Origin of the sequence: Streptacidiphilus sp. MAP5-3, from assembly GCF_041262505.1 — a bacterium.
Taxonomy (GTDB): Bacteria; Actinomycetota; Actinomycetes; order Streptomycetales; family Streptomycetaceae; genus Streptacidiphilus.
Genome location: NZ_JBGCCL010000003.1, coordinates 1 through 57,671, shown reverse-complemented (window position 1 = coordinate 57,671; position 57,671 = coordinate 1). Strand labels below are relative to the sequence as shown.

Here is a 57,671-nt window from a genome sequence, read left to right as displayed (position 1 = left end):
GCTCACCAGGCAGCCCGCGCCGCCTCCCTGGCCCGGACTCCGGACCAGGCTGTCACCGCGGCGCAGCAGACCACGGCGGACGCGCTCAACCGCGGCGGCCTGGCCTGCCGCGATCCGCGAACCCAGGTGGACACCAGCGACTTCATGCCCGGCGGAAAGGTCACCGTCTCCGTGTCATGCACGACCGCACTCACCGATCTCGGCATCCCACTGCCCGGCGTCCACCACACCAGCACCAGCACGGCGAGCAGTCCGCTCGACGCCTACCGGGCAATCGGAAACGCCCCGTGAGCCGCCCACCGCGCCTGCGCCGGTTCCTGGACGGCCGTTCCGGGGATGACGGCATGGTCAGCGCCTTCACCGCGATCGTGTTCGTCACGCTGCTCGGATTCACCGGTCTGGTCGTCGACGGGGGACTCGCGCTCACAGCCCGCGTCCAAGCACTCGGCCAGGCCGAAGACGCCGCCCGCGCGGGCGCCCAGGCTCTCGACCTGGACACTCTGCGCTTCGACCACGCCGTCCGCCTCAACCCCGCCCAGGCACAGCAGGCCGCCCTCGACTACCTGCACGGCACCGGTGCCACGGGCGAGGCGAGCGCCAACCAGACAGACGTCACCGTGACGGTCACCGTGCACACACCCACGCATCTGCTCATGCTCTTCGGAGTCACCTCGCTGACCGAACACGGCACCGCCACTGCCCACGCCGCCACCGGGACGAACTCACCGTGACTGCCCTTCGCCGCCGGTCCCGTCCGGCAGCACTCGTTCGCGCGACCTCCTCTGCGGCCCTCCTCGCCGGGCTGCTGATCGGCATGCCGTACGCGCTCACGCGCTGGGGCAGGGGTCTGCTGCCGGAGCATCTCAACCAGATCGACGAGGTCATCCGCACAGCCGTGCACCCGTTGCCGAGCACGGCGTGGACGGTTCTGGTGCTCGCGGGCTGGCTGATCTGGGCGGTCCTGTGCGGCACCACCGTGCGAGAACTGGCCTGGCACGCACGGCACCTGCCGCGCCTCCTGCGGCGAGGCGACCTGGCTCCCGTGGCCTCGCGCAAAGGGATCGCCGGAGTGCTCGTCGCGGCCATCGTCCTCGGCGTCCTCGCGACACAGCGCGCTCACGCGCAGACGCCCGCCGGGGCGATCCTCGCCCCCATGCCGTCCACTCGCGCCGTGGCCACCGCTCCCGCTCAACCTGGGCCAGCAGCGGCACACCGTGAAGACGCTGCCCCAAGCAACCTGGTGGTCCGTCAGGGAGACACGCTCTGGGACCTCGCCCGCCGCCACCTGGGCGACCCACTGCGCTGGCGCGAGATCTACCACCTCAACCACGGCGTCCCGCAGGCCGACGGTCGCACCCTGAGCGATCCCGACCTCATCTGCCCCGGCTGGACCCTGCAACTGCCCTCAAGCACCGTCCAGACGACGGGTGGTCAACCAGCACTGCCACTTGTGACGAGCAGCGCCCCGACGCCCGCACCGGTGCCGGTCACCGCCACCAGCGGTACTCCTCCGCCCATCAGCCCACCAACGTCCGGAAGAACCGCCACCCCGGAGCAACCAAGCCCGAGACCGTCCAGGCCGCAGCACTCGGCCCACGCCGCCACCAGCTCTTCAGGAGTCCACCTTCCCGCCGGAGGCGGCTACATCGACCTCGCCCTCCTCGCCGCGCTGACCGCCCTGGCGGGCAGGGCGCTGGCTCGACGGCGCGCCCGCCCGCATGCGCCCCGAGCCCCGCAGCCGTACGAGATCCCCGAACCGACACACCCCGAGGACGACCCGCTAACCTGCGCCCTCCGCCAACTCCACCGCCTGAATCCGAACACCCTCGTTCCCTCGGCCGGTACCCCCGTCGCCACGGACGAAGGCAGGACGCTGAACCTCGGCCAGCTTCTGGCCCGCGCCGCCGACCACCGCGTCGCGCTGACCGGCCCCGGCGCCGCCGATGTCGTCCGCGCGATGCTCGCCACCGCCATCACCGCGGCCGAGGCAGGCGAGGAACTCGTGATCTCCGCCCCCGAACTCTCCGAACTTGCACCTGCCCTGACGGGTGCCCAACTGCCTCGCCTTCACGTGGTCCCGGACGCAGGAGCGGCGCTCACCGCACTCGAGGCCCACGCCTTGAGAGCCGTACGGACCGCCGCTCAGACCGATGTCGGGCCACCCCCACGTCTGGTGCTGATCGGGGCGCTCTCGCTCGGGGAGCACGAGCGCCTCACCGCACTTCTGCGCGCCGACCAAGCCAATGTCATTGCGGCCGTGCACCCCGACCCTCTCCCCGGAGTCTGGGAGGTGACCGTCGACCCCGACGGTCACGCCGTACTCGACGCAGAATCAAGCGGGACGAACACTGAGCAAGCGGTCCGGTTCTTCCACCTTCGCGTCGAATCCGCCGAGACTCTTCTCCGTCTGGTCCGCGAGAACATCGCTCTGCTTCCGAAAACCGAAATCCGAGGCGGCTCAGATTCAGAGTTGTCCGAAAGGAAAAACGACGAAGCGGAAGAATTCGCAGAACCAATGGAGCCGCCCGACTCGGTCTCAGTGCCTTCCCGGGCGGAATTCCGCGATGAGCCGACGCTAGAAGAACCCGGTTCATCGGAAGCCGCAAACCCGCCGAGGGCGCCGGCGTCCGTCCTCTCCCAGCAGCCACCCACCCAGGGGGCACTCGTGGTAGCCCCGGTTCGGCTCACGTTGCTCGGCCAGCTGGCCGTGACGGTCCGAGGAGTGGCGTTGGAGCGTGGGGTGCACGGAAACGTCGGAGACCTTCTCGCCTACCTCGCCGTCCACCGGAACGGCAAGACGAAGGAGGCGATCACCACCGCGCTTTGGCCCGCCCAGGCCACGGCCGACGGAGCAGCCGCCACGTTCGACAACACCAAGAGCACCGCCCGTACCCTTCTGCGCTCCGCGCTGGGCTCGGGGCGCTCCCTCGCGGTCTTCGTGCAGGCTGGCGGGATCTGGCGGCTTGACCCACAGCTCTACTCCAGCGACCTCGACGACCTGCGGGAAGCCTTCCAACAGGCCCACGCCGCCGGCCACGACCGCGACGCACGACTCGATGCCTGCCGTCAGGCAGTGGCTTTGGCCGGAGGCGTGCTGCACGCTGCCAGCGACGCCGAATGGCTGGAGATCCACCGCGAAGACCTGCGCCAACGCACCCTCGACGCGCTGGCCGTCCTCACGGCACAGGCGGACCAGGATCCCGAGGAGACCCTCGCCTACCTGACCAGGGCGGTGGACCTCGACCCCTATAACGAGCAGCTCTATCTCCGTCAGGCTCGACTCCATGCCAAACTGGGCAGGCCCGAAGCGGTGCGCCGCACCCTCAACCTGCTCAAGCAGCGTTGCCAGGACCTCGGCGTCCGCACCACACCCGCGGTCATCGACGCATTCCAGCAGCTACTCGCCGGCCCGCGGCCGACTGCGGTGGCCGCCAAGCGCCCGGTTGCGGGGGCCTCCCGTCGCTGACACGTCGCTGGCGCGATCGCAAAACCCGCGCTGCAACGTGTCCCGTCGCCGGTCCCGTCTTGCCGCTCCTGCCTAGGGGCTCCAACACCCCGTCCTGCTAGAGACAGGACGCCCCCGCCGCGCGCATAACGTCACGTCAAATGGCCTCTTCTGGCGGCAGGAGCGGGCCAGACTCACCAACCGGGAGCCCAGCATCCCGGTCTTCGCCCGCGCGTACTCCGCCCGGCCGCTCGCAGCCCTTGCTGCCGTTCCGGCTTGTCCACCGTTCTTCGTTCCCCTCTCCCTCGTCGGCCGTTCGTCCTCTGCTGCCCCTGCGCCCGCGCCAGGCTTGGCCGGCGCTGCCGGCCCGCACGGGGCCGCCCCCGCGCAGAGGGCGCGGACGCCTTCCACGTGCGCCGGGGGCGCGAGGCGTGATCGATGCGCCCCCTTGGTCGCGCAACGCACCCCACGCGCCACCACCGAGGCCGTGCCTGCGATAGTGCGGCCCGCCGCCTGGGCCCGCGACACCTTCGGTCGCCGCCTCGGAATTACACGACCGAATGCGTCGTGAATTCGCGCGAATTCCAGCATTTTCCAGCCCCATTCCGACTCGACTCGTCGGCCCGACCCGAGCTACCTTCGAAATGTGCCCGGGGATGCCGGGCGGCGGCAAAAAGAAGGAAATGCCGCGAATTCCCCAGGAGAACTCTACTTGGGGACCAGTGCGCCCGAATTGCGGGCGCGGGAAAGGGAATGAGAATGGACAGCGCCACCACCGCCGACGGCGGCGGGACGACGGCCCGGCCCGGCGATCCGGTCGTGACCATCTGCCAACACTGGTGCAACGGCACCACCGCCCACGGGCACGACCCGCTGATCAGCCACCTGCTCGACCGGGCTGGGTTCCTGGCGGAGCGGTACTTCGGCGAGCGCTACCACCGCCTCCCCTACGACCTCCCCGACGGGGCCGCCGAGCGGATGGCCACCGACGCGACGCGGATGCTCCGCGCCTGCCACTACGAGGTCCGCATCGACCCCGGCCTCGGCCTGGATGCCACACCCGAGCAGCGCGCCACCGACTGGAACTGCCCGATCCACCCCGACCTGCCTGCGCTGCAGGCGAGTTGATCCCCCACCACCCCGACACCCCGCGAAAGAGAACTCGACTATGAGCAGCACCCCGACCAACCCCACCCCCGACGGCCCGAACCCGGCCCTGCGCCCAGGTGCGTATCGCCTGCACGAGCGGCTCGGCACCACCCGGACCGAGCTGCTGCAGCAGGTGAGCGGCTCGCCCGCACGCCTGGCCCTGGCCCGGCTGATCGCCGGTGCAGCCCGGGACGCCGACGCCCTCACTGACGCCCTGCGCAGCCGGATCGGCCACGCCCGCGACAACCTGGGCCGACTCGGCTCCGGTGGCCGCCTGACGGTACGGGGCAGCTTCGCCACGGTCATGGCCACCCTCGGGGCCGAGATCGACCTCCTCACCGGCCAGCTCGACCAGGCCCTGGAACACCTCGACGAGCTGATCGACGCTTACGAGCGCCTGACCGAGCCGCCCACGCCCACCGCGTCCGAGCGGTTGCGGATCCTGCCCGGGCCGCGCCGCTACCGCACCGCCGGGCCCTGCACCTGCGCCTGCACCCGGCCCTGCGGCTGCGGCCACGCCGGATGCACCGCCCGCTGACCCACAGCCCCGCACGGTGCCGTCCGCACGCGGACGGCACCACCCCACCCAACCGTCAGCACCAGGGAGTTGATGTCACCATGAGCAGTCGATCGATCATCGCGATCCCCACCGGTTCCGGGTTCTCCGGCCGCTACGTCCACCACGACGGCCACCCGAGCGTCCGCGTCCCCCTCCTCCTCGCCCTGCACCGGCAGCGGTTCGACGGCAACACGCAGGCGATGGCCGACCTCCTGGTCCACGACCACCCCGCCGGATGGGCCGACCTGCCTACCCTCACCCGCCTCGGCGGCTGCTACTGCCACGGCCCCCGCAACGACGACCCCCAGCTGCTGACCGAACGCCACGCCGACCCGCTGTGGCACGAGGCGGTCTACATCCTCCACCCCGACCACCTCCAGGTCCTGCCCGCGCACCCCTGTGGCACCCGCTGGAACCCCGCCTACGACATTGCCTGGACCGCCGACCCCGCCAGCCTCACCTTCTAACGCACCATCACCCACTGGCCCGGGGCGGCCGTCGCGCCGCCCCGCCCCTCCCGAAGGAGACACCCCGTCATGAGCCGACTCCACGACGCGCTCACCACCGGCCCCGACGACGAGGCGCTCGACTTTCCCCTGGTGACCGTGCGGCCCCGCTACCTCGCAGGCCCGGGCGAACCCGACGCCGCCCTGGACCGCCTCAACCTCCCTGGGTGGTCCTGGTTCGACGACGACGCTGGGAACTGCCACATCTTCTCCCCGTGCCAGCGCCTCTATGCCGGATTCCTGCCCGAAGCCGGCACTCGCGCCCGGCGCGAGCTGTGGCGGATCTGGGCCCGCGCCCACCGCACCGCACCGCTCGCCTGGTCCTTCGGCGCGGACGACCATATCCCCGCCGAACTGGTCGGCGACCTCGGCACCGCCCTCGCCCACGACTGGCACCACGTGCTCGCCGACGCGGACGCGGAAGGCGGCGAGCCGCCCGCGTTCCTCACCGGAACGGGGGACACCGACCAGGTGTGGACCGTGCTTCACGACTGCGGCTGGGTCGTGATCGGCGGCGGCCCCGACGGACGCGACGCCTTCGCCCCCGATGGCCAGGCCCGCCTCTCCCACCGCCCCCACCCCGACGGCACACCTGGGCGGCGCGCCTGGACCGCCACCGCAACTCCGGGACTGGACGGCCAACCGGTCTGGACCGCCACCTTCACCGCCCAAACGCCCGCACACTACATCGCGGCCTTCGCCGCCGCCCTCGCCGACCCCGATGGCCTGATCCGCGAACCCCACCAGCTCGACCGCCGCCTCTGGCAGGGCCAGCACCTCGACCTCACCCGCACCACCGACACCCGGACCGGCACACCGGCCTGACCCGCTGCCCGCACAGGGGCCGCCCCGCCAAGGCGGCCCCACCCCTCCAACCCGCTACGGCCAGCACCACCCGCATGGAAGGGAAACGCCCGCGATGGCTTCGTCCGGCCCGAGGACCCGCCCCGGCCACCTGCGCGCCCAGGTCGCCCGCGCCTTGGAACAGCACGCCCCCACGGCGCTCAGCGTGACCGAGCTCGCCAAACTGCTTGGTCACTCCGGCGGAGCCGTCGGCAACGCATGCCAGGCCCTCCACGCGCGCGGACACGCCCAGCTTGCGTCCGCCAACCCGCGCCGCTACCAGGCCACTTCTACCACCGCCACGGTGGCAGCGAACACACCCGCACCGCCCTGCACGCCGCCGACCATCACCATGCCACCGCAGTCCAACGCTGCTCCGGTGTCGGGTGCAGCGGCTCCGGGGCGTCCCGACCCGATCGTGCGCCCGAACGGGCAGACCTACCGCCCCAGGTCCCTCGCTGGGCTGCCCGACGTCGAAGCCCTGCGCCGCCTGCGCGCCGCCAACGTGCCAGTCCTCCTCTACGGGCCGCCCGGCACCGGCAAGACCTCCCTGATCGAGGCCGCCTTCGACGACCTGATCACCGTTGCCGGAGATGGCGACACCACCGTTGCCGACCTCGTCGGCGAATACACCCAAACCGCAAGCGGTGGCTATGAGTTCCAGTACGGGCCGCTGGTAACGGCAATGACCGAGGGCCGCGCTCTGTTGATCGACGACGCCACCCTCATCTCGCCGAAGGTGCTCGCCGCCCTCTACCCCGCCATGGACGGCCGCCGCCAGATCCAGGTCAAGGCCCACAAAGGAGAGACGGTCAAGGCAGCCCCCGATTTCTACGTGGTAGCGGGTCACAACCCTGGGGTCCACGGCGCGGTCCTCACCGAAGCTCTCGGCTCCCGCTTCAGCGTGCAGATCCAGGTCGGATCCGACTACGACCTCGCTCAAGCCCTAAAGATCGACGGACGCGCGGTGCGGATCGGCCGCCACCTCGCCGCCCGCCAACAGGCAGGCGACCTCGGCTGGGCACCCCAACTGCGAGAACTCATCGCCTTCCAGAAGATCGCCGACATCCTCGGCCCCGACACCGCCTTCGCCAACCTCGTCGGCATCGCACCCCTCGAGGACCGCGACCTGATCACCGAGATCGTCACCAAGGCCGTCGGACGCCCCGTCACCGCACTCACCCTCGGCCGCCAACTCTGAACCCCTGCTCCACGCTTCACCAGAAGGAGACCCGTTGCGATGACCGGTCACCGGCACGTCCACCACGCCCCGCCCGCCCAGTCCGCCACCGATGCCGACCTGGACCGGTGGTCCGATGACGGCGGCACCACCCCTACCCCGTCGGCGCGGACCGCCGACCTGGAACGCCACTGGCTCCGGGTCTCCGCCGCCCTCACCGCCCGCCTGCCGGACCTGGCCGGACGCGACGACATCATCGTCACCTGCGAACACACCACCCGCTCCGGCGCACCCGCCGCCTACTTCCCCACCCTCGCCAGCATCGAGGTCTCCACCCACGTCTTCAACCCCCTGCACCCAGCCCGCATCCGGCCTGAATTCCCAGGCGACGAGGACCGCTACCCGACGGCGTGGGGCGCGCTCGTCCACGAGGCCGCCCACGCCGCCCACTCCCTCTGGACCACACCCACCCACCTGCTCGGCACCGCCCTCGACGACGCCGCGCAGCTCCTGGAGGAATCACGCGCCGAACGCGCCCACCTCGCCCAACGTCCCGCCGACCGCCGCTACCTGCGCGCCATCGTCCGCCAGCTGATCCTCGACGCCCTCGCAACGAGCCCGCCCACGAGCCGCTGGCACACCGCCCACGCCGCCGCCCTCGTCCTCGCCCGCCGCGACGCCGGAATCCTCGACCCCGACGAAGCCCAACCCCTCCACGATCTCGCGGAACAGGTCCTCGGCCCCGACCTCCTGGCCGAGCTGACCCGGATCTGGCATGACGCGCACACCACCGGCGACACCGACGCCGCCGCCATGCTCGACCACGCCCGCGCCTGGTGCGACGCCCTCAACACTGACCCCACCACCCCGCCCCCGCCCGCCAACAACAGCAGCGGGAACGGCTCGGTGAGCGGGCCCGGGACGCTGGCCGACGCCATCGGGCAGGTCACCGGCCACATCACCGAGAACGAGCGCGCTCAGGCCGCCGCCGAACGCGCTGCCCGAGCCGCCAGCGCCCGCCGCAGCGACGCCAAGGCCGAACAGGCCGCCCACCGGCGTGAAGCCGCCGCCACCGCCAAGGCCGTCTTCGCCCCCGGAGCCCGCCCCTACACCCCCGCAAGCACCGCACGGAAGGGGCGACCGGCCCGCTCGCCGATCACGGGCACCCGCCCACCGAGGCCTGCCGAGCAGCGTGCAGCCGTCCAACTCGCCCGCGCCCTCCGCGCCGCCGCCTACCGCGAACGCACCGACACCGTCAACACCAGCACCGCACCACCCGGCCGCCTCAACATGCGCGCCGCCCTCGCCCGCACCGCCCAACAAGCCGCCGGAGCAACTCCCACCGCGCAGCCTTGGACCAGCGTCCAGCGCCGTCACACCCCCAACCCGCCGCTGCGCGTCGGCGTCGCCGTCGACATCTCCGGCTCCATGGCCGCCGCCACCGCGCCCATTGCGTCGGCCGCCTGGATCCTCGCCAAAGCGACAGCCCTGACCGACCCCGCCTCCCGCGCCGCCACCGTCGCCTACGACTCCCACCTCACCGCCGTCACTGCCCCGGGACGAACCCCCACCCAGGTCAGCGAGTTCACCGCCACCGGCGCAGGCCACAGCCTCGCCGAAGCTATCGACGCTCTCACCGCCGGACTCGACCTCACCCACCCGGGCAGTGCCCGCCTCCTCGTCATCGCCTCCGACGCCCGGTATCACCCCGACGAAACCACCCGCGCCACCAAGCGCATCAATCACTTGAACACGAGCGGCTGCGCCGTCCTCTGGCTCACCTTCCACCAGAACACCACCCCGCCACCCGGCGTCACGCTCCTCGAACTCGCCAACCCCGCCGACGCCATCAACGCCATCGCCCACGCGGCCATCACGGCGTTGTCCCACACAAGTTGATCCAAGACGCCTGCAGCGCGGTCCCGTTGGGACAGCACCCCGGCCACGGGCCCGCACGGTTTCTTGTCCGAGGCCGGGACTTCAGTGGCCGGCGGTCTTCCCGGCGCCCCCCGCGCGACAGCAGTCCGGCATCGCCGCCTCTCGCCAGGCTCGGCGCCACCACTCGACCGACCGCGCGCTGAACCGCAGGGCAGCAGCACACCACCTCCTCGGGGAGCGTGGGTGCGGGAGACGGGCCGCAGAGCTGGAGGGCGCGGTCCCGCACCAAGTCCCGCCATCTAGCTCGACGGCTTGCTGTGAGGGATGCCGGTGCTCACTCTGGCATCCGAGATGTGCTTCGGGACAGAAGGCCGGAGTTCGAGCCAAGGCCGTGCGGCTGAGTTAGGACAACCGCCTGGACGACTGCTCACCAACTGAGTGATCCGGATGCTCAACCAGCGGTGACGGAGTCGACCAGTGAGGCCTCCATCGGCTGCCTAGTTCCGCCTGTCGGGTAGACCGAGGCAGCCCTGGCAGAAGATCTCGTCTCAGGAAGGGAGCAGGTCACGCATCTCCAGCAGGTCCCCAGGCTGGCACTCCAGAGCTTCGCACAGCCTGGTCAACGTCGAGAAGCGGATGGCCCGCGCTCGTCCGTTCTTGAGCACCGACAGGTTGGCGTAGCTGATCCCGACTAGATCGGGCAGCTCTGAGAGCGTCATGCCGCGCTGCTCCAGCAGGCGATCGAGATGGACGACGATGCCGTGATCCTCTCCCATTAGATGACCCCGTCGAGTTCCGCGCGCATCTCGTGCCCCGTCCGCACGATGCGAGCGAAGGTCAGAACACCGATGCCCACAAGAAGTAGGACCCAGGACAGGTGCCAAAGCTCCATGACCGCGGAGAAGCCGAGGTGGTACTGCGTCAGGCTCGCGAGGAGCTGTCGGTTGGCGATCGCCTGCGCAAAGCTGGTGGCCAGCTCGCCGCCGATGAGTGACCATCCGAGGATCCGCAGGCGTCGCGCCACCTTGAGGGAGTAGACCCCTTCGTGGTGTGCCGAGTCCAGGAGGCGCACAACCAGGGCGAGGCCCAGCAGGAGGAACAGCATCGGGGTTGCCTCGGCGACTGTGCGCAGAGTGGTCTGGCCGGTGCTGGGGTGTTGGGCGCACACATTGAACGTCTCGGCGAAGCTGGTGCCGTTCGTATGAAGGCCGGCCAGGGCGGCTCCACTGCCCTGGAAGTGGAGGAGGTCGGCTGGCGCGTCCAGGCACGCCGGAGAGGGGGTGCCCCATCCGTAGAAGTTGTTGAGGCCGAGGACCGCGAGCAGGCCGGCCAGGACTACGAGTGCCACCAGAGCCGTGAAGGCAGCTCGGGACGGGGTGCGCAGTGGTTCGGTTGGGTTGCTCTGGGCGGGAGATTCCACGATGCCCATACCTGCCTGCCTGTATCGTTTTTCGATATACTCGACCGTAGGAGTCCGGCCCGGAACATGTCAACCCCGCTTGGGTGCCGGGCAACGGCGGGGTCCATGAGCCCCTTCGGCCGTCCCACTTCCACTGGGACGGCCGAAGGTCTTCAACTGCACTGGCAAAGCGATTAGCTAGGGACGCCAGGTCGCCCCGTCAGTAGGGAGTGGTGTACGAGAGTTGGCCGTCCACGGTGCACCAGATTCGGGTCGCGTGTGAGCCCCCGATCGGGATGCTCTTGACCACGGCGCTGATGTTGAAGTCGTCGCCGGCGTTCATCTTGCCGCCGCTGGCGATCGTCGCGCCGTTGTTCCATGTCCCGCACCAGGTGACCGAGACGACGTAGAAGATGCCGCCCGAGTCGTTGCAGTCCAGGTAGTCGTTGGCGACCCAGCCGCCGTTGAACTCGAACTGTGCACTGACCGACTGGTGCCAGCCTGTACAGCGGTAGAGGACGGAGCACTGCTCGTCCGAGGTCACGGCCGTGTACCAGACCGTGGCCGGCGCGTACGCGGTGGCCTTGCGGATGTGCATCTGCTTCGGGCCGACGTAGATCGTCTCGGTGTTCTCGCAGGACTTCCCGGCCTTCAGCTTCGGGTAGGCCTTCGCGAGGGACGCGCACTCCGACGCGGGCGCCGACACCTTGAACGTGTAGGTGTGCGACTTCGAGTCCGGCGTGACGTGGGAAAGGCCGACGACCTGCCCCGTCGGCATGGTCACCAGGGTCGGCTGCTGGATCGTCACCGCCGGGACGGCGGAGTGGGAGGCGGGCGTGGCGGCTGCCGCGCTCGCCGGTGCTGCGAACGCGGCACCGAGCAGCAGGCCGAGTGCTGCGATCGGGACGCGCAGATGCTTGAGTGGTGGGCGAATCACTGAATCTCCCATACTGGATAGAAGTGCGGGGAGTTCGTTCCGCATGCGGGGTCCGGAAAGCTCTCCGGAGAATCCAATGAAGCTGATGCAGATTCAACTTCCCTTTGGCGCGCTGGAATCTACCAGTACTTGCCTTGTTCGCGTCAATGACTCTCATTACTCAGGTACGCATACCCAGGCCCGACTCCGCTTACGGCGCCGAGGGCACAGGCGGAAAACGAAGGGATGCAGGCCAGTTGTCTAATGAAGTCATCCTGGTCGAGTGCCTGGCATCGTGCGCCAGGGCGTGCTGGGGCGGCGCCGGGTCCGTAGAGGCGCGGCAGATACCGGATCTTCCTGGCCATAAGGTGTCAATGGTGGCAAATAAAATAGATCCCCTACTGTGCCGATGAAGGCAACCTCACGGGGCGGGCTTGAGGACAACTGCAGGGATACGAATCAATTGCATATCAACCGCCATGCTGCAGCGGTCCATTCGGTAGTCCGTGCAGCCCGGACGTAGCACCGCAAATGACGAACGCTTGGGGCGGCATCATCAGACGCCGCCCCCTATACGTACCCGCCAGGCTCTGTGCGCAGGGCTCCGAGGAGCTGCGGCGATGCGGTTACTGCTTGAGACGGTAGGTTCGGGGCTTGCTGGTGACCATCTCGGCCTGCCCGAGGTTGACCAGAGTGACCAGGGCATTTGCGACGGCACCGGAGCTGCGGCCCAGGGCGCGGGCGATCTTCGTGGGCGAGGTGGGATCCTCCGAGTGGCATTGGAGGTAGTCGAGGACCAGGGCTCGAAGGCCGCCCTGTCCCAGTCGACTGGCGGGCTGCGGCGCTACCGGCTCGTGGGTGGCTTCAGCGGACCCGTTGCCCGCGTCGTCTGATTCCGGCGTCTCGATCTCGGAGCCTCCTTCCGCCGCGTCGTCATGCGTGACGGTGCTTGCATGCCCGGGGTCTTCTACGCGGTTGGAGGCACTCGGGACGTTGTGGTTCGACTCGTTGCCCGCACCGGCGGTGTCGCTCGCAGTGTCGTTCGGGTGCCAGCGATCGGGCTGGCGGCCGTTGTGGGCGAAGGTGCCGCGCTCGCGGTGGGCGAGCTGTGCGCTTTCGAGCGCGACGAGGATCTTGGAGACGGTGGATCGGCCGAGTCCCGTGGTCTGGGCGAGCTCTACGGGTGTCTGCCCGGGTTGGGTCCGTAGGGCTGCATAGACGGCGGCGGCGTTCTGTGCCAGGCCGTCCGGCATGACGGCGTTGCTCGTGGGCGTGCTGGACATGGGAGTCCCCTCCACTGATCGAAATGGATGCCATGGGTTCCCGGCCGGGAGTGCCCGCGCGGTGGCCACCGCGGCGCTTCGGGCGAATCCATGGACGCTCTGTATCGGCTCAATTGCAAGTGGGCTGGGAATCATCACCGCTGGTCAGCCTGGACGGGTGGCGGCAATCGGATGTCCGATCGACTCGGGGCGCACCAGCGCGCCGGTGTGCGGGGCGTCGATCATGGTGGTGGCGTTGACAGCGATGCCGACGTGGTGGATCGCGCTTGGGCTGGAGCCGAAGAAGACGAGGTCGCCGGGCTGGAGCGCCGCTCCGGCTGGGAGTTGGGGGCCGTGGTCGTACTGCTGTTGTGCGGTGCGCGGGAGTTGGATGCCTGCTGCGGCGTAGGCGGCCTGGGCGAGGCCGGAGCAGTCGAAGGCACGGCCGGGGTCTTCGGCGCCCCACTGGTAGGGAACGCCGATCTGGCTGCGGGCGTAGGCAAGCGCCCTGGCGGCACCACTGCCTGGAACAGTCGCTGCCGCGGTGTAGGCGGTGGCGTACCGCCGGGCGTAGCGGAGGACTTCGGCTTCGTAGGCGTCGGAGTCGTTGTAGGCGTGGAGTGCGTGGTCGATGCTGGCCGGGTCGTGGGTCATGCCGTTGGCGCAGAGCAGGCGGGCGGCGGCGTAGACGGCGTCGACGGGGTCCCAGGGCGTGGGCGGGTTCGCGCCGCCGGGCGGGGTCGGGTGGTCGTATTGGGCGAAGGTCGTCGCCTCGAACTGCATGGGCCCGAGTGCTCCGGCGGTCGAGACCTGGTCGTGGGCGCGGCCGTGGTCGGATTCGGCTTTGCCGATGCCGGCCAGGATGGTCCAGGGCAGGCCGGGGCAGGTGGGGGCGGCCTGCTGGTAGAGGGCGAGCATGGCGGGCGGGATGTCGGCGCCGGAGGCGGCTGTTCCCGCGCCGCCTCCGGCGCCGATGAGGGCGAGCGGTCCGGTGGCCACCGCCGTGGCGATGGTGACGGCAGTGGCGGCTGTGACGGTGGCGAGCAGCAGCGCGCCGAAGCAACCGACCGCGGTGCCGCCCGCCACCTTCAACTCGGCGGTGGCCAAGGCGATCAGCTCTGCCGCAGAAGACCGGCCGTCCATGCGTCGGTGGGTGGCAGCGGGTTGGGGGCGGGCAGCGGGGAGGGGTCGGGCACGGGTGAGGTAAGCGTGGTGGGCTGGAGCGCTGTCGGCCACACGGTCGGGAGGTCGATCAAGCGAGCACGGCGGGTGGGCACGCCTACGGGCAGCCAGACCGCTTCTCCGGGCCGGTAGTCGGGGCTGCCGTCGGCGGGCAGGTCGCGCGCGGTGGTGGCGACCGCGATGCTGGCCAGTGCGTGGTGGCCGGTGAGGCGTTCGCGGAGGTGTGCTTCGCGGCGGTGGCTGTGCAGGGTGAATGCCACGAGGGGGCGGATTCCGGTGGTGAGGGCGAGTTCGGCGTAGTCGTCGAGCTTGGCCACCACGCGGGTGAGCGGTTCGGTGCCGGTGTCGTACTCCAGGAAGAACGCCACCCGCCGCGCGCCGTGGACGAGTTCGCCTTTGGCGTCGGGGCGGGCGAGGTCTCCCCAGATGCGGGCGCAGCGTGCTTCTGACCACCACTGTGCCAGTCGGCTGTGCTCCGGTGGGTTCGCAGCGAGTCGGGCGAAGAACTGGGCGACGCCGAGGTTGTGCAGGAGTTCGGGGTTGTAGGCGGTGCGGGTCGCGAGTTCGGGGTGCCAGCCGAGGGCGGCGGGGGTGGTGGCGTGGCGGGCGGCGAGGATCTGTGCGCCGACCTGGCCGAGGACGTAGGTCTCGGGTGCCGAGCCGACGGGGAGGCGCAGCCGGAATGAGTCGAGCAGGCCGAGGCGGTGCAGGGTGGCGAGCCGTCGGTTGGCGGTGCGGTGGCCGGTGTAGGCGAGCTCGGTGATGTGATGGCTGGTCAGCGCGGTGTGTTCGGCGAGCATGTCGAGCAGCCACAGGTCGCGCGGGGTCAGGCGGGCGGCGAGCGCGGCCAGGGGAGTCCGACGGCGACCGGACGTCGGGGCGGCGGGGGCGGCGCTGGACCCTCGGCGGACGGTGACGGCGGTGGGCACGGCGGAGGTGCGGCGCGGCATAGGCGAACTCCCTACGGGTTGACGGAGGTCGGGGTGGCGGCGGGTCCGAAGCGGGCGCGGGAGGCGAGGCGCACTTCGGTGGCCCGGCCTGGGATGCGGGGCGGCAGGGGGCGTGTGGCCAGGGTGAAGGCGGGGGAGTCGGCGTGGTCGACGACGAGCCGGACGGCCGCCTGGAACGCGCCGAGGTGCGCGAGGTCGTGAGCGAGGAGCTGAGGCGAGGTATGGCGCTCCAGTTGCCTCGCGTCCTCGGGCGACGCGTTGAAGAAGATCTTGTTGCGCGCGTTCGCGGAGATGCCCTCGCGGAGATCGGACGGGAGTTGGGCGAGGTTCTGGTGGGCGAGCGCCAGGGAGAGCCGGTAGCCGCGGGCTTCGGCGAGCATGTCCTCCAGCGGGTATGGCAGGTTGAGGAAGTTGTGCGCCTCGTCCAGGACGAGCGAGCAGTCCAGCCGCTGCTGCTCACCAGCTGCCGCACGGCGGGCGGCGGCCTGCCAGGTCTTGGCGACGACGAAGGAGCCGAGGAGTCGGGACGTCTCCTCTCCGAGCACGCCCTTGGGCAGGCGGACCAGCGCGATGCCGCCGTCGAGCACGGAGTCGAGGTGGAAGGTGGACGGGCCGGCGGCGATCGTGTCGGAGACGAAGGTGCGCAGCAGGAAGGCGCGGAGCTTGTTCATCAGCGGGCCAGTTGCTGCAGCACGGGAGGGCTCGGACAACTGCTCGTACCAGTTCCAGAAGCCGCGCAGGGTCTTGTCCGCACCGGCCAGTCCGGCGACTGTGCGGTGCCGGTAGACCGGTTCGGTGAGCAGGCGGGGGATGTCGGCGAGGGTGACGTGGGCGCCTGCGGTGGCGGAGGTCATCAGGGTGAGGCAGGCGGCGCGCATGACATCGTCGGTGCGCGGGCCCCAGAACGCGCTGAAGATGCGGCGGAAGATGCCGACCAGGTTGTCCACGACGACATCGGCCTGGTCGCGGCTGCCTTCCAGGACGTTCAGGCGCGGCGGCGGGGCGTGGTCGCCGGGGTCCAGGACGACGGTGCGGCCGGTGGCTTCCCCGGGCAAGCGGGCGAGGATGTCCAGGACGAGGTCGCCCTTGGGGTCGACGACGAGGACCCCGCGGCCCTTGGCGACGTCGTCCAGGACGAGGTTGGCCATGAGAGTGGACTTGCCAGAGCCGGTGGCGCCGACGATGTGCAGGTGGTGTCGCGAGTCCGGGATGTGCAGCCCGACGGCGCGGTCGGGGCCGGTGTCGGCCCGGCCGAGCGGCTTGGCCCCGGGGCCGGGCACGGGAACCTGGACCGGCGGCAGGACCGAGCGAGCGCCGGCCCTGCGGACGCCTGGCGCTCCGGTGTCGAGGGGCAGGTGGGCGACGCAGGCGAGTTCAGTGACGGACAGCAGGTCGCCGCGCAGCGGGAAGTGACGCTGCGCCATGGCCTCACCCGGGTTGCGAAGCCGGTGGCGGGCGTACCAGTTGCGACCGGAGTGGACGGCGAAGGCCGAGGCGACGGCGTGCGCGCGACCGCGGGCCCGGGCGACCGGGTCCAGCACTCCGGCTTCCGTGTCAGGCGGGTTGGCGGGGACGGTGACGGCGTAGCGCACGCAGGTCTCCCACTGCGGGCCCACGGCCTTGGCCAGAGCAGCGCGCAGCTCGGCGGCCTGCTCCGGGTCCCGATGGGCGGCGGTGGATCGGGACGGCTGGTGGGTGAGCAAGTCGAGCACCCGCCCGACCCGGGACGGCGCGGCTGAGCCCTGCCGCAGTGCACGCAGGCGGGTCTTCGCGCGCGCGGTGCGGTGTCCGGTAGCCGGGCGGGCGAGGACCTGGACGACGGCTTCTTCGTCTTCGGCGAGCGCGAGTCCTGCTCCTAGCAGTGGGCGCAGTGGGTCGGCGTCGTGTTCGGTCCGGAGCGGAAGGATCTCCGGTCGGGCCAGCCGCAGCACTCCGCCGGTGACCTCCATGGGCATGTTCGGCGAGGCCTTGCGCTGCGCGAGGCCGCGGGTGTGGGAGCCGGGCCAGGCGGCCTCGACGGCTCGGCGTAGCAGGACCTGCGGGATCTGGTCCGGCGCCCACAGCCGCACCTGCAGGCCGGCGCGGGTGAAGTGGTACTCGAACACGAGGTGGGGCTGGAGTCCGATTGCCCGCTTCCACCACGGGCGCAGCAGGCCGACCAGGTGTGCCCACAGCGCGTGGGCTCCGGCCTGGTCGACGACGGGCGGGGCGAGGATCTCCAGCAGGTGCCCGCAGGCGGTGAGTTGGCGCTGCTGGCGGCGGTGCAGTGCGCGCCGCGCCCAGGTGGCGAGCGCGGTACCGCCGAAGGCAGTGGGCAGCGCGACGGGCCAACCGCGGGTCGCGGTGTCGGCCAGGACGGCGGGGAGGCGGGTGAGCGGGCCTGCGGGGTCCAGGAGGTAGGCGACCAGCCCACCGCTGCCGCTCATCGCTCACCACCGGTGGGCGTTCCGGCGGCGAGCTGGTGTTCCGCCGGTGAGGCGCAGGAGCGGAACGCCGCCCTCCTGCCGGGGCCGGCGCACAGGAGCGCATCACCTTGCTGTGCGGACAGCAGGTAGGCGGCCTCGCCTGCGGAGAGGCTGAACGCGTCGGCGATCGCATCGATGGCCTGTGGCGCCTGACGCAGCAGGATCTGGGTCGCGGCGTTGGCGACGACGGCTTTCCCCAGGTCTGTGGACAACAGGTCAGCGGCGTCCTGGGTGACGACAGCGAGCCCCGCGCGGTGCTTGCGCAAGGACTTGGCCATTCGGAACAGGAAGCGCGCGCCTTCCCCGTCACGCATCAGCAGCCACGCCTCGTCCACGACGACGAGGCGGCGTCGAACGTCAGCGGCGTTGGTGGCGGCGCGCCAGATGCGGTCCAGGGCGAGCAGGATCGCGGCGGGGGCGAGCTCGTCGGGCAGGTGGCGCAGCGAGTACACGGTGAGGTGCCCGCCCGGCGACTGGGTGGTCGGTGCTTCGAAGAGCTCACGGTGGCTGCCCGTGGTGAACGGGGCCAGCCGTGAGGCGAGTGCGGCCGCGGCCGGGACCGGGCTCGCCGTAAGTGCCGCCTGGACATCGGCGAGCAGTGGGGCCGGGCGGGTATGAGTGCGCGGGTCGGCGGTCATGCCGGCGCTGCGGTAGGCGTCCAGGATCGCGGTGTCCAGCAACGCCTTCTCCTCGCCCGTGAACTCGGTGCCGAGGAGCGTGGTGAGGAAGGTGTGCGTGAACAGGGCTCGCCGCAGCAGTGCCTGGTCGCCGTCGGCGGGGTCGAGGTCGAGCGGGTTGAGGTGCACGCCCGGCTCGCCGAGGCGGATAACGGCGCCGCCCACGGCCTGGGCCAGGCGCGTGTACTCGTCCTCTGGGTCGACGACGAACGCCTGCACGCCTTGGTAGAGGGAGCGGAGCAGGTCCAACTTGGTCAAGTAGGACTTGCCCGCGCCGGAGCAGGCGAGGGTCACTGAGTTGTGGTTGTCCAGGCTCCATCGGTCCCACAGCACCAGTCCGGTGCCGCCGGTCCCGTACAGCACACCGTGTCCGGCGTCTGGGAGGGGCAGGTCGGGGCTGGAGAAGGGGAACGCGGCGGCGAGCGCGGCGGTGTCGAAGGTGCGATGCGCCTCCAGCTGGTCCACGCCCAGGGGCAGGCAGGTGGTCCAGCCTTTGAGGGCGCGCCAGGTGGCGGGCTGTACCCGCAGCAGCATGGATTCCGCGATCGCGCGGACCGCGCTCACCTCGTCCGCGAGCGCGTCCAAGTCGGTGGCGTAGACGGTGAGGTAGAGGCCGACGCGGAAGAGCTTTCCCTCGCCGCGGGCGACGCGCCAGGCGAGTTCGGCCGCGTCGATGGCGGCGGCCTCGTTCTCCGGGTCGTCCAACCGCCCGTCGCGGTATCGGGCACGGCGAGCCGAGTCCAGCCGGGCACGCTGCTTGCGCAGCCGGTCCCCGGCCACGGCTGCGGGGACCGGGGTGATGTGGAGGCTGACGTCGAGTCGGCCGGGATAGGTGAGCAGCGGGTCCAGCCATCCGGGGGCGACCTCGGCCGGGTAGGCCGTGGCCAGGAGGGTGGCGGCGATCTGGTTGCCGACGGACAGGCAGCGCGGGGTCACCTCGACGCTGTCCGGGCCGAGTTCCAGCCGGTTTGCATCCAACGGGCGGACGTGGTCGGCGGATCGCCGAAGGGTGCTCGGGGTCACTGATCTCCTCGCAGAGCCGGGGCGGTGACGGGCTGATGGGGCAGGGCCGGGTTTGGATGAGCGGGAGCTCCTGGGTCGCAGGCCGTCTGGAGGACGGAGTACATCTCCGCGGGGCCGAGCGCGGAGACGGTGGCCTCTGCGGCTCCCAGCAGTTGGGCTGTCTCTGCGGCTCGGGCGCGCAGCCTCGTGGTCGCGGCCGGATCTCCTCGTTCCTCGCGGTGGACGACGAACACCTGGCGCGCCAGCAGGTCCCGGGTGCGGCCCAGTTCAGCCAGGTAAGCGGCGTGCTCGCGCGCGGCGTCTTCCAGGAGCGGGTGCGGCAGCGCGGGCGCGTTCTGTTCCAGGGCGGCGACGAGCGGGGTCAGGTCGGCCGGCTGAGTGCGAACCAGGATCTGCGCCGGCCCCGACAGCGCGTTGAGCCACCGCCCGAACGCGCCCACCAACGCCCGCTGTTCGGCGTCCGTCCGTAGGGCAAGGTTGACGCTCGCCACACGGGCGAGCACAGAGCAGCCTCCTGGATGAAGGTGGAGCAGGCCGTGCTCGTCCACGTCGGTTGCTGGAAGCGGCAGCCGCGCCAGCGGGGTTTCGGCACGCCCGGAGGGGACGAGCCGCTTCGGGCTCGCGCGGTGGCGCAGGGCAGCGGCGAGCCAGCGATCCATCGACAGTCCGTCGCGGCGGGTGAGCACCGCCGCCGCCGAAGCCGCGATCACCGGGAGCGCGACGACGCCGTAGGCCAAGGGCGGGACGCCGACGCACTGCGCCAGCTGCCAGGCCAGCCACAGAGCGACGGTGACGGCTGCGAGTTGTGCGGCCTGGCGGGCGGTCAGGTTGGCCAGGAGCCGGTCCTCGGTGTCGACGGCGGGGATCTTGACCAGCTGGTCCCAGGAGGGAGGCTCGGCATCTCTGCGACCCAACGATGTCTCCTTACTTCCTCGGTGGACGCGGCGGTTTACCGCCGTCGCCGAAGGGCGGGCGCAATGGGGCGGGCCGGGCCAACGGGGGCGGCAGTGCCGCCTTGACCGGGCGCAGTGCACCGGGGCCCGCACCAGGCGGCGGCCCGGGGAACGGTGAAGGCGATGGCCCACCTGGGCCTGGTTGCAGGGCTGGCGGAGCAGCCGGTGGAGGAAGCGGGCCGCGGCGCCCTCCAGGCGCGGGCGGCAGGTGGTTCGCGGCACCTCGCACACGCGGCTTTCCCCACACGTACCCCGGAACCGGCCCAGTTCCCGGGGCGGGACCAGGGCCGCCCGGCGTGCCCGGCCCGGCCGCACCGGCTCCACCGCTGGGCGGGGGCGGCCCGTTGCGGCGCGGCGTCCCCCACAGATACGTAGGCGTTCCAGGACCGCCGCCACCGCCCGTCGGGCCGCCAGGACGCGTGCCACCGGGGCCCGACCCTCCTGGGCTCGGTGGAGCTGTCGGCCCGGCATCACCCGGCCCGGGTCTACCCCCGCCTGGGGGCTTGCCGCGCAGCGGAGCGCCGCCGAGCGGACGCATCCCGGCCCGAGCCGCGAGCTGCGCGCCGAAGGCGTACGGGCCGAAGGGCAGCCCGAGCGCGCCCAGCGCCATCTTCTTGACCAGGTGCATGCCGCTCCGGCCGCCACCTGTCGCCCGCTGGACGGGGTTGGTGACCAGGCTGCGGATCCAGCCGGGGATCTTGAGCTCCAGGTACAGACAGCCGCCGAGAACGATGAGGTTGATCAGACTGCTCGCCGACGGCAGCCCGATCAGCGAGTAGTTGCCAGGATCGAGGAGAACCTTCACACAGGTCAGGAAGACGACCGCCTGCAGGACCTGAATCGCGATCAGTCCGACGAGGGCCTTCCACCACACCTTGGCCGCGCCTTCGGTGACGGGGTGCCCATGGCACGCGAGCGCCAGCGCGGCCGTGACGACGAGCACGAGCATGACGGCGACGCGCACGAGCAGCGCCACGACCAGGGCCACGCCCATCAGCACGACGACGAGCGAGAAGACCACCACGTACAGCGGTGCGGTGGTGGGGTTGCCGTTGGTCAGCAGGCCGACGAGAGTGCCCGCGAGGTCGTCGGCCGTGATCGCGTTCCCGAAGACGGCGAGCGCGACGGCGTTGCCGAGGCTGATCGCCTGGTGGCACACCGTCAGCGACAAGTTCGCCGCGAACATCCCCAGCCCCAGGCGGGGCAGCAGGTCGCGGGCGTGCCAGCGCTGCTGGACGGTTCCGTGCGTCATCGCCAGGATGCCGGACGCCAGCGCCCACAGCCCGTACAGGGAGCAGGTGACGATCCGTACGCCGTCCCACAGCTGGGCCACCCTCGGGATCTGGGTGACGTCGGGCGTGGCCAGGAGGAGGTGTGTGAGCAGGTTCATCACCGGCACGACGAGCGGCCCCAGCAGGTCGGCCAGGAACGACGCGATGGCCGACTTGATCTCGCCGGGGATGTCGAAGATCCCCAGCCCGGCGTTCGGATCGGACGGCGGCGCGGGCGGGACCAGTCCGCCGTTCGGCGGCGGCGCGGGCTTGCCCGGGCTCGGCGGCTGCACGGGATGCGATGTCGGCGCCGGGCCGGGAGACGGAGCCGGCAGCCCCGCCCCCTCACCTTGGCTCGCGCCCGGCGAAGGCGCAGGTGGCACCGGTCCTGCCGCTTCCGCGGGCAGCGCCTGGACGCTGAGCAGCACGCCAAGCAACGCGGTCGCGGCGACTACGCCTGCGGTCCGGAACGCGGGCCGGGTCACGCGCCGACGATCTGTTTGAGAACGGCCACCAAGGCGGGGGCCAAGATTGCAAGCATGTAGCCCAGGGCTGCGCTCCTCAGCGCGCCCTTGGCCTTCTCGACCTCGCCCGGGTCGCCGCCGGCCATCAGGTACCGCAGCCCGCCGACGGTCAGGAACAGCGTGGCGAGCCCGGCGAGCAGGCCGACGATCCACTTCGTGATGTTCGCGATGGTCTGGTCGACCGTGGCGACCGCGAGCAGCTCGGCGGCGTGCGCCGGCTGCGGGATCGCCAGCTCGGCCAGCAGCGCGAAGGTGCAGACGAGGGCGCGGACGGCGAGCGGGTCGGGCGGACGGCGCGGTAGTTGCGGCACGCTGCACTCCAAGGCGGGAACGGGGGCGGGGCGGGGGCGGATGAGAGGAACGTCCGGGCCGACCTCGGCGAGGCGGGTACCAGGGTCCGTGGCCCTGCCTCCCCTCGCGGGTCGGTGGGTTTCGGACGGGGTGTCAGCGCCTTCCGGCGGATCCCCGGCATCCGTCCTGAGCCTTGGTCGGGCCCGAACGTTCCTGTCATCTGCTAAAGCGCCTGCTCGGACGCGCCGATCAACTTTCGATCAGGTGCTCGATCTCGGTGAAGGCCAGTCGCCCCGAGGTGATTGCCCTGATCAGACGGGCTTCCGCACGCTGGCGGCGCTTGTCGACGGCCTGCGTGGTGACCCCGGCCTGTTCGGCGAGCGTTCGAGTCGCCACACCCCCGAGGCGGTAGTCGCCTACCACCGCCGCCTCCTGCGTGGTGAGCACGCCCTGACGCACCGCCAACGTGAGCAGCGCGTCGGGGTGGATCGGCTGGCGTGCGGGCATGGGGAGTTCCTCGGTCTCGTCGCGGTGGGCAACGAGCGCCTCCTGGGCGGCGCGGTACGAGCGGGCCGCGCGATCGGCCGCCCACACGACCCGGGACGGCACCTTGCCCGCCTCGGCCTCGTCCGTCGTGAGGGCCTTCTCCAACGCGGCCCAGGCTGCGGCGAGGATCTCCTGCTGCAGGTCCACGTTGTGGCCGGGCAGCTGACGGCAGGTCCGCGCGGCGACCCGGCGCAGCCCCCACATGACCAGGCCGACCCCGGCCAGCCTCCACTCCCGCCCCGCCTCGGTGCGAGGCGCCATCAGGCGCAGCAGGTGGGCCCAGACCGCCGAGCGCGCCGGGTAGCCGAGCGAGGGGTGCAGCAGCAGCGACCGCAGCTCCACCACGTCGACCGGCTCGTCCGGCAGCCCCTCGTGCACGGGGCCGAGCACGACGGTCAACGGGTACGAGCGGGCGGCCAGCAACTGGAAGGCGGCCTCCGCCCGACGCAGCGGCTCACCCGACACCTCGGACGTGCAGGCGATGAACGACGAGGAGACAGCAGACGCCATGGGGCGCTCCGATCAGGCAGGCGGCGGAGGAGTTCCGCCGCGGTGCCTCCATGCCGCGACACCTGGTCTGGACAAGATCGGGAGCAGGCAGGGGGCGACGCCGGGTGAAGTCTGGGCGACATCTGGTCAGGCTCTGGAAGAGCCCGGGAAACGCCATCCCGAACTCATCCAGAAAGTGCCGCTGACCTGCTTAAACGCTGCCTCTGACGCCCTCCTTGGAACCACCAGCGAAGAACGCGAATTTCCTTGGGAAACCTCTGGACAGCCCCGGAAGCGCGGCTCCTGTACGGCTCCGGGGGAGAGTCTGCGCGGTGATACGACTATTCCCACCGACAGCCGAAATCTGTCGCGATCCGGCGCTGCGGCAGCGTTTTAGTAAATGTCAGCGTCTTCGCGGCGGCCGTCGGCCCGACCGCTCATGCAGCACACCCAACCCGCCAGCCCGACCACCTCGGCCGAACGCCGGGCACTCGCCCGCGCCGAGCGCCGCACGGCCGCGGCACACTCACGCGTCCCGCTGTCGGTCTGGCTCACCGAACCCCTCACCGGCTGCTGCCCGGTGTGCGCCACACCCGAGCACGCCTGCGCCAACCGCGTCCCTGGAGCGCTGGCTGACCAGCTCGTTGAGGCGTACTCCAAGCCCGGCGACCTCGTCTACGTCCCCGACGCTGGCAACGCCGCCCTGATGGTCGCCGCCGTCCGCGCGGGACGGAAGGTCCTCGCCTACACCCACGCCGCCGACCACGCCCGATCCACGCAGCAGACCATGCGCGACGCCGGCTGCGAGGTCGCCTCCCTGGCCGTGCTGCGCCGCGCCGACCCGGCCACACTGCCCACACAAGCCGAACGACTCCGCGGCCGAGCCCAACTCGCCGTCCTCGCCCCGCACCACCCCGTCCAGGCCCGCGCCCTCGCCGCGATGGCCGAGGCCTGCGCCCGCGTCCTGCGCCCCAGCGGGGTACTCGCGATCCTCTCCCGGCAGAGCTCCAGCCCCGACCTGACCGGACACCTCGTCACCCACGGCCAGGCCGCCGGAATGACCTACCTCCAGCACATCGCCGCCGTCGAGGCCACCGCCCACGGCGACGAACTCGTCATGGCCCCGGCCGCGCCGGTCGGCGTGCACAGCCCGGACTGCACCTGCCGCCAGCCCGCCCACCGGGCCGGACGCCACCTGCTCGTCCACAACGACATCACCGTGCTGCAACGGCCGTAGCCGCCCCGCCCCCTTCACCGTTCGCGCCACGGAGGCATCCATGACCGTTCACCCCACGCGTCCCACCCCGCCCGGCTGCCCGACCGCCCAGGCCCTCAGCTCCGACCACGCCAGCGCCCCGCTGTCGGTATGGACCACCGGCCAGGCCAGCCCCTCCGCCCAGCGCGGCGGACGCTACCTGCCCGACAGCACCGCCCACCCCGCCAAGATGCTCCCGGCGATCGCCCGCCACGCCATCGAGGCGTTCACCGCACCCGAAGACCTCATCCTCGACCCCATGTGCGGCATCGGCACCACCCTGGTCGAGGCCGCCCGTCTCGGCCGCCACGCCGTCGGCATCGAACTCGAGCGCCAGTGGGCCGAACTCGCCCGCGCCAACCTGATGCAGGCCCACCGCGACGGAGCCGAAGGTGCGGGAACCGTCTACCGCGGCGACGCCCGCGACGCCGACCGGATCGTCAACCCCGAACTCCACGGCAGCGTGAAGCTTCTCCTCACCTCTCCGCCCTACGGCAACTCCCTCCACGGCCAGGTCCGCTCCACCCGTGAGACCGGCAAGCCGGGCATCGCCAAGTTCCACGACACCTACGGCTCCACGGCCGGCAACCTCGCCCACGCCCCGACCGACGAACTCCTCGACGCGTTCACCCAGATCCTGCGCGCCTGCCGCCCACTGCTCGCCGACGACGCCCACGTCGTCGTCACCGCACGCCCCTGGCGCCGACACGGCGAACTCGTCGATCTCCCCTCCGCGATCTTCGCCGCCGGACGAGCAGCGGGGCTCGAACCCGTCACTCGCTGCGTCGCACTCCTCGCCGGAGTCCGCGAGGGTGAACTCCTGCCCCGTCCCTCCTTCTTCCAACTCACCAACGTCAAGAACGCCCGCTCCGCTGGCGTGCCGATGGCGTGCATCGCGCATGAGGATGTCCTCGTCATGGCACCAACGCGCCCGGCCAAGTCCCAGCACGCGGGTGGCAAGGCCCTGGGCACCGCCCGAGCTGAATGCACCACGTGCCCTAACGCGTGACCGTCGACGTGCCGCCTGAGCCACCCCACGAGAACTCACGTGCAGGCTCCAGGCCGTGGAGTGATTCCGTCGGGCTTGACGTCAGCGGCCGACCCACGCGTCCATGGACGTCCGGCCGAGCACCGACCGGACGAATGGACAAGCCCCCACTCTCCGTCACGGTACGGGTCACCACCATGACGGGATACGAGGGCAAGGCGCTGACCCAGCATCAGCTCGGAGCCCTGATGGCTCTCCTGACCTGGATCACCGACAACCCATCCGAATGACCGTCGGCTGCCGGGCCACGCCCGGCAGCCCTGCACCCGCAAAGGTTCCACACCAGTGGACAGTGATACCGAAACCGGCGGCCTGGGGTGGGCGAAGACCCCTGCGGGCATGCCGTGGTCGACATCTACCCCCGCCGTGCCCGATCCCGTCCCGGCATACGTGCCCGTTGCCTGGCTAGGACGCACCTCCGACGAGGACGCACAAGACCCGACGCTCTCCCTGCCGAGACAGTTGCGCAACGCGCGGGCCGCCCTCCCGCCTGGTTGGACGATCGTCGCGCACTTCTACGACGTGGAGTCGGGCCGAATGGACCTGGACAAGCGCGGCCAGGGCCGCGCTCACGAACGCTTCAAGATCCCGATCCCCCGAGACGGCGGCATCGCCGACCTCCTCGCGGAGGCAGCAGCGCCCGAGCGGCGCTTCGCCGCCGTAATCTGCGAGTCGATCGAGCGCGTCGCCCGCCGGACCTACTTCGGCACCAAGATTGAGTACGAGCTCGAACGCAACGGGGTGAAGCTGTGTGCCGCCGACGAGCCCATCAGCGCAGACGGTAAAGGCAAGCGTGCAACACCGATTCTGACGCGGCGGGTCAAGCAAGCCGTCTCGGAGTGGTACGTCCTGCAGATGCTCGAACTGTCTTGGGACGGGTTCTGTGAGCACACTCGCCAGGGCTGGAACGTCGGGAAGCCCCCGTACGGCTACACAGCAGACAAGGTGCCCCACCCGGTTCCCGCCCGGCGCGCGGAGGGGCGCACCAAACACCGGCTCATCCCCGATCCGGTACGAGGGGCGGTCGTGACGGAGATCTTCCGCCTGCGCGCGCTCCAGCGCCTCAGCTACGCAGCCATCGCCGCGCACCTGGACTGCGACCCGGTGATGTACCCACCGCCGCAACCCAACCGCGCGGATGCAGTGGCCGGACAGTGGACCGGGTCAGCAGTCCGCGAGATCTTGCACAACCCGAAGTACACGGGATACCAGGTGTGGAACCGAAAGGCCCGCAAGCAAGGGGGCAACCGTGCCAACCCCATCGAAGAATGGGTATGGTCCCCCGCTCCCGTGCACGAGCCGCTCGTGACCCGGGAGCTCTTCGATGCCGCCGTCAGCATCGGGGACAGCCGCAAAGGGGTCGGCCAGAAGCATCGGAACTCCGACCCGGAATCGTCACCGCGCACCTATCTGCTGCGCTCCTACCTCTTCTGCGAACTGTGCGGGAGACGGATGTACGGCAAGTTCTCCAAGGGGCGGGCCTACTACGCCTGCGAGCCGAAGAAGGATACGAACACACGCTCGCCCTGGTACGAGGGTCACCCGAAATCCGTATGGATCGGGGCAGGCGCACTCGACCCGCTGGTCCACAACTTCTTCGCCGAGCGCGTCTTCGGACCCGACCGCAAGACTCTGCTGGAGAAGTCCCTCGGCGAACGCGCAGAGACGCCGATACCGAGGGAGACGGAGCGCGAAGATCGTCTCCGCGCAGCGATCACGGACAACGAGAAGCGCAAGAGCGCCCTCGTGCGTCAGTTGGCCGCACCGGACGACGAGGACGACGACCCCGGGCTGGCCGCTCGGTTCCGCCAGAGCATCAAGGCCAGCTACAAGACTCTGGACGACGAGGGACAAAGGCTTCGCGCGGAGCTCGAAGCCCTCGTCAAAAAGCACCAGGTCACGGAGACCGATCAGGCCGTTGACCTGCTGGAGAAGCTCCCCGAGCTGCGTGTCCGTCTCCCCGAAGCACCCGAGCAGCTTCAGCGAGCGCTCTACGACGCGTTCCACCTCGAAGTCCGGTTCGACCGTACGGACCGGTTGGTAACACTGAATGTCACACTCGAAGAGGCCACGATCGACGATCTCGTCGGGCTCATCTCGGCATCATCCCAGCCAGACGGGCGGTTGACGCCCGAGGGGGAATCCGTCATGGTTGTCGATACATACGTCAGACATGTACACGACGACTTGTCGGACCACTGTACCTCGGTGCGCCCCCGGCAGGACTCGAACCTGCGGCCAAGTGCTTAGAAGGCACCTGCTCTATCCACTGAGCTACGGGGGCTTGGCGTGGAGCCTGGCGTGGGCCGGATCCTGTCGTGGGACAGGATAAGCAGGCCAGGGCTCACCACCGGGTGCCTGCGACCGGGTCGTTCGGGCGAACCTGCCGCAGGGCGGTCTGATAATCGCAGGTGGTGTGCGGCGGGCGCAGCGGTCGCGTAGCAATGGAACGCTGCTGTTGTTCAGTCGTTACTGCGCTGCTGCCTCAGCCGTTATGCAGTCGTACGGTCGGACGGGCTCCGGTTGCCAGACAGCAAAGTGCACCCGTTCGGGTGGTGCGGTTTTCCACAGGCGCAGGTTGTCCACAGGGCGAGCGTTCCGCTGCGGCGGATGTACCCGGCCCGGAGCAGGGTGGTCCCCACGAAGGCCCCGACGGGGCCGTGCCCAACAACGATGCTTGGGGGCTGCACGATGATGATGAACGGCGCGATGGTCACGCTGGTCGGCGTCGCGGTGAGCCAGGTGCGGTATTCGACGACCGCGGGCGGCGTCCCGGTGGCCCACTTCCGGCTGGCGGCGACGGAGCGACGCTTCGACCGGCCCCGGCAGGTCTGGGTGGAGGGGGACACCAGCTTCTTCACGGTCTGGGCCTGGCGCAGCCTGGCGGAGAACGCGCTCACCTCGATCGGCTGTGGCGATCCCGTCCTGATCACGGGCCGCATGCGGATCCGCGAGTGGGATCGGACGGACGGCCGCCCCAAGGGGGTGTCGGCGGAGATCGAGGCCATGGCCCTCGGCCACGACCTGGCCCGCGGCACGACGATCTTCCATCGCACCGTCCGCGGACGCCCGGAGCTGGTGGCGTCACGCACGGAGCGTGCCCGGATGAGCGAGCGCCCACAGGACAAGCAGGCGGCGGACCAGCGCGTCAAGGAGACGACGGGGGCGCGGCAGACCGGCGGCCCGCGCCCCGGCCCCCGGCCGAACCGTCCCTCGACCTCGGAGCCCCGACCGGACGGGCCCGTGACGCCCGTCCTCACCCTGGCTGCGCTGGATCGACGGCCGAGCGGGCCGAGTCGGCCGAGCGGGTCGAGTGGGTCTCCCGCACGAACGTCGTCCGACGAGACGCCCGACCGCGAACCCCTCGCCGCCGTCGGTACGGTCGTCGGTACCGCCGCCGGCACCCCTGTCGGCGCGGAGCAGTCGTAGGCCCGGTCCGTCGCGGCGGACGCGCCACCCGGCGGGGAGGGCGTTCGGGCCGCCCCGCCGGGTGCGGCACAATGGAAGGCTGTAGCCACACCCCAACCACGACGCCGGACGGTTCATCTTGGCTGAGTACATCTACACCATGCGCAAGACGCGAAAGGCGCACGGCGACAAGGTCATCCTTGACGACGTGACGCTCAGCTTCCTGCCTGGAGCGAAGATCGGCGTCGTCGGGCCGAACGGCGCCGGTAAGTCCACGGTGCTCAAGATCATGGCCGGGCTGGAGCAGCCGTCCAACGGCGATGCCTTCCTCTCCCCCGGTTACTCCGTGGGCATGCTCCTGCAGGAGCCCCCGCTCGACGAGTCCAAGACCGTGCTGGAGAACGTCCAGGACGGCGTCGCCGAGACAAAGAAGAAGCTGGACCGCTTCAACGAGATCGCCGAACTGATGGCGACGGACTACTCCGACGCCCTGCTCGACGAGATGGGCAAGCTCCAGGAGGACCTGGACCACGCCAACGCCTGGGACCTCGACGCCCAGCTCGAGCAGGCCATGGACGCCCTGGGCTGCCCGCCCGGCGACTGGCAGGTCACCAACCTCTCCGGTGGCGAGAAGCGCCGCGTCGCGCTCTGCAAGCTGCTGCTCGAGGCCCCCGACCTGCTGCTCCTCGACGAGCCCACCAACCACCTGGACGCCGAGTCGGTCCAGTGGCTGGAGCAGCACCTGGAGAAGTACGCGGGCACCGTCGTGGCCGTGACCCACGACCGGTACTTCCTCGACAACGTCGCCCAGTGGATCCTCGAGCTGGACCGCGGGCGCGCCTACCCCTACGAGGGCAACTACTCCACCTACCTGGAGACCAAGCAGTCCCGCCTCAAGATCGAGGGCCAGAAGGACGCGAAGCGCGCCAAGCGCCTCAAGGACGAGCTGGAGTGGGTCCGCTCCAACGCCAAGGGCCGCCAGGCCAAGTCCAAGGCCCGTCTCGCCCGTTACGAGGAGATGGCGGCCGAGGCCGACAAGATGCGGAAGCTGGACTTCGAGGAGATCCAGATCCCGCCGGGCCCGCGTCTGGGCTCCATCGTCATCGAGGCGGAGCACCTGGCGAAGGCCTTCGGTGACAAGGTCCTGGTCGACGACCTGAGCTTCACCCTGCCGCGCAACGGCATCGTCGGCGTCATCGGCCCGAACGGCGCCGGCAAGACCACGCTCTTCAAGATGATGCTCGGTCTGGAGTCGACGGACGCCGGCAACGTCAAGGTCGGCGAGACGGTCAAGGTCTCCTACGTCGACCAGAGCCGCGCCAACATCGACCCGAACAAGACGCTCTGGGAGGTCGTCTCCGACGGCCTGGACTGGATCCATGTCGGCCAGGTCGAGATGCCGTCCCGCGCCTACGTCTCCGCGTTCGGCTTCAAGGGCCCGGACCAGCAGAAGGCGGCCGGCATCCTCTCCGGTGGTGAGCGAAACCGCCTCAACCTGGCGCTGACCCTCAAGGAGGGCGGCAACCTGCTCCTCCTCGACGAGCCCACCAACGACCTCGACGTCGAGACGCTGAGCTCGCTGGAGAACGCCCTGCTCGAGTTCCCGGGCTGCGCCGTGGTCATCTCCCACGACCGCTGGTTCCTGGACCGGGTCGCCACGCACATCCTCGCGTACGAGGGCGACTCCAAGTGGTTCTGGTTCGAGGGCAACTTCGAGTCCTACGAGAAGAACAAGATCGAGCGCCTGGGCGCCGACGCGGCCCGTCCGCACCGCGCCTCCTACAAGAAGCTGACCCGCGACTGAGCGGCGTCCGCTGAAGCACCACCACCGCACGACAAGTGCCCCGGGGTGGGCCGGAGTTCCAGCCGGACCGCGCTGCCCTCGCCCGCCCCGGGCGCTGCAACCGACGGAGACCCCGTGGCTCGCCACATATACGCCTGCCCGATGCGCTGGTCCGACATGGACGTGTTCGGGCACGTCAACAATGTGAACTTCCTCCGCTACCTGGAGGAGGCCCGGATCGACTTCACCTTCACCACGGCCGGCGAGGTCGGGGAGAAGGCCTTCTCCGAGGGCTCGGTGGTGGCGCGGCACGAGATCGACTACCTGATCCCGCTGGTCTACCACCCCGAGCCGGTGACGATCGAGACCTGGATCAGCAAGCTCGGCCGCGCGTCCTTCACCGTCACCTATGAGGTCAAGGACATCGGCGCGGGCCCCGACGGCGCGGACAGGGTGTACGCGCGGGCCAGCACCGTCTGCGTGCCCTACGACCTGGCCGAGGCCCGGCCGCGTCGGCTGACGCCGGGCGAGCGCGCCTTCCTGGCCGAGTACCTGGAATCCGAGACGGTCGCGGCATGAGGACCGCGGTCGAGCCGCTGCGCTTCGCGGAACCGCAAGAGGTCGCGCCGCTGGCGGACTTCCTCACCCGGCTGCTCCGCTACGACCGGGCCGCGGCCGTTCGACTGCAGACGGCGGGCGCGACCCTGGCCGTCTTCGCCCGCATCCCCCTCGGTGAGGCGGGCCCGCTGGTGATCCGCACGGCCCGGCTGGCACAGGCCCATCCGCTGGACGTGACCGTGTCGGCGGGCCAGTGGTTGGAGGAGCTCAGCCGCGAGCCGCAGGAGTCCGGGTCTGCGAACGAAGGCGAGCGCCTGGGCAAACGCGAGGACCTGGGCGCACGCGAGGACCTGGGCGAGGACGAGGACGGTCTGGTGCTCCCTCCGTCCATCACAGGCCCGGCCTGGGCCGGTCTGCTCCCGCCCCGCAGCGGCTGGGAGCACGTCGCGGACCTGCCGACGGCGCCGCTCGGCGCAGCCGTGGCGGCGGCCGTGGCGGAGTTCCGGCGCGCCGGCCAGCCGGACATGGGCGGTGCTGACGGCGCGGACGGCGCGGAGTCTGCAGGCGGAGCCGGTGGCGACGCCCTGGCGGAGGCCATATGGTCCCGTCGCGTCCACCCCTCGGGCCTGACGCTGCGGGCCCTGCATGCCGCATATCTGACCGGCCTGCTCCGCCAGGCCCCGCAGCTGGCACTGCATCAGCACCCAGCCTGGCTGCGGCTCACCGCACCGCGCGGTTCGGTGATCGTCCGGCGCGCCTCCACCCCCGGAGCCGGCCTCGGCCTCTCCTTCGGCCCGAGCCTCGGCGGCCGGTCTCCGCGCTGACACAGCGCCGGTAGCCACCGCCTACCTTGGCCGTCCCCTCCTCGCCCGCCTCCTTCTCGCCCCGTCCCCTCCTCGCCCGCCTCCTCACGCACCGACCGTTGTCAGTGCCGGGGTGCAGGATGCGAGCAGACGGATCGGCTCCGAACGAAGGCAGACACAGGTGAAACTCCGGCTCTCCCGCGAAGCACTGGCCGAGGCGGTCGCCTGGGCGGCGCACGCACTGCCCGCACGGTCCACGGTCCCGGCCCTGTCCGGGCTGCTGTTGACGGCGGAGCAGCGAGGCGACGGGGGCGTGCTTGCCGTGTCCGGGTTCGACTTCGAGGTGTCGGCGCGCTTCGAGAGCCGGGCCGAGGTTTTCGAGCCGGGGGCCGCGCGCGTGCCCGGACGACTGCTCGCGGATCTGGCGAAGGCACTGCCGGTCGGCCACGACGTCGAGCTCAGCACAGCCGGGGCGGACGCGCTGCTGACCTGCGGTCCGGCGCAGTTCGAACTCCCGCTGCTCCCCTTGCAGGAGGGTCCACGACTGCCCGAACTCCCGCCCGCGCTCGGCTCGGTGGACGGCGCGCTCTTCGCCGAGGCGGTCTCCCAGGTCGCGGTGGTGGCCGGGCGGGACGAGGCGCTGCCGTTCCTCACCGGTATCCGCCTGGAGCTCCACACCGACACGCTGCGGCTGGTGGCGACCGATCGCTATCGCCTCGCCGTCCGGGAATTTCCCTGGCTGCGAACCACTGATGAGACACTGCCCGGCGCACCCGTGGTCGCGCTGGTCCCGGCGCGCACCCTGCACGAGATCACGCGCTCCCTGACCAAGGACGAGCAGATCCGGATCTCCCCCAGCGTCGAGGACGGCAACGGCACCAGCAGCGGCAACGGCGGCCTGATCGGCTTCACCGCAGGCTCGCGTGAGGCCACGACCCGGCTGCTGGCAGCGGACTTCATCCGGTACGAGGCGATCTTCCCGTCCGCCTTCACCGGGAGCGCGCTGATCGAGCGCCGCCCGCTGCTTGACGCGGTCAAGCGCGTCGCTCTGGTGACCGAACGGCATCGTCCGCTCCGGCTCTCGTTCGAGCCGGGTCGGCTTGTCGTCGACGCCGGCGGCAGCAGCAAGGCACGTGGGCGGCAGACCCTGGACGCGCTCTTCGCCGCCGAGCCGATCGTGCTCTCCGCCAACGCGGGCTATCTCCTCGACGGCCTGGGCGCGCTGACGTCCCGTTACGCCGAGCTCAGCTACACCACGCCCACCAAGCCCGCCGTCCTCACCGGCCGCGAGGAAAGCACGACCACCCAGGCGTCCGAGGACACACCGTCCTATCGCTACCTCTTCATGCCACTGCGCGTCGGCTGACATCCGACGCGCAGGCCGTTGGGGGCGACCACCTGAGCAGGGAGGCTACCTGGTCTGCTCCCACTCCCTGCGGTACTCGGTGAAGATCTCCTTGAGGTGGTGGCCCGATCTTCAGGTAGTCGAGGTCGTCCAGGTTGGCCAACGAGACGCGGACCGACCACTGCGGCCCTTCGAAGCCACCGCCGTTGAGGAGCACCACGCCCGTCTGCTCGGCCAGCCGGAACAGCGGCTCCGTCGGCACGTAGTTCTCCTGGAAGTAGTCCGCGAACGGACGCCCGCCCACACGCTCGGCCTCGGCCAACAGGTCGAGCTCGATGTAGTAGCCGGCCCGGGTCGGGTCCCAGCCGGCCACGGCGGTGCCCGAACCGGTTTGTCAGTGACGGCTGCTACGTTCGCGTCAGCGAGAACAGACAGAAGACCGAAGCGAACGACAGCAGCTGCAGCAGCAGCGGCATCAGCAACAACGACATCAGCGACAGCAGGGACGAGGGCGTGGCCGAGCAGCGCATCGCGGTCGATGCGGACCAGGACGGTCCGGGCGGGCGACTGCAGCCCCTGCGTGAGGACGGGCATCAACTCGGTCTGCCCGAGCGGGTGCGGGATCTGGCCGCGGCCATGGCCGAGCGGGAGCATGCGCAGCACCCCCGGTGGGTCTGGGCCGCCACGGAGGACGTCTACCCCCGGCTGCTGCCGCGCCTGCCGGAGAGTCGGCTAGGGCGCTGCCACGACGTCAAGCTGGTGGAACCGCTGCTCCTGGCCCACGAGGGGCGATACGGCGAGCCGCGCTCGCTCGGCGCGGCCTGGGCCAGGCTGAAGGGCCTGCCGGTCCCCGAGGATCTCCGGCTCGGGCTCGCCGAGGCGGAGTCCGACGCGCACGCGCAGGACGCACTGTTCGCGCCGGACCGCAGCCGCCTCGGCCCGGGCGTGGATCCGCTCGCCGCCCTGGTCGCGGTCCACGCCGAGCAGCAGCGACGCCTCGCCGCGCTCCCCGAGCCGACGCGGCGCGGGCTGCGGCTGCTCAGCGCCGCCGAGTCGGCGGGCGGCCTGGTTGCGGCGGAACTGACCTACGACGGCCTGCCCTGGAGCACGGCGGTCCACGACGCGCTGCTGGACGACCTGCTCGGCTCCCGCCCGACCTCCGCACAGGCGGCCGGCGGAGCACGCCCGCCCAAGCTGGCCGCACTCGCGGTCGAGCTCCAGGAGGCGCTCGGGGGGCGACCGCTCAACCCCGACTCCCCCGGCCAGGTGCTGCGCGCCTTCGCCGAACAGGGCATCAGCCTGCAGTCGACCAGGAACCACCTGCTGCGCCAGGTCGACCACCCGGCCGCACCGCTGCTGCTGCGCTACAAGGAGGTGTCGCGGATCTACGCCGCCCATGGCTGGGCCTGGCGGGACGCGTGGGTGCGCGGCGGGCGGTTCCGGCCGGAGTACGTCGTCGGGGGCGTGGTCTCCGGCCGCTGGGCCAGCCGGGGCGGCGGTGCGCTGCAGATCCCGCGAATCCTGCGCGGCGCGGTGGTGGCCGACCCGGGGTGGCGCCTGGTGGTCGCGGACGCAGGCCAGTTGGAACCCCGCGTGCTGGCCGCGCTGTCGAACGACCCGGGCCTGATCCGGGCTGGAGCGGCGGGCGACCTGTATGCGGGGCTGGCTGCCGAGGCCTTCGGCGGGGACCGGGCCCGGGCGAAGCTGGGCCTGCTCGGCGCGATGTACGGCCAGACCAGCGGCGAGGTGGGCCCTCTGCTGGCGGTGCTGCGCCGTCGCTTCCCGCAGGCGATGGGCCTGGTCGAGGCGGCGGCCCGGACGGGCGAGTCGGGCGGCGTGGTCGAGTCGCGACTGGGCCGGGTCTGCCCCCCGCCGTCGGCCTCCTGGCAGGAGGCCGGTTTCGCCGATCCCTCGCCCTCGGGCGAGCTCGGCGAGGACCGCACGGGGTCGGCGGCGCGCTCCCGTGGCCGGTTCACCCGCAACTTCGTGATCCAGGCGAGCGCGGCCGACTGGGCGCTGGCGCTGATCGCGGCACTGCGCCGCCGCCTCGGCGAGATCCCGCCCGGCCCGGACGGCGCGCGACCGAGACTGGTCTTCTTCCAGCACGACGAGATCGTGGTCCACAGCCCGCTGCCGCTCACCGGGACGGTCTCGGCGGCGGTGGCCGCCTCGGCCGACGAGGCGCGTCGGCTGGTCTTCGGCGACACTCCCGTCCACTTCCCGATGGACACCCACATCGTCGAGCGCTACGCGGACGCGAAGGACGGCGGCGACGCGCAGGACACCGAGACGGACGAGGACGACGGGTTCTGAGCCCCGGTGCCGGAGGCCCCGGCGCCAAAAGCACCAACACCGGGCTTCCCACCTGCCCCACTTGAGATGTGTTCGTCTCACGTCATACACTCATGGATGTTCGTCCATCATCGAACATTCCCGAGGGGGATCCATGCGCGCCATCGCATTCGAGCAGCTCGGACAGCCCGACGTGCTCCAGGTCGTGAACGTTCCCACCCCGGAGCCGGGGCCCGGCCAGGTGGCCGTCGACGTCGCTTGGGCCGGCGTCAACTTCGCGGACGCAAAGGCCCGCTCGGCCGGCTACCGGGTGCCCCAGTTCCCGTTCGTCCCGGGGCTGGAGGTCGCCGGCACGGTCCGCGCGCTGGGGCCGGGCGTGACCGGGCTGACGGTCGGTCAGCACGTCACCGCGATGCTCGCCGGCGGCGGCTACGCCGAGACCGTGATCGCCCCGGCGGACGCCACCTTCGCCGTTCCGGGCGCGCTCGACCTGCGCGACGCGGCCGCGCTGACCACCGTGCTCGCCACCGGGTACGGCCTGCTCCACGACGTGGCCCGGCTGCGCGAGGGCGAGACGGTGCTGGTCCAGGGTGCGGCCGGTGGCGTCGGCACGGTCACCGGCCAGCTGGCGCGGGCCGCTGGGGCGGGCCGCGTGTTCGGTGTCGTCTCCCGGCCCGACAAGGCCGAGTACGCCCGGAAGTTCGGCTACGACGAGGTCTTCGTCGGCGCGGACTTCGACGAGCAGGTCCTGAAGGCGACCGACGGACGCGGCGTGGACGTCGCGCTCGACCCGGTGGGCGGCGACAGCTGGCGGCGCAGCGTCGCCTCGCTGGCCCGCTACGGCCGCGCCGTGTCCTTCGGCAACGCTGGCGGCGAGACCCCGTGGTCCGCGGGCTTCGGCGACCTGTCGCCCAGGGGGATCTCGGTGGCCGGATTCAGCATCCTCACCATCGGCGCGACGGACCCGGAGCAGCTGCGCTCGCTGGCCGAGCGCGCCTTCCGCGAGGCCGAGCGGGCCGGGGTCACCCTCCCGGTCACGGCCGAGTTCCCGCTCGACGAGGCCGCCCGAGCCCACGAACTGCTGGAGAGCCGGTCCAGCACCGGCAAGCTGCTGCTGCGTGTGCGCTGACACGGTGGGATAGTCGGCGGATGCTGCTCACCACCCCCCGCCTCCGGCTCGTCCTGGCGGCCCCTCCGTTCGACCCGTCGGTCCACGACTGGGTCGCGGAGGCGCCCGGCCCCGGAGTCTGGGAGCTCGCCGGGATCACCGCCCGGGCGGCAGAGGTGGGCTGGTACCTGCCGCCATGGGGGCTGTTCGTCGTCATCCGTTCGGTTGACGACCGGGCCGTCGGCGGCGTCGGCTTCCACGGTCCGCCGGGAGCGGACGGCTCCGTCGAGATCGGCTACGAACTGGCGCCGAGCGCCCGCGGCGCGGGCTACGCCACTGAGGCGGTCCGGGCCGTCTGCGAGCTGGCGCTCGCCGATACCGAGGTCAGGGCAGTCACCGCCCGGACTCTGCCGGACAACACGGCATCCCAGGCGGTGCTGCTCCGCTGCGGCTTCCACCAGGTCCCGGTGCCGCCGCCGGACGGGATGGCCCACTTCCGGCTGACCCCGCCCGCGGTGTAGCCGGCCCTGACGATCTGGTGCGCGACAGCGAGCCAGATCGTTGCACCGCACGGCGGCCGAACCGTCGGCGCCCGTGACAGCCGGATAACGGTTCGACAAGCGCCGTCCCCCCTTGCGTACGCTTGTCTGCGCAATGGGAACCCAGCAGCAGAACACCGCCACCGCCCGCCCGCGCCGCCGTCGGCCTGCTCCGACCGGCGAGGCCGCCGCGCTCGCCGCGCGGCTCGGCGGGATATCGCTCCGCGACGAGGACCGACTCGGGCGTCGGCTCGAAGGCCTGCGCAAGGTCCGCGAGCCGGAGAAGCGCGAGCGGCTGCTCGCGACGCTCACCGACGAGCTCGACGCGGCCGAGCTGCGCCTGGAGAACCGCAGAGCGGCTGTCCCGACGCCCGCGTATCCCGAGAACCTGCCGGTCAGCGCCCGCAGGGACGACATCGTGGCCGCGATCCGCGACCACCAGGTCGTGATCATCGCCGGTGAGACCGGCTCCGGGAAGACCACCCAGATCCCCAAGATGTGTCTGGAGCTGGGGCGCGGCGTACGCGGCCTGATCGGGCACACCCAGCCGCGCCGGATCGCGGCACGCACCGTCGCCGAGCGCGTCGCCGAGGAGCTCGGCACCGAGCTCGGCAGCACCGTCGGCTGGAAGGTCCGGTTCACCGACCAGGTCGGCGAGAACACGGCCGTCAAGGTGATGACGGACGGCATCCTGCTGGCCGAGATCCAGAACGACAGGCTGCTGCGCCAGTACGACACGCTGATCATCGACGAGGCGCACGAACGCAGCCTCAACATCGACTTCATCCTCGGCTATCTGCGGCAGCTGCTGCCCAAGCGTCCCGACCTCAAGCTGGTCATCACCTCGGCGACCATCGACCCGGAGCGGTTCGCCCGCCACTTCGCCGATCCGACGACCGGCAAGGACGCCCCGATCATCGAGGTCTCCGGGCGCACCTACCCCGTCGAGGTCCGCTACCGCCCGATCGTCGACGACTCGGTGGCCGACGAGGACGACGACTTCGACGACGGCGGCCGGAACGCCGGCGGTGACCGGGACCGCGACCAGGTCCAGGCGATCTGCGACGCGGTCGCAGAGCTGGGCCGCGAGGGCCGGGGCGACGTCCTGGTGTTCCTCTCCGGCGAGCGGGAGATCCGCGACACCGCCGAGGCGCTGGAGAAGCAGAACCTCCGGTCCACCGAGATCGTCCCGCTCTACGCCCGGCTCTCCTCCGCCGAGCAGCACCGGGTCTTCCAACCGCACTCCGGCCGCAGGATCGTCCTGGCCACCAACGTCGCGGAGACCTCCCTGACCGTCCCGGGGATCCGGTACGTGATCGACCCGGGCACCGCCCGCATCTCCCGCTACAGCCACCGCACCAAGGTCCAGCGACTGCCCATCGAGGCGGTCTCGCAGGCCAGCGCGAACCAGCGCAAGGGCCGCTGCGGCCGTACCAGCGACGGCATCTGCATCCGGCTCTACTCCGAGGAGGACTTCCTCTCCCGCCCGGAGTTCACCGACCCGGAGATCCTGCGCACCAACCTGGCCTCGGTCATCCTGCAGATGACCGCCGCCGGGCTGGGCGACATCACCGCGTTCCCCTTCATCGAGCCGCCGGACCGCCGCAACATCAAGGACGGCATCGACCTGCTCCAGGAGCTGCACGCCCTGGAGTCCGACACCACGCAGCAGGGCCTGCGGCTCACCCCGACCGGCCGCAAGCTGGCCCAGCTGCCGGTCGACCCGCGTCTGGCCCGGATGGTGCTGGAGGCGGAGAAGAACGGCGTGATCCGCGAGGTCATGGTGATCGCAGCCGCGCTCTCCATCCAGGACCCGCGCGAGCGCCCGGTCGAGAAGCGCGCCCACGCGGACCAGTTGCACGCCCGGTTCACCGACCCGACCTCCGACTTCCTCACCTACCTCAACCTCTGGCGGTATCTGAAGCAGCAGCAGAAAGCGCTCAGCAGCAGCCAGTTCCGCCGGATGTGCAAGGCGGAGCTCCTCAACTACCTGCGCATCCGCGAGTGGCAGGACATCGACGCGCAGCTGCGCCAGGTCGCCAAGTCGCTCGACGTCGACCTGGGCAGCCCGCACATGGCCGAGGAGGTCGACGGCGACGCGGTGCACCGCTCGCTGCTTGCTGGTCTGCTCTCGCACGTCGGGTCCAAGGACGCCGAGAAGCAGGAGTACTTCGGCGCGCGCGGCGCCAAGTTCGCCGTCTTCCCGGGTTCTGCCCTCTTCAAGAAGACGCCCGCCTGGGTGATGGCCGCGGAACTGGTGGAGACCTCGCGTCTCTGGGCCCGGATCGCGGCCAAGGTCGAGCCGCAGTGGATCGAGGAGCTCGCCGCGCACCTGGTCAAGCGCACCTACAGCGAGCCGCACTGGGAGAAGGACCGCGGCGAGGTCGTGGCCTTCGAGCGGGTGACCCTCTACGGGGTGACGCTGGTCGCCGGCCGCAAGGTCGGCTACGGGAGGATCGACCCGGAGCTCGCCCGCGAGCTGTTCATCCGCCGCGCCCTGGTCGAGGGCGACTGGCGCACCCATCACCGGTTCTTCCACGACAACCGCAAACTCCTCGACGAGGTCGAGGAGCTGGAGAACCGCGCCCGCCGCCGCGACATCCTGGTCGACGAGGAGACCCTCTTCGACTTCTACGACCAGCGGGTGGGCAAGGAGGTCGTCTCCGCCGCGCACTTCGACAGCTGGTGGAAGAAGAACCACCGCGCCAAGCCGGACCTGCTCACCTTCACTCCGGACCTGCTGGTCAACGACTCGGCCGAGGCGGTCACCGAGCGCGACTACCCCTCCGTCTGGCACCAGGGCGACCTGGAGCTGCCGCTGACGTACCAGTTCGAGCCGGGCACCGAGCAGGACGGCGTGACCGTCCACATCCCGCTCACCCTGCTCAACCAGGTGCGCCCGGTCGGCTTCGACTGGCAGATCCCGGGCCTGCGCGAGGAGTTGGTCACCGCGCTGATCCGCTCGCTGCCCAAGGTGCTGCGCCGCAACTTCGTCCCGGCGCCGGACTACGCCAAGCGGCTGATGCACATGCTCGCCACCCGCGACCCGGAGGCCGACGACAAGCCGCTGGTGGAGCTGCTCGAGTGGCAGCTGCACGAGCTGCGCGGCCTCCCGGTCCCGCGCGACAGCTGGAACCTTCCCGCGGTCCCCGACCATCTGCGGATCACCTTCCGCGTCGAGGACGAACGCGGCCGCAAACTGGGCGAGGCCAAGGACCTGGAACGGCTCAAGCTGGAGCTCAAGTCCCGTACCCAGCAGGCGATCGCCAAGGCCGCCGGGGGCCTGGAGAAGCGCGGCCTCACGGACTGGACCATCGGCGAGCTGCCGCACACCTTCGAGCAGAAGCGCGGCGGACAGACCGTCAAGGGCTACCCCGCTCTGGTCGACGACGGCGACTCGGTCTCGGTCCAACTGCTGGACACCCCCTACGCGCAGCAGCGCGCCATGGCCGCAGGGGCCCGACGGCTGCTCCTGCTGGGCGTCAACTCCCCGATCAACTCGATCCAGTCGCGCCTCGGCAACGGTGCCAAGCTGGCACTGGCGGCCAATCCGCACGGCTCGACCGAGGCCCTCTTCGCGGACTGCCTGGCCGCCGCCGCGGACAAGCTGATCGCCGAGGCCGGCGGCCCGGCCTGGGACGGCGAGGAGTTCACCCGGCTGCGCGACCACGTCCGGGCGGAGCTCTACGAGGCCACCGCCGACGCGGTGATCAAGACCGCCAACGTCCTGGCGGTGCACCACCGGGTCCAGGAGCGGCTCAAGGGCATCGGCAAGAGCCTGGCCCTGCTGACCGGCCTGACGGACATCCGGGCCCAGCTCAAGGAGCTGGTCCACCCGGGCTTCGTCGCCGAGACGGGCCTGCGCCGCCTGCCGGACCTGCAGCGCTACCTCAAGGCCGTGGAGCGCCGCCTGGTCAAGCTGCCGGAGGACCCGATCCGCGACCGCGACCGCACCGGCGCCGTGATCCGGATGCAGGACGCCTACGCCGAACTGCACGACCAGCTGCCGCCGGAGCGCCGCGACGAGGAGGGCGTGCTGCAGATTCGCTGGATGATCGAGGAGTTGCGGGTCAGCCTCTGGGCGCAGCCGCTGGGCACCCCGTACTCGATCTCCGAGCAGCGGATCCTCCGCGCCATCGACGCGCTGGCGCCCTGACCTGCCCTGAGCTGCCCTGATCCGACGAGATCGACAGGCTGTGGCCCGCTCGGCGCAGTGCCGACCGGGCCGCCGCAGGACCGCCCTGGCACCACAGCGGAAATGCGGCGGTCCCGCGCCGGACCGGCCGTTCGGCCTAGGGCGGGCGTCACATCTGCCCGGGTTCGGAAGGCGGGTTCGGTAGACTCGACCTCTTGTGTCGATATAGGGACGAGGGCCCGATGACCACCGCCACCACCGCGCAGCCCGCACCGCGCGACCTGGCCGACGCCGAGGCGTCGGTCACCTCCGCGGCGCTGTTTCGCGCGGGCCTGGGCGCTGCGCCGCGCACCCTGGTCGACATCCTGGATGCCACCGTCCGCGCCCACCCGAACGAGCCCGCGCTGGACGACGGCCGGGCGCAGCTGAGCTACCGCGCCCTCGCCGCCGCCGTCGAGACGCAGCGCAAGCGGCTCGCCGCAGCGGGCATCGGGCCGGGTGACCGGGTCGGCGTGCGGATCCCCTCCGGGACCAACGACCTCTATGTCGGCATCCTCGCCGTGCTCGCGGCCGGTGCCGCGTACGTGCCGGTGGACGCCGAGGACCCGGACGAGCGGGCCGAGTTGGTCTTCGGTGAGGCGGAGGTCCGGGCGATCCTGGGCCTCGAGCGCACTCTGACGCAGCGTCACCTGCTGCGCCCGGAGCCCCGGACGCTGTCGGACGGCGCGCGTCCCATGCCGGAGCACGACGCCTGGATCATCTTCACCTCCGGCTCCACCGGCAAGCCCAAGGGCGTCGCCGTCAGCCACCGCAGCGCCGCCGCCTTCGTGGACGCCGAGGCCGCGCTCTTCCTGCGGGACGAGCCGATCGGCCCCGGCGACCGGGTGATGGCCGGGCTCTCCGTCGCGTTCGACGCCTCCTGCGAGGAGATGTGGCTGGCCTGGCGGCACGGCGCCTGCCTGGTACCGGTCCCGCGCTCCCAGGTGCGCAGCGGGGCCGACCTCGGCCCGTGGCTGGTCGAGCAGGAGATCACCGTGGTCTCCACCGTGCCGACCCTGGCCTCGCTCTGGCCCGCCGAGGCACTGAGCGAGGTCCGGCTGCTGATCTTCGGCGGCGAGGCCTGCCCGCCCGAGCTGGTGGCGCGCCTGGTCACCGAGGGCCGCGAGGTGTGGAACACCTACGGCCCCACCGAGGCCACCGTGGTGGCCTGCGCGGCGCTGATGGACGGCGACGGGCCGGTCAGGATCGGCCTGCCGCTCGACGGCTGGGAGCTGGCCGTGGTCGACGAGGCCGAGCGGCCGGTCGCGTTGGGCGGCAGCGGCCAGCTGGTCATCGGCGGTCTGGGCCTGGCCCGCTACCTCGACCCGGCCAAGGACGCCGAGAAGTACGCAGCGCTGCCCTCGCTCGGCTGGGAACGCGCCTACCGCAGCGGTGACCTGGTCCGCGCCGACGCCGACGGCCTGGTCTTCCTCGGCCGCGCCGACGAACAGGTCAAGCTGGGTGGCCGACGCATCGAGCTGGGCGAGGTCGACGCGGCGCTGCAGGCCCTGCCCGGCGTGGCCGGTGCCGCCGCCGCGGTCCGCACCGCACGCGGCGGCAACCAGCTGCTGGTCGGCTACCTGGTGGCCACCGAGGAGTGGAACAAGGCAGACGCGGTCGAGCGACTGCGCAAGGAACTCCCGGCCGCGCTGGTCCCGGTGCTCGCGGTGGTGGACGACCTGCCGACCCGCACCTCCGGCAAGGTCGACCGCGACGCGCTGCCCTGGCCGCTGCCGGACAGCGCGGACGACACGCCCACCGAGCGGTTCCAGGGCACCGAGGCCTGGCTCGCCGAGCAGTGGACCGAGCTTCTCGGCGTGCAGGTGGCCAGCCACTCCGACGACTTCTTCGCCATCGGCGGCGGCAGCCTCGCCGCCGCCCGGCTGGCGACCCAGCTGCGCGAGCGCTACCCGGCCATCGCCGTGCTCGACGTCTACGCCTATCCGACGCTGCGCAAGCAGGCCAAGCTGCTCGACCGCTCGGCGAGCACCGGCGGTGAGCTGCGCGAGATCGCCCCGACGCCGCGTCGCGCCCAGGCGATCCAGCTGGTGCTGCTGGTCCCCCTCTTCGCCCTGGTCGGGCTGCGCTGGACGGTGGGGCTGCTGGCCCTGGCAAACGCACTGCACTGGTTCGGGGCGTACGCGTGGGCGCCGACGACCTCGTGGTGGCTGGTCGGCGCGGGCGCGCTGGTGCTGTTCAGCCCGCCCGGCCGGATCGCGATCGCGGCGGGCGGCGCCCGGCTGCTGCTGCGCGGCGTCGGGCCAGGCCGCTATCCGCGCGGCGGCGGCGTGCACCTGCGGCTGTGGACGGCGGAGCGGCTTGCGGAGCTGAGCGGCGCCACCTCGCTGACCGGCTCCTGGCTGGTCCGCTACGGCCGGGCGCTGGGCGCGCGGATCGCCCAGGACGTGGACCTGCACTCACTGCCGCCGGTCACCGGCCTGCTCAAGCTGGGCCACGGCTGCGCGGTCGAGTCCGAGGTCGACCTGTCCGGCTGGTGGCTGGACGGCGACCGGCTGGAGATCGGTGCGATCAAGGTCGGCTCGCATGCCGTCGTCGGCACCCGGACCGTGCTCTTCCCCGGCTCCCGGGTCGGCAAGCGGGCCGAGGTCCTGCCGGGCTCGGGCGTGACGGGGCAGATCCCGACCGGGCAGCGCTGGGCGGGCGTCCCGGCGGGCAAACTGGGCAAGGCCGACCGGTCCTGGCCCAAGCAGCGCCCCGCCCGCCACCTGCGCTGGTCGGCCGCCTACGGCGCGAGCGGCGCGTTCCTGACGCTCCTTCCTTTGCTGTCCGCCGTCCCGGCGGTCGCGATCGCGGCGCAGTTCGTCGGGACGACCGACGGCGCGGGCGCGGCACTGCGCGGCGCACTGCTCGCCGTGGTCCCGGCCGCGCTGGCCTACGGCATCGCCTACGCGCTGCTGGTGCTGGCCAGCGTCCGGCTGCTCAGCATCGGGCTGCGCACCGGGCACCACCCCGTGCACAGCCGGATCGGCTGGCAGGCATGGACGGTCAGCCAGCTGATGGACACCGCGCGGGAGACCCTCTTCCCGCTCTACGCGGGCCTGGTCACCCCCGTCTGGCTACGGGCGCTCGGGATGAAGGTCGGCCGCGGGGCCGAGGTCTCCACGGTGCTGGCGCTGCCCAGTCTGACCAAGGTCGGCGACGGCGCGTTCCTCGCCGACGACACCCTGACCGCCCCCTACGAGCTGGGCGGCGGCTGGATGCGGATCGGCCGGGCCGAGATCGGCCGCCGCGCCTTCCTCGGCAACTCCGGCATGACCGGCGCGGGCCGGTCCGTCCCCGACGGTGGCCTGGTCGGCGTGCTGTCGGCGACGCCGAAGAAGGCCAAGAAGGGCTCCTCGTACCTGGGTCTGCCGCCGATCAAGCTGCCGCGCGCGGCGGAGAAGGGCGACGAGGGCCTCACCTACGACCCGCCGGCCCACCTGCTCTGGGCCCGGGGCCTGGTCGAGCTGTGCCGGCTGGTGCCGGTCTTCTGCTCGACCGCCCTCGCGGTGCTCACCGGCGCGGCGCTCTACGCGCTGGCACAGCTGAGCGCTGTCGGGCTGGTCCTGCTGGCCGGACCGGTGCTGCTGACCTCGGGCGCGGTCGCCGCACTCGTCGCGATCGCGGCGAAGTGGCTGCTGGTCGGCCGGTTCCGGCCGGTGGACCACCCGCTGTGGAGCAGCTTCGTCTGGCGCAACGAGCTGGCCGACACCTTCGTCGAGGTGCTGGCCGTGCCGTGGCTGGTCGGCTCGGTCCCGGGCACGCCGGTGCAGACGCTGTGGTTGCGCGGACTCGGCGTCCGGGTGGGTCGTGGGGTGTGGTGCGAGAGCTACTGGCTGCCCGAGTCGGACCTGATCACCCTGGGCGACGGGGTCAGCGTCAACCGGGGCTGCGTCCTGCAGACGCACCTCTTCCACGACCGGATCATGCGGATGGATACTGTGGTGCTCGATCAGGGCGCCACCCTCGGCCCGGGTGGCATCGTGCTGCCGGGCAGCCGGGTGGGCGCACGGACCACGCTCGGCCCCGCGTCGCTGGTGATGGGCGGAGAGTCGGTCCCGGCCGACACCCGCTGGCTCGGCAACCCGATCGAGGCCTGGCAGGACTGAAGCAGAACTCCAGCAGGGCTGCGGCAGGACCGATCGGGCACACGGCACCGCACGCACGGCACGGCACGGCACGCACGGCACGGCAACGCATGGCGCACAGGGAGCGGAACACCGGTGAGTCCCCAGCAGGCCCGGAGACAACAGACCGCCACCGGCGCGGGCACCACCCCCGCCACCGACCCGTACTTCCCCGCCAACGGCGACGCGCGCTACCACGTGCACCGCTACGAGCTGGCGCTCGACTACCGGCCCGTGCCCAACCGGCTCACCGGCACGGCCAGGATCAGCGCCATAGCGGCACCGGGCGGCGCTCCGCTGGCCGAGTTCGCGCTCGACCTGGCCGCGGGCTTCCGGATCGGCCGGGTCGCCGTCGACGGCCGGGCCCCGCACTACGCCCACCGCGCGGGCAAGCTGCGCGTCCGCCCGGCCAAGCCGCTGGTGCCGGGCGCGGCCTTCACGGTCGAGGTGCACTGGAGCGGCAACCCCAAGCCGGTGCGCAGCCCGTGGGGCGGCCTCGGCTGGGAGGAACTGACGGACGGCGCCCTCGTCGCCAGCCAGCCGACCGGCGCGCCCTCCTGGTACCCGTGCAACGACCGCCCGGCCGACAAGGCGTCGTACCAGATCTCGCTGACCACCCCGTCCCCCTACGCGGTGGTCCTCGGCGGACGGCTGCTCACCCGGACGGTGAAGTCCAGCAGCACCACCTGGGTCTACGAGCAGTCCGCGCCCACCTCCAGTTACCTGGTCGGCGTCGCCCTCGGCGCGCTGCAGCAGGTGCGACTGGACGATCCCGCGGCGGACGAGGTCCCGCAGCACGGCTGGGTACCCCACCACCTGGCTCCGGCGTTCGGAGCGACCTTCGCGCGTCAGCCGGAGATGATGCGGCTCTTCCAGGAGTTGTTCGGCCCCTACCCGTTCGACGGCTACACCGCGGTCGTCGTCGACGAGGAGCTGGACGTCCCGGTGGAAGCCCAGGCCATGGCCACGTTCGGGGTCAACCACCTGGTCGAGGGGTGGGAGTCGGAACGGATGGTCGCCCACGAGCTGGCCCACCAGTGGTTCGGGAACAGCGTCAGCGTGGCCGACTGGCGGCACATCTGGCTGAACGAGGGCTTCGCGAAGTACGCCGAGTGGCTCTGGTCCGAGCACGCGGGCGGGCCCACTGCGGCGGAGCGCGCGGCACGCTCGTACCAGCTGCTCGAGGTGCTCCCCCAGGACCTGCGCATGGCCGATCCGGGGCGCCGCTCGATGTTCGACGACCGCATCTACCAGCGCGGTGGTCTGACGGTCCATGCGCTCCGGGTCGCGCTGGGCGACGAGGCCTTCTTCCGGATGCTCCGCGACTGGACCCGCTCGCACCGGCACGGGACGGCCGGGACGGACGCGTTCCTCGCCCATGTCCAGCGCTACGCGTCAGCCCCGCTCGACGGGCTGCTCAACGCCTGGCTGTACGAGACGCTGCTGCCGCCGCTGCCCACGGCCTGAGGCGCAACTGGGGGACCGGGCGGCTCAGCCGCGCTCGGGGGCCGTCGCCCGGCTGAGCTCAGGCAGCAGCTTCTGCAGGATCCCGAACAGCTGGTCGCGCTCGGACTCGTCGAGGAGATCCAGCGCGTCGTGGACCACCTGCATGTCCTCGCGGACGGCGAGGAGCGCCGCCCGGCCCTCGTCGGTCGCCGTGACGATCTTGATCCGCCGGTCCTGCGGCCCCGGCTCGCGTCGGACCAGGCCGCGTGACTCGAGCCGGTCCACGATGCCGGTCACGTTGGAGGCGTCGCAGACCAGGGCCTCCGCCACCGCCCGCATGGGCAGCGGCCCGCGCACGGCCGCGCCGAGCACCTTGGCCTGGACCGGCGTCAGCCCGTGTCGCGCCGCGACCACGGCGAAGTCCTGGTAGTACGCGCCGCCGACCGCCGCGATCACGTCCATCAGTTCCGCCTTGCTGGTACTCATGACGGCGATTTTACGTCCGGCAAATTGAGGTGCTCAACTATCCTGACGAAACGAAGATCATCACGAACCGCTGTGACGAGGGGAACGGATCGCAGATGAGCGTCATGCGCACCACCACACTGGGGACCGACGGCCCGACCGTCGGCGTGGTCGGACTCGGCTGCATGGGCATGTCCCACGCCTACGACCCCAAGGGCCACGACGAGGCGACCTCGATCGGCGTGATCCACCAGGCGCTCGACCTGGGCGTCACCCTGATCGACACCGCGGACGTCTACGGGCCGTTCAGCAACGAGGAGTTGGTCGGCCGGGCGCTCGCCGGCGGGTACCGGGAGCGGGCCGTGCTGGCCACCAAGGTCGGGCTGGTGACCCCACAGCGCGGTCTCGGGGCCGGTTCGGCGGCTCTGGCCAGGAACGGCAGGCCGGAGCACGTCCGCGCCGCGATCGACGCGAGTCTGCGCCGTCTCGGCACCGACCACGTCGACCTCTACCAGTTGCACCGGGTCGACCCCGAGGTACCGATCGAGGAGACCTGGGGCGCCATGGCCGAGGTCGTCGCCTCCGGTAAGGCGGGGGCGATCGGGCTCTCCGAGGTCGACGTCGAGGAGATCAAGCGCGCCCAAGCGGTGCACCCGGTCGCCTCGGTCCAGTCCGAGCTCTCGCTCTGGACCCGCGACCCGCTGGACGCGGTCCTGCCGTACTGCGCGAGCCAGGGCATCGCCTTCCTTCCGTTCTCGCCGCTCGGGCGCGGGTTCCTCGCAGGCCGCTTCGCCAGCACGCAGGACCTCCCCGCCGACGACTGGCGCGCGACGCTGCCGCGCTTCCAGGCCGAGGCACTGGCCGCCAACCAGGCGCTGGTCGACACGGTCCGCGCCGTCGCCGGGCGCCACGACGCCACCCCGGCGCAGATCGCCCTGGCCTGGGTGCTCGCCCAGGGCCGGTACGTGGTACCGATCCCCGGTACCAAGACGCCCAAGTACCTTGCCGACAACGCGGGTGCGGCCGCGGTGACCCTCACCCAGACCGACCTCGCCGAACTCGACGCCCTCCCGGCGCCGACGGGCACCCGATACTGACCAGCTCCACCGACCGGTTCCACCGACCGAGCCCCCGGCGATCCGGTCGGAACCGTTCCACGATGGGCCACGTCACACGGGCATGACGACAGACACGAACTGGAGTGACTGGCCCGTGCAGGCCGAACCGACTGCGCAGGCCGAGCAGTCCCGGCGGCCCAACCGGATCGCCATCGCCGTGCTGGCCTCCCTCGTCGTCCTTGCCACCGTGGCCGTCGGCCTGGTCGTCCTGCTGGGAGCGACCGCCGATGCGGCAGGCGGCTGCGGCGGCGGATGACGTTGCATCAACACGGCTGTCCCGCAGGCCCTGTGTCAGCGCAGCAGGTAGGGCAGGCGTTCCCGCAGGAACGTGCGCGGGAACTCGTCGCGCAGCCGCCACAACCCCGCGTCGATGACGAAGTGAGCCATCACCGCACCCAGGTAGGCCCCGTAGAGCGCACGCTCGGCGGGGCCTCCACCGTGCAGGTGGGAGGCGAGGTTGAGCACCACCCCGAGCAGCAGGGCGATGTTGAGCAGCAGTGCCAGCGCCGTCCACCGGGGTATTCGCCCGGCGGCACCGCCGCCGGCGACCAGGGCCATCATCACCAGGTACTGGAACCCGTGGGCGACGGTCAGCCCGGCCACCGCCGCGTAGGGCGAGTCGAAGAGGAAGACCGGCAGGAAGAAGAGCAGCGCGGTGGCCTGCAACGCCAGAGCCTGCCACGGCCGTTCGGCAGCAGGCCGGCGCAGCACCTGCACCGCCCCGTAGCCGGCAGCCGCCGCGAACAGGCCCGCTGCGACCGGAAAGAACGCGTCGAGCCGCGGCAACGGACCGGCGATCTGCAGCAGTTCCGGACGACACAGCAGCCCGGCGATCCCGGCAACCCCGGCGACGTTGATCGCGGCCCGCTCCCCGCGCCGCAGCGAACCCGCGCCGTAGGCGACGGACGCGAGTGCGGCCAGGCCGAGGTTCTGTTTCTGGAAATGGAAGAACTGCCAGGCGAAGAAGGCGAGCAGGAGCAGCGCGAACGGCCCCTGCGGCACCAGCGCGCCCAGCACCGCCGTGACCACGACCAACCCCACCGGCGCGACCACGTACCGCACCCGCCGGGCGAGCATGAACCGCCGCACCGCCGGGACCGTCCAGAACCAGGCGCTGCTGGCCACATGGACCGACGATCCGAGGAAGAGCAGCCCGCCCAGGGTCGCCCCCTCGGGCGCGTCCGACGCAGGAGCAGCGACCACCGCCGCCACCAGCGAACCGACCGTCAGCAGCAGAACGCCCCACAGCCACGCGTCGCGTGGCGCGGTGTCAGCGGAGGGTTCGAGGACTGCTGCCATGGCGCGAGCATAGGACCCCGCACCGACAAGCGACGCAGCGGGAACACCTGGTGGACATGTGGGGAACCGGCGGAGATACCGAAAGTGTCCCTTCTTACCGCCTCACCCTCGAACGCCCGGAAAGAGTGCAATCCATACGGGTCTCTCACGATCCGCGCCCCTTCCCCTCGTATCATCATTGCGCAGGTTCTTCTCAGCCGATCCGGCGACGCCTCACGGCGTCCGCCAAGGACCAGGACAGTCAAGGCACAGGTGGGGCACGGGTGGGGGACAGAAATGCTCACCGTGCTTCGCCCGGCGTTCAGTCCTCGGTCGGGCTGAGGACATCCCGGCCTACTACTCATGTCGCTGGCGCTGCGCCGACCCGGCACGACCCGAGCACGCCCCAGCAACTCGCAGCAGCCATAAGCCCGCGACGAGGAGACCTTCTGTGACCCGACGTACCCTCCGCCTTGCGGCCGTCCTCGGATCCGTCGGCATGCTCGGCGGGGCGTTCTTCGCCCAGGCCGTGGCGTCCCCGATCCACAAGACCCCCGCGCCGCCGCAACAGCACGTGCTGCTGATATCCGTCGACGGCCTCCACCAGACGGACCTGGCCTGGTGGACCGCCCGGTACCCGCACTCGGCGCTGGCCCGCCTGGTCGCCGGCGGCACCGAGTACACCCACGCGCAGACCACCGTCCCGTCGGACAGCTTCCCCGGCATGGTGGCCCAGTTCACCGGTGGCGGCCCGGGCACGACCGGCGTCTACTACGACGACACCTGGAACGCGGACCTGCTGCCCGCTGGGACCACCGACTGCAAGGGCGTCAAGCCCGGCGCCGAGGTCGACTTCACCGAGGACCTGGACAAGAACAAGGCCAGCATTGACGCGGGCCAGGGTCTCAAGGGTCTGCCGGGCTCGATCCTGAAGATGACCGGCACCCCGCAGACGCTGATCAACCCGCGCACGCTGCCGGTCGACCCCAAGACCTGCAAGCCGGTCTACCCGCACTCCTACCTGCAGACCAACACCGTCTTCGAGGTCGCCCAGAGCTCCGGCCTGCGCACCGCCTGGTCGGACAAGCACGCGGCCTACGAGGTCCTCGACGGCCCGACCGGCACCGGCATCGACGACCTGTTCACGCCGGAGATCAACTCGGACGCCAACGGCTACCCGGCGGGCAACGACTGGACCACGGACAACAAGGCCACCGAGCAGTACGACACCTACAAGGTCCAGGCCGTCCTCAACGAGATCGACGGCTACAACCATCAGCACACCACCTGGGTGGGCACGCCTGCCGTCTTCGGCATGAACTTCCAGGCCGTCTCCACCGCGCAGAAGCTGCCCTCCTCGGACGGCCTCAAGGGCGGCTACACGTCCACCGACGAGCCCGGCCCGCTGCTGCAGAAGAACCTGGCCTTCGTGGACGCCGAGTTGGGCCGAATGACCGCCGAACTGCGCAAGCGCCACCTGGACCGGACGACCACCGTCATCCTGTCTGCCAAGCACGGCCAGTCCCCGACCGACCCCAACGCGCTGACCCGCATCGACGACAGCACGCTGCTGTCCGGTCTCGACGCCGCGTGGAAGAAGGCCCACCCGGGCGCAGGCGACCTGGTCGCCCACTCGGTGGACGACGACGGCATGCTGCTCTGGCTCACCAACCGCTCCAAGGCCGCCACCGACTTCGCCCAGAAGTACCTGCTGGCACAGAGCGGCACCGGGACCGACATCAGCGACAAGCCCAAGGCCTTCACCGCGAGCGGCCTGAGCAAGGTCTACGCGGGCACGGCCGCCGCCAGGTACTTCGGCGTCAAGCCGGGCGACGCGCGCGTCCCCGACCTCTTCGGCATCTCGCAGGACGGCGTCGTCTACACCGGCGGGACCGGCAAGGTGGCCGAGCACGGCGGCGCCCACGCCGACGACCTGGATGTGCCGCTGGTGATCAGCGGCGCCGACGTGCCGAGTGAGGTCGTGGACACCGCCGCGGTGCAGACCAAGCAGATCGCACCGACCATCCTGTCGCTGCTCGGCCTGGACCCGAACTCGCTGGTGGCGGTGGAGAAGGAGCACACCCGGGTGCTGCCCGTCAGCTGACCCGGGGCCGGTCGCGCCGCTGCTCCTGCCCGTCCCAGGCGAGGAGGAGCAGTGCCGCGTCGTCCTTCGGAGCTCCACCGGCGTAGTGCTGGAGGTCACGGTAGAGGCGGTCGAGACCGGCCCCCAGGCCGTCCACCGGACCGCCGCCGTCCTGATCGGCGCCGTCCTGACCGCCGCCCGCCCGGAGCAGCGCCGGGGCGCGCTCCGCCAGCGGGTAGAACTCGCCGCTCGCGTCGCGTGCCTCCACCACGCCGTCGGTGCAGAAGAGCAGCAGGTCGCCCGGCTTGAACGGAACCGTCCACGACTGCGGCCCACCCTGCGCCAACTGGGCGAGTCCGAGCGGGACCCACGGGTCCGGCGGTTCGAGCAGGACCGACCCCCCGTCGGCCAGGACACGCAGCGGCGGGACGTGTCCGCAGTGGATCAGCTCGACCGCGTCGGGTGGCAGGAACTGGGCCAACAGCGCGGTGGTGAACTCGCCGCTGACGGCATGTCGGGCGACGCTGGTCTCCAGTCGACGGGCCACTCCGGCAAGGTCCGGCTCGTCAAAGACCGCCTCCCGGAAGGCTCCCAGCACCAGCGAGGCCATCCGGACGGCGGGCAGCCCCTTTCCCCGCACGTCACCGATCAGTGCCCGCACGCCGAACGGGGTGTCCAGCACCGCGTAGAGATCACCGCCGATCTGGGCCAGGTCGGCGGCCGAGACGTAGCGCGCCGCGACCCGGACCGGTCCGACCTGCGGTTCCGGCGGCGGCAGCAGGGCCAACTGCGCGGCCTCGGCCACGGTCCGCACCGCGACCAGGTCCCGGGTGCGGACGACGCGGAAGTACGAGATCAGCACCGCGGCCAGGGTCAGCGCCGCGTAGGCGATCAGCGTCCCCTCGAAAAGGCGGTGCGACTCACCGCCGTCGAGCCCGTCGTAGTGGGTCAGCAGCACCATCAGCAGCAGGCCGACGCAGCTGCTGACGACCACCTCCAGCGGATAGAGCATCAGCGCCGCCAGCGGCGGGACCACTGACATCAGCGCGGCCAGGTAGGTGTCCCGGCCGGAGAGCACATCCGCCGCGCAGACGGCGACGATCGCCCCGACCACCGGCAGCAGCCGCTGCCAGAGCGGGGCCTGGAGCAGCGCCGCTCCGTCGTCCAGCGGCGCAGCCGACGGCGCGGAGGCGCCCACCTCCTCCACCGGTCGGATGCTCCTCACAGTGCTGAATCTATAGGAACCCCCTGTAAGAGACATGTCTGAGGATTTCCGCCCCAAACGCCGGAAGTACGGCACAGCGCAGCGGACCGGCCGCGTCGAGCCGCCTCCGGGCATGCCGATCGGGCACGATGCATGCCCTCGACATCCCCTCGGCGTCCTCCCGGCATTTCCCCGGTATTCCCCCGCCTACGTGTACGTCGACGTGGTTCATCTCACGTCCGTCAAGACCTACCTACGGTGGCGTAGGTCACTTCACACAGTGAAGTATCGACGTCATGCCCACATCGCGATCACCCCAGGAGCACGCGCAGATCACCTCCTACGTCGCCCTTGGCGACAGCTTCACCGAGGGGCTGAACGACCCGGGGCCCGACGGCGGCTTCGCCGGGTGGGCCGACCGCCTGGCCCGCATCCTCGCCGAGCAGCGGCCGCGCACCGAGTCCGGGCACTACGACCTGCGCTACGCCAACCTGGCCGTGCGCGGACGGCTGCTGGACCAGATCGCCGCCGAGCAGGCGCCGCAGATCGAGCCGATGCAGCCGGACCTGGTCAGCATCTGCGCGGGTGGCAACGACATCCTGCGACCGGGCAGCGACCCGGACGACGTGGCCGAGCGCTTCGAGCAGGCCGTCCTCCAGGTCAGGCCGCACGCCGGCCGCGTGCTGATCTTCACCGGCTTCGACACCCGGGACACCCCGGTGCTCAAGCACCTGCGCGGCAAGATCGCCACCTACAACGCCCACCTGCGGGCCATCGCCGACCGGCACGACCTGGACGTCGCCGACGTCTGGGCGCTTCGCTCGGCCCGCGACCGCCGCGCCTGGAGCGAGGACCGGCTGCACCTCTCCCCCGAGGGGCACCAGCGCGTCGCCCTGCTGGCCGCGCGGTCGCTCGGGCTGCCCGTCGAGGATCCCGAGGCCCCCTGGCCGCCCACGACCACCCACAGCGCGGCGGAGCAGCGCCGGGAGAACATCCAGTGGGCGCGCGAGTACCTGCTCCCCTGGGTCGGCCGTCGCCTGCGCGGCGAGTCCTCGGGCGACCACGTCGAGCCCAAGCGCCCGGACCTCGCGCCGCTGTAACCGGCAGCGACCCAGCCGCCACACCGAGCCTGCCCCGTCGCCCTGCGCGTCGGGGCGGGCTTTCTGTCACCTGGCGCGACGGGTGGCTACTCTCGGTGCTCGTGGGATTTCGAGCTTCGAACGGCATGCACGGGAATACCCCAGGGGGGTATCGTGTTGTACGGGCCGAAGGTCGAATGGTCCCCTGCAGTTCTTGTCCTGTCAGTTCTTGACCTGCAGTCCTTGTCCTGCAGTCCTTGTCGCTTCCGTTCCGTCCACTCCGCCCAGGAGGCACCCATGACCACCGCCGTCTTCACCGTCACCGGCATGACCTGCGGCCACTGCGAGAAGGCCGTCTCCGAGGAGGTCGGCGCGCTGGCGGGTGTGGTGCAGGTCGCCGCGGACGCCAAGGCCGGCACGGTCACCATCGAGTCCGAGCAGCCGCTGGACGACGCGAGCGTCCGCGCCGCCGTGGACGAGGCGGGCTACGAGCTCACCGGCCGTCAGGCCTGATCGTCCGGTCCGATCCGCGAACGCCCGCGCCGCACGTCCCCGTCGGTCCCTCGCACGCAGCAGGAGGAGGAAGCAGCATGTCCACCGCCACCCCTGGCATAGAACCGGTCGTCGAACGGGTCGAGCTCGCCATCGGCGGAATGACCTGCGCGTCCTGTGCGGCCCGCGTCGAGAAGAAGCTGAACCGGATGGAGGGCGTCACCGCCACGGTCAACTTCGCCACCGAGAAGGCCAGCGTCGCGCACGCGTCCGACGTGGCCGTGGCGGATCTGATCGCCACGGTGGAGAAGACCGGCTACACCGCCGAGATCCCCGCACCCGTCGTTCCCGATCAGGGGACGACTGACGGCGGCGCGGCGGCGGACGGTACGACAGAGGACGGCAAGGCGGCGGGCGGCAAGGCGGCGGGCGGTGCGTCCGGGGCGAAGGACGACGAGGCGGCCCGCCTCCGGCACCGGCTGCTGGTCACCGTCGCGCTCAGCATCCCGGTGATCGTCCTGGCCATGGTGCCCGCGCTGCAGTTCCGCAACTGGCAGTGGCTGTCGCTGACCCTGGCCGCGCCGGTCGTGTTCTGGGGCGGTTGGCAGTTCCACAAGGCCGCCTGGACCAACCTCCGGCACGGCGCGGCCACCATGGACACCCTTGTCTCCCTGGGCACCCTGGCCGCCTTCGGCTGGTCCGTCTGGGCGCTCTTCTTCGGCGACGCGGGCATGCCGGGTATGAAGCACGGCTTCGACTTCTCGCTCTCCACGCAGAACGCCTCGTCCACCCTCTATCTGGAGACGGCGGCGGGAGTCACCGCATTCATCCTGCTGGGTCGCTATCTGGAGGCGCGTGCCAAGCGCCGCGCCGGCTCGGCTCTGCGCGCTCTGCTGGAGTTGGGGGCCAAGGACGTGGCCGTGCTGCGCGACGGCCGTGAGGAGCGCATCCCGATCGGACGGCTCGTCCTCGGCGACCGCTTCGTGGTCCGCCCCGGCGAGAAGGTCGCCACCGACGGACGCGTGGTCGAAGGCAGCTCGGCGGTCGACGCCTCCCTGCTGACGGGCGAGTCCGTCCCGGCCGAGGTCGGCCCGGGCGACGAGGTCACCGGAGCGACGGTCAACTCCGGCGGCCGACTGGTCGTCGAGGCGACCCGCGTCGGCGCCGACACCCAACTGGCCCGGATGGCCGTCCTGGTCGAGCAGGCACAGAGCGGAAAGGCCGCGGCGCAGCGCCTGGCCGACCGGATCTCGGCGGTCTTCGTCCCGACGGTGCTGCTCATCGCGCTGGCGACGCTGGGCGTCTGGCTGGCCGTCAGCGGCAGTGCGACGGAGGCGTTCACCGCCGCCGTGGCCGTGCTGATCATCGCCTGCCCCTGCGCACTCGGCCTGGCCACGCCCACCGCGCTGATGGTCGGCACCGGTCGCGGGGCGCAGTTGGGCATCCTGATCAAGGGTCCCGAGGTACTGGAGTCCACCCGTCAGGTCGACACCGTCGTCCTGGACAAGACCGGCACCGTCACCACCGGCCGGATGGCCCTGATCGGCGTCCACCCCGCGAACGGCGTCGACGAGGCGCTGGCGCTGCGCCTGGCCGCAGCGGTCGAGCACGCCTCCGAGCACCCGATCGCGGCGGCGATCGCGGCAGCGGTGCCCGAGCCGGCGGCGGTCGAGAGCTTCCGCAACGTCCCCGGCCTCGGGGTCGAGGGCGTCGTGGACGGTCACGCGGTGGTCGCCGGACGCGAACGGCTGCTCACCGACTGGTCGATGACGCTGCCGCCCGAGCTGCTCTCAGCAAAGGGGGCGGCCGAGACGGCGGGCCGTACAGCAGTCCTGGTCGGCTGGGACGGCGCGGCGCGCGCGGTCCTGGAGGTCGCGGACACCCCGACGCCGACCAGCGCCGAGGCGATCAGTCGCCTGCGCGCGCTGGGCCTCACCCCGGTCCTGCTGACCGGGGACAACGCAGCGGTGGCACGGTCGGTCGCGGCGGAGGTCGGCATCGACGCCGACCAGGTGATCGCGGAGGTGCTCCCCGAGGACAAGGCGAGCGTGGTCGCCAGGCTCCAGGCCGAGGGCCACACGGTCGCCATGGTCGGCGACGGCGTCAACGACGCCGCCGCGCTCGCCCAGGCCGACCTCGGCCTGGCCATGGGCACGGGCACGGACGCCGCGATCGAGGCGGCCGACCTCACCCTGGTCCGCGGTGACCTGCGGTCGGCAGCGGACGCCATCCGCCTGTCCCGACGCACGCTCGCCACGATCAAGGGCAACCTCTTCTGGGCCTTCGGCTACAACGTCGCAGCCCTGCCGCTGGCAGCCTTCGGCCTGCTCAACCCGATGATCGCGGGCGCGGCGATGGCGTTCTCCTCGGTCTTCGTCGTCACCAACAGTCTCCGCCTCCGGCGTTTCCAGGCCGAGGCCTGAGCGCCGTAGGCAGTTTCTTCGCTCCCGCAGGCGGGTTGCACCATCCAGGGGCGCGGGGGGGGGGGGGGGGGACCCCCGCCCCCCCCCCCCCGCCGTGGGACACACAAAAAAAACCCCACCACCCCCCCCCCGAGC

At 71.4% G+C, this 57,671-nt stretch carries 45 protein-coding genes, 1 tRNA gene and 2 pseudogenes (1 of these 48 running past the window's edge); 30 read left to right on the top strand and 18 right to left on the bottom strand.

The window, feature by feature from the left end; translation table 11 throughout:
* The 9 genes from ABH928_RS06685 to ABH928_RS06645 form a co-directional block, all read left to right on the top strand.
* A protein-coding gene (locus tag ABH928_RS06685; protein WP_370063106.1) for a TadE/TadG family type IV pilus assembly protein crosses the window boundary here: on the top strand, positions 1-291 show its 3' portion. 150 nt of this gene lie to the left of the window's left edge; the window shows 291 of its 441 coding nt (coding positions 151-441); its start codon lies beyond the left edge, outside the window; its stop codon occupies positions 289-291.
* Entirely contained in the window at positions 288-731 is a 444-nt protein-coding gene (locus tag ABH928_RS06680) for a TadE/TadG family type IV pilus assembly protein (RefSeq protein WP_370063104.1), read from the top strand. Before ABH928_RS06685 ends, ABH928_RS06680 begins: the two co-directional genes overlap by 4 nt.
* On the top strand, positions 728-3,466 hold the full coding sequence (locus tag ABH928_RS06675; protein ID WP_370063102.1) for a LysM peptidoglycan-binding domain-containing protein: 2,739 nt from the start codon (positions 728-730) through the stop codon (positions 3,464-3,466). The genes ABH928_RS06680 and ABH928_RS06675 overlap by 4 nt, the downstream gene beginning before the upstream one ends.
* A 738-nt stretch (positions 3,467-4,204) precedes the next feature.
* Positions 4,205-4,573 (top strand): hypothetical protein, encoded by a 369-nt coding sequence (locus tag ABH928_RS06670; protein WP_370063100.1) that lies wholly within the window; start codon positions 4,205-4,207, stop codon positions 4,571-4,573.
* A gap of 40 nt (positions 4,574-4,613) precedes the next feature.
* Entirely contained in the window at positions 4,614-5,132 is a 519-nt protein-coding gene (locus ABH928_RS06665) for a hypothetical protein (RefSeq protein WP_370063098.1), read from the top strand.
* A gap of 80 nt (positions 5,133-5,212) precedes the next feature.
* On the top strand, positions 5,213-5,620 hold the full coding sequence (locus ABH928_RS06660; protein ID WP_370063096.1) for a hypothetical protein: 408 nt from the start codon (positions 5,213-5,215) through the stop codon (positions 5,618-5,620).
* Between the two features lie 69 nt (positions 5,621-5,689).
* The gene (locus ABH928_RS06655) at positions 5,690-6,484 is read left to right on the top strand and encodes a DUF317 domain-containing protein (RefSeq protein WP_370063094.1); all 795 of its coding nucleotides are present in this window, start codon (positions 5,690-5,692) and stop codon (positions 6,482-6,484) included.
* A 94-nt stretch (positions 6,485-6,578) separates the two neighbouring features.
* Positions 6,579-7,703 (top strand): AAA family ATPase, encoded by a 1,125-nt coding sequence (locus tag ABH928_RS06650; RefSeq protein WP_370063092.1) that lies wholly within the window; start codon positions 6,579-6,581, stop codon positions 7,701-7,703.
* Positions 7,704-7,742: 39 nt separating this feature from the next.
* The gene (locus ABH928_RS06645) at positions 7,743-9,581 is read left to right on the top strand and encodes a hypothetical protein (protein WP_370063090.1); all 1,839 of its coding nucleotides are present in this window, start codon (positions 7,743-7,745) and stop codon (positions 9,579-9,581) included.
* Between the two features lie 527 nt (positions 9,582-10,108).
* Here the strand turns inward: ABH928_RS06645 and ABH928_RS06640 are convergent.
* The 12 genes from ABH928_RS06640 to ABH928_RS06585 all read right to left on the bottom strand — a co-directional run bounded on the left by ABH928_RS06640 (position 10,109) and on the right by ABH928_RS06585 (position 23,529).
* Positions 10,109-10,336 carry a helix-turn-helix domain-containing protein gene (locus ABH928_RS06640; RefSeq protein WP_370063088.1) on the bottom strand — a complete coding sequence of 76 codons (228 nt, stop codon included), beginning with the start codon at positions 10,334-10,336 and terminating at the stop codon, positions 10,109-10,111.
* Entirely contained in the window at positions 10,336-10,908 is a 573-nt protein-coding gene (locus ABH928_RS06635) for a DUF2975 domain-containing protein (RefSeq protein WP_370063086.1), read from the bottom strand. The genes ABH928_RS06640 and ABH928_RS06635 overlap by 1 nt, the downstream gene beginning before the upstream one ends.
* A 271-nt stretch (positions 10,909-11,179) precedes the next feature.
* The gene (locus ABH928_RS06630; protein WP_370063084.1) at positions 11,180-11,896 is read right to left on the bottom strand and encodes a hypothetical protein; all 717 of its coding nucleotides are present in this window, start codon (positions 11,894-11,896) and stop codon (positions 11,180-11,182) included.
* Positions 11,897-12,501: 605 nt separating this feature from the next.
* Complete coding sequence (locus ABH928_RS06625; protein WP_370063082.1) at positions 12,502-13,158, bottom strand: helix-turn-helix domain-containing protein; 657 nt, start codon at positions 13,156-13,158, stop codon at positions 12,502-12,504.
* A gap of 144 nt (positions 13,159-13,302) precedes the next feature.
* Positions 13,303-14,280, bottom strand: coding sequence for an NlpC/P60 family protein (locus tag ABH928_RS06620; protein WP_370063080.1), 978 nt, complete (start codon positions 14,278-14,280; stop codon positions 13,303-13,305).
* Positions 14,250-15,269 (bottom strand): replication-relaxation family protein, encoded by a 1,020-nt coding sequence (locus tag ABH928_RS06615; RefSeq protein ID WP_370063078.1) that lies wholly within the window; start codon positions 15,267-15,269, stop codon positions 14,250-14,252. Before ABH928_RS06615 ends, ABH928_RS06620 begins: the two co-directional genes overlap by 31 nt.
* An 11-nt stretch (positions 15,270-15,280) precedes the next feature.
* Positions 15,281-17,695 (bottom strand): type IV secretory system conjugative DNA transfer family protein, encoded by a 2,415-nt coding sequence (locus ABH928_RS06610; protein WP_370063076.1) that lies wholly within the window; start codon positions 17,693-17,695, stop codon positions 15,281-15,283.
* Positions 17,692-19,434, bottom strand: a complete 1,743-nt coding sequence (locus ABH928_RS06605) for a VirB4 family type IV secretion system protein (RefSeq protein WP_370063074.1) — start codon at positions 19,432-19,434, stop codon at positions 17,692-17,694. Before ABH928_RS06605 ends, ABH928_RS06610 begins: the two co-directional genes overlap by 4 nt.
* Positions 19,431-20,348, bottom strand: coding sequence for a PrgI family protein (locus ABH928_RS06600; protein ID WP_370063072.1), 918 nt, complete (start codon positions 20,346-20,348; stop codon positions 19,431-19,433). Before ABH928_RS06600 ends, ABH928_RS06605 begins: the two co-directional genes overlap by 4 nt.
* Before the next feature lie 10 nt (positions 20,349-20,358).
* Complete coding sequence (locus ABH928_RS06595) at positions 20,359-21,951, bottom strand: hypothetical protein (RefSeq protein WP_370063070.1); 1,593 nt, start codon at positions 21,949-21,951, stop codon at positions 20,359-20,361.
* Positions 21,952-22,139: 188 nt separating this feature from the next.
* The gene (locus tag ABH928_RS06590) at positions 22,140-22,493 is read right to left on the bottom strand and encodes a pilin (RefSeq protein WP_370063068.1); all 354 of its coding nucleotides are present in this window, start codon (positions 22,491-22,493) and stop codon (positions 22,140-22,142) included.
* A 229-nt stretch (positions 22,494-22,722) separates the two neighbouring features.
* Entirely contained in the window at positions 22,723-23,529 is an 807-nt protein-coding gene (locus tag ABH928_RS06585; protein ID WP_370063066.1) for a hypothetical protein, read from the bottom strand.
* A 418-nt stretch (positions 23,530-23,947) separates the two neighbouring features.
* Here ABH928_RS06585 and ABH928_RS06580 point away from each other — a divergent pair, with 418 nt between their 5' ends.
* The 4 genes and pseudogenes from ABH928_RS06580 to ABH928_RS06565 all read left to right on the top strand — a co-directional run.
* Positions 23,948-24,745 carry a hypothetical protein gene (locus tag ABH928_RS06580; RefSeq protein WP_370063064.1) on the top strand — a complete coding sequence of 266 codons (798 nt, stop codon included), beginning with the start codon at positions 23,948-23,950 and terminating at the stop codon, positions 24,743-24,745.
* Between the two features lie 40 nt (positions 24,746-24,785).
* Positions 24,786-25,772, top strand: a complete 987-nt coding sequence (locus tag ABH928_RS06575) for a TRM11 family methyltransferase (RefSeq protein WP_370063062.1) — start codon at positions 24,786-24,788, stop codon at positions 25,770-25,772.
* Positions 25,773-25,906: 134 nt separating this feature from the next.
* Entirely contained in the window at positions 25,907-26,041 is a 135-nt protein-coding gene (locus tag ABH928_RS06570; RefSeq protein WP_370063060.1) for a hypothetical protein, read from the top strand.
* A gap of 109 nt (positions 26,042-26,150) precedes the next feature.
* Positions 26,151-27,086: pseudogene (locus ABH928_RS06565) on the top strand (recombinase family protein); the annotation flags it as partial.
* Between the two features lie 120 nt (positions 27,087-27,206).
* On the opposite strand, the gene ABH928_RS06560 reads toward ABH928_RS06565, so the two are convergent.
* Together ABH928_RS06560 and ABH928_RS06555 are read right to left on the bottom strand one after the other, a co-directional pair.
* Positions 27,207-27,818, bottom strand: coding sequence for a hypothetical protein (locus ABH928_RS06560; RefSeq protein ID WP_370063058.1), 612 nt, complete (start codon positions 27,816-27,818; stop codon positions 27,207-27,209).
* A gap of 204 nt (positions 27,819-28,022) precedes the next feature.
* A tRNA-Arg gene (locus ABH928_RS06555) sits at positions 28,023-28,095 on the bottom strand.
* Between the two features lie 407 nt (positions 28,096-28,502).
* Between ABH928_RS06555 and ABH928_RS06550 the strand changes: the two genes are divergently transcribed.
* The 5 genes from ABH928_RS06550 (at position 28,503) to dnaN (ending at position 33,729) form a co-directional block, all read left to right on the top strand.
* The gene (locus ABH928_RS06550) at positions 28,503-29,240 is read left to right on the top strand and encodes a single-stranded DNA-binding protein (protein WP_370063056.1); all 738 of its coding nucleotides are present in this window, start codon (positions 28,503-28,505) and stop codon (positions 29,238-29,240) included.
* 118 nt (positions 29,241-29,358) lie between these two features.
* The gene (gene ettA / locus ABH928_RS06545; RefSeq protein ID WP_370063054.1) at positions 29,359-31,023 is read left to right on the top strand and encodes an energy-dependent translational throttle protein EttA; all 1,665 of its coding nucleotides are present in this window, start codon (positions 29,359-29,361) and stop codon (positions 31,021-31,023) included.
* 114 nt (positions 31,024-31,137) lie between these two features.
* Positions 31,138-31,581: an acyl-CoA thioesterase gene (locus tag ABH928_RS06540; protein WP_370063052.1), complete on the top strand. Its 444-nt coding sequence runs from the start codon at positions 31,138-31,140 to the stop codon at positions 31,579-31,581.
* Entirely contained in the window at positions 31,578-32,384 is an 807-nt protein-coding gene (locus tag ABH928_RS06535) for a hypothetical protein (RefSeq protein ID WP_370063050.1), read from the top strand. Before ABH928_RS06540 ends, ABH928_RS06535 begins: the two co-directional genes overlap by 4 nt.
* Before the next feature lie 160 nt (positions 32,385-32,544).
* Entirely contained in the window at positions 32,545-33,729 is a 1,185-nt protein-coding gene (dnaN, locus tag ABH928_RS06530; protein ID WP_370063048.1) for a DNA polymerase III subunit beta, read from the top strand.
* A gap of 45 nt (positions 33,730-33,774) precedes the next feature.
* Here the strand turns inward: dnaN and ABH928_RS06525 are convergent.
* Positions 33,775-34,069, bottom strand: a pseudogene (locus tag ABH928_RS06525) (aspartate 4-decarboxylase); the annotation flags it as partial.
* A gap of 152 nt (positions 34,070-34,221) precedes the next feature.
* Here ABH928_RS06525 and ABH928_RS06520 point away from each other — a divergent pair.
* From ABH928_RS06520 to ABH928_RS06495, 6 genes are all read left to right on the top strand, one after another.
* Complete coding sequence (locus ABH928_RS06520) at positions 34,222-36,021, top strand: bifunctional 3'-5' exonuclease/DNA polymerase (RefSeq protein ID WP_370063046.1); 1,800 nt, start codon at positions 34,222-34,224, stop codon at positions 36,019-36,021.
* A 133-nt stretch (positions 36,022-36,154) separates the two neighbouring features.
* Positions 36,155-37,129 carry a zinc-binding alcohol dehydrogenase family protein gene (locus ABH928_RS06515; protein WP_370063044.1) on the top strand — a complete coding sequence of 325 codons (975 nt, stop codon included), beginning with the start codon at positions 36,155-36,157 and terminating at the stop codon, positions 37,127-37,129.
* Between the two features lie 20 nt (positions 37,130-37,149).
* On the top strand, positions 37,150-37,629 hold the full coding sequence (locus ABH928_RS06510; protein ID WP_370063042.1) for a GNAT family N-acetyltransferase: 480 nt from the start codon (positions 37,150-37,152) through the stop codon (positions 37,627-37,629).
* 133 nt (positions 37,630-37,762) lie between these two features.
* On the top strand, positions 37,763-41,803 hold the full coding sequence (gene hrpA, locus ABH928_RS06505) for an ATP-dependent RNA helicase HrpA (RefSeq protein ID WP_370063040.1): 4,041 nt from the start codon (positions 37,763-37,765) through the stop codon (positions 41,801-41,803).
* A 221-nt stretch (positions 41,804-42,024) separates the two neighbouring features.
* On the top strand, positions 42,025-45,930 hold the full coding sequence (locus ABH928_RS06500) for a Pls/PosA family non-ribosomal peptide synthetase (protein ID WP_370063038.1): 3,906 nt from the start codon (positions 42,025-42,027) through the stop codon (positions 45,928-45,930).
* 114 nt (positions 45,931-46,044) lie between these two features.
* The gene (locus ABH928_RS06495) at positions 46,045-47,415 is read left to right on the top strand and encodes a M1 family metallopeptidase (protein WP_370063036.1); all 1,371 of its coding nucleotides are present in this window, start codon (positions 46,045-46,047) and stop codon (positions 47,413-47,415) included.
* A 24-nt stretch (positions 47,416-47,439) separates the two neighbouring features.
* Here ABH928_RS06495 and ABH928_RS06490 read toward each other — a convergent pair whose 3' ends face one another.
* A complete protein-coding gene (locus tag ABH928_RS06490; RefSeq protein ID WP_370063033.1) occupies positions 47,440-47,880 on the bottom strand; it encodes a MarR family winged helix-turn-helix transcriptional regulator in 441 nt (146 codons plus the stop codon).
* A gap of 104 nt (positions 47,881-47,984) precedes the next feature.
* On the opposite strand from ABH928_RS06490, the gene ABH928_RS06485 reads away from it, so the two are divergent.
* Together ABH928_RS06485 and ABH928_RS06480 are read left to right on the top strand one after the other, a co-directional pair.
* Positions 47,985-48,956 (top strand): aldo/keto reductase, encoded by a 972-nt coding sequence (locus ABH928_RS06485; RefSeq protein WP_370063780.1) that lies wholly within the window; start codon positions 47,985-47,987, stop codon positions 48,954-48,956.
* An 82-nt stretch (positions 48,957-49,038) separates the two neighbouring features.
* A complete protein-coding gene (locus ABH928_RS06480) occupies positions 49,039-49,233 on the top strand; it encodes a hypothetical protein (protein ID WP_370063031.1) in 195 nt (64 codons plus the stop codon).
* A gap of 35 nt (positions 49,234-49,268) precedes the next feature.
* Here ABH928_RS06480 and ABH928_RS06475 read toward each other — a convergent pair whose 3' ends face one another.
* Complete coding sequence (locus ABH928_RS06475; protein ID WP_370063029.1) at positions 49,269-50,276, bottom strand: hypothetical protein; 1,008 nt, start codon at positions 50,274-50,276, stop codon at positions 49,269-49,271.
* Positions 50,277-50,706: 430 nt separating this feature from the next.
* On the opposite strand from ABH928_RS06475, the gene ABH928_RS06470 reads away from it, so the two are divergent.
* Positions 50,707-52,359 (top strand): alkaline phosphatase family protein, encoded by a 1,653-nt coding sequence (locus ABH928_RS06470; protein ID WP_370063027.1) that lies wholly within the window; start codon positions 50,707-50,709, stop codon positions 52,357-52,359.
* Here ABH928_RS06470 and ABH928_RS06465 read toward each other — a convergent pair.
* Positions 52,352-53,563: a PP2C family protein-serine/threonine phosphatase gene (locus ABH928_RS06465; RefSeq protein WP_370063025.1), complete on the bottom strand. Its 1,212-nt coding sequence runs from the start codon at positions 53,561-53,563 to the stop codon at positions 52,352-52,354. The genes ABH928_RS06470 and ABH928_RS06465 overlap by 8 nt on opposite strands.
* Positions 53,564-53,838: 275 nt before the next feature.
* On the opposite strand from ABH928_RS06465, the gene ABH928_RS06460 reads away from it, so the two are divergent.
* The 3 genes from ABH928_RS06460 to ABH928_RS06450 all read left to right on the top strand — a co-directional run bounded on the left by ABH928_RS06460 (position 53,839) and on the right by ABH928_RS06450 (position 57,536).
* On the top strand, positions 53,839-54,642 hold the full coding sequence (locus ABH928_RS06460) for an SGNH/GDSL hydrolase family protein (RefSeq protein ID WP_370063023.1): 804 nt from the start codon (positions 53,839-53,841) through the stop codon (positions 54,640-54,642).
* Positions 54,643-54,918: 276 nt separating this feature from the next.
* Positions 54,919-55,134, top strand: a complete 216-nt coding sequence (locus ABH928_RS06455) for a heavy-metal-associated domain-containing protein (protein ID WP_370063021.1) — start codon at positions 54,919-54,921, stop codon at positions 55,132-55,134.
* 77 nt (positions 55,135-55,211) lie between these two features.
* Positions 55,212-57,536, top strand: a complete 2,325-nt coding sequence (locus ABH928_RS06450; protein WP_370063019.1) for a heavy metal translocating P-type ATPase — start codon at positions 55,212-55,214, stop codon at positions 57,534-57,536.
* Positions 57,537-57,671 lie beyond the last annotated feature (135 nt).

Bases quoted from the DNA above. Each gene is read 5' to 3' on its own strand.
- ABH928_RS06580 (WP_370063064.1), top strand. From the start codon at position 23,948: ATGCAGCACACCCAACCCGCCAGCCCGACCACCTCGGCCGAACGCCGG.
- ABH928_RS06620 (WP_370063080.1), bottom strand. From the start codon at position 14,280: ATGGACGGCCGGTCTTCTGCGGCAGAGCTGATCGCCTTGGCCACCGCC.
- ABH928_RS06610 (WP_370063076.1), bottom strand. From the start codon at position 17,695: ATGAGCGGCAGCGGTGGGCTGGTCGCCTACCTCCTGGACCCCGCAGGC.
- ABH928_RS06665 (WP_370063098.1), top strand. From the start codon at position 4,614: ATGAGCAGCACCCCGACCAACCCCACCCCCGACGGCCCGAACCCGGCC.
- ABH928_RS06650 (WP_370063092.1), top strand. From the start codon at position 6,579: ATGGCTTCGTCCGGCCCGAGGACCCGCCCCGGCCACCTGCGCGCCCAG.
- ABH928_RS06625 (WP_370063082.1), bottom strand. From the start codon at position 13,158: ATGTCCAGCACGCCCACGAGCAACGCCGTCATGCCGGACGGCCTGGCA.
- ABH928_RS06575 (WP_370063062.1), top strand. From the start codon at position 24,786: ATGACCGTTCACCCCACGCGTCCCACCCCGCCCGGCTGCCCGACCGCC.
- ABH928_RS06585 (WP_370063066.1), bottom strand. From the start codon at position 23,529: ATGGCGTCTGCTGTCTCCTCGTCGTTCATCGCCTGCACGTCCGAGGTG.
- ABH928_RS06535 (WP_370063050.1), top strand. From the start codon at position 31,578: ATGAGGACCGCGGTCGAGCCGCTGCGCTTCGCGGAACCGCAAGAGGTC.
- ABH928_RS06550 (WP_370063056.1), top strand. From the start codon at position 28,503: ATGATGATGAACGGCGCGATGGTCACGCTGGTCGGCGTCGCGGTGAGC.
- ABH928_RS06455 (WP_370063021.1), top strand. From the start codon at position 54,919: ATGACCACCGCCGTCTTCACCGTCACCGGCATGACCTGCGGCCACTGC.
- ABH928_RS06660 (WP_370063096.1), top strand. From the start codon at position 5,213: ATGAGCAGTCGATCGATCATCGCGATCCCCACCGGTTCCGGGTTCTCC.
- ABH928_RS06645 (WP_370063090.1), top strand. From the start codon at position 7,743: ATGACCGGTCACCGGCACGTCCACCACGCCCCGCCCGCCCAGTCCGCC.
- ABH928_RS06485 (WP_370063780.1), top strand. From the start codon at position 47,985: ATGCGCACCACCACACTGGGGACCGACGGCCCGACCGTCGGCGTGGTC.
- ABH928_RS06570 (WP_370063060.1), top strand. From the start codon at position 25,907: ATGGACAAGCCCCCACTCTCCGTCACGGTACGGGTCACCACCATGACG.
- ABH928_RS06475 (WP_370063029.1), bottom strand. From the start codon at position 50,276: ATGGCAGCAGTCCTCGAACCCTCCGCTGACACCGCGCCACGCGACGCG.
- ABH928_RS06460 (WP_370063023.1), top strand. From the start codon at position 53,839: ATGCCCACATCGCGATCACCCCAGGAGCACGCGCAGATCACCTCCTAC.
- ABH928_RS06655 (WP_370063094.1), top strand. From the start codon at position 5,690: ATGAGCCGACTCCACGACGCGCTCACCACCGGCCCCGACGACGAGGCG.
- ABH928_RS06640 (WP_370063088.1), bottom strand. From the start codon at position 10,336: ATGGGAGAGGATCACGGCATCGTCGTCCATCTCGATCGCCTGCTGGAG.
- ABH928_RS06450 (WP_370063019.1), top strand. From the start codon at position 55,212: ATGTCCACCGCCACCCCTGGCATAGAACCGGTCGTCGAACGGGTCGAG.
- ABH928_RS06480 (WP_370063031.1), top strand. From the start codon at position 49,039: ATGACGACAGACACGAACTGGAGTGACTGGCCCGTGCAGGCCGAACCG.
- ABH928_RS06515 (WP_370063044.1), top strand. From the start codon at position 36,155: ATGCGCGCCATCGCATTCGAGCAGCTCGGACAGCCCGACGTGCTCCAG.
- ABH928_RS06670 (WP_370063100.1), top strand. From the start codon at position 4,205: ATGGACAGCGCCACCACCGCCGACGGCGGCGGGACGACGGCCCGGCCC.
- ABH928_RS06510 (WP_370063042.1), top strand. From the start codon at position 37,150: ATGCTGCTCACCACCCCCCGCCTCCGGCTCGTCCTGGCGGCCCCTCCG.
- ABH928_RS06490 (WP_370063033.1), bottom strand. From the start codon at position 47,880: ATGAGTACCAGCAAGGCGGAACTGATGGACGTGATCGCGGCGGTCGGC.
- ABH928_RS06500 (WP_370063038.1), top strand. From the start codon at position 42,025: ATGACCACCGCCACCACCGCGCAGCCCGCACCGCGCGACCTGGCCGAC.
- ABH928_RS06615 (WP_370063078.1), bottom strand. From the start codon at position 15,269: ATGCCGCGCCGCACCTCCGCCGTGCCCACCGCCGTCACCGTCCGCCGA.
- hrpA (WP_370063040.1), top strand. From the start codon at position 37,763: ATGGGAACCCAGCAGCAGAACACCGCCACCGCCCGCCCGCGCCGCCGT.